Raw genomic sequence first — 56,562 nt, 5'->3', positions numbered from 1 at the left:
GAGTCCTGCGTCACCATGAGAGCCGCGCCGAAGGCGCCGACCGGGGCGCAACAGGACCTCGCCGGAGCGCAGTCGACGGCCGCGGCCGACCCCGTCGACTCGGCCAGCTGTGCGATCACCAAGCCGGGAACCTGGACCTTCAACCGGTTCGGCTACTGCGTGACCGGCCTCACCGTCCTGTACGTACTCAAGGACAGCAACGGCAAGGAGGTCGGCACCGGCACCCTGGAGGTGCTCACCAGTGCCCTCCTGCCCGCCGCGGACACAACGTGGAACGAGCACGTCACCGTGACGATGACCGGCGCGACCGGCGCCGTGACGTCCCTGATCGCGAAGTTCAGGTCCTCGTGCTCGGCCGGCTGCACGGCCACCAAGAACGCTCCGTGGTACGGGGGCGCCATGGTCAAGGGCGACTCCCGCAACGGCCATGTCTCCTACTCCTCGTCACCGGCCCCCGGCACGAAGACCGAGTTCACGACGTCGTACATGCTGTACGTGTCCTATCCCGGCGCCACGATCACGGACCCGAGCGCCTCCTGGAGCAATCCAAAGGAGATCCGCTGCGACGACGACGTCCGCGACGCCACGTCCACCGGCACGCCCAGCCCCGGCTGCGTGGTGCCCAGCATCATGCCGACCGTCGAGATGGACGGCACGGCGGGTGCCGCGGCGGTCGGATACCAGTGGGCTCAGCAGAACCTCGCCGACGGCTGGGGGGCCGCCAAGCCGCTGACGCGTGCGAAGAGCGGCATCTCCGACCGCACCAGTCGCACCTGCGGGGGGTCCGACCCCTTCCAGCCGATGCCGAACGTCGTCGCGAACGACAGCTGTGGCACGTTCCCCTTCGCGGCCACCCATGAGGGAGGAACCGACGGTTCCCTGTGCAGCGAGATCGTCCTCAAGGACACCGGTGGCGGCTGGGCCGTCCAGCAGTTGGGGAACGCGGACCCCAGCAGGCCCTGCGTGCGCGCCCACATACCGCAAGCTGCCAACCAGGCCGCCGAGGCCCAGCTCTCCGACGGCTTCGTGGACCAGCGGGTTCTGGAGGCCGAGCAGTTCCTGTTGAAGATCACGGACTCCACCGCCGTCCGGCAGGGCGCCTGTCTGCAGACCTTGCCGACCGGATCGGTCCGGGCCGGTGACGGATGGATCGAGAACACCACCCAGGCCGTCGACGAGGTCAACAAGACCACCACACCGAACGGACCCGGCACCCGCGCGGCCAAGGCGACGGCCTGCCTGGGGAAGAACCTCGACGGCGGCTCCGACGCCTCCGGTGACATCACCGGATGGCAGGACGCGCAGCTGTACCGCGACACCTACGCTCCGAAGGCCGGCCTCGCCCGCTGTCACCTGATACCCAACGTACTCGGCGGCAAGGGCCAGATACTGGACGGCGGGCAGGACAATCTCGTCCCCTGCTGGCAGTCCGGCATGAACACCGGCACGCCCAGCATGCGGACCTTCGAGCAGGCGGCACAGAAGCTGGTGAAGGAGGACACCAACTTCAAGGCCACCGACGCCCTCTTCTACCAGGTGACACCCGACTACCGGGACGACACCAGCACCATCCCCCTCGGGGTCACCATGACCGCTACAGTGCAGCGGGCGGACGGGACGTCGCAACCGCTGTTCCCCGAGGTCTACATCCCCAACACGAAGGGCAACACCGGGACACTCAACCTCGGGAACTGAACCCAGCCGAATCTCGCCATCGGGAGCCAGTATGAGTCGCACCACCCCACCGCGGCCGTTCGACGTCACCGCGGTCTTCCCCCAACTGGCCCCGCTGGCCCGCACGGCGACCCGGCTGCACCCTCGCGCCGGGTCGCCGACGCCGGACGACAGCTCGGTCGGCGGGCCGCTGCGGTGGCCCGCCGACGAGCCGTGGCCGTACTGCACCGGACCGCACGAGTGGGACCAGTTCAACGACCCCTCGTCACCGGAGGACGTGCGGGAACAACGGCGCATCCAGACCGCTGCGGCGAACCGGTCGCGCGGCAACCCACGGGGAGTCGAATACACGCCCGAGGAGAAGGCGGTCCTCACCCGGATCTACGCCGGGCACCCGTGGCCCGAGGGCCCGATCGCCATGGTGCCCGTGGCCCAGCTGTACCGGCGTGACATTCCCCTGCTGGCCCGGCCCGGGGGGTCCGACGCCGATCTGCTCCAGGTGCTGTGGTGCCCCTTCGACCACCCGGAGCACCCCAGGACCGCGCTGTTCTGGCGGTCCGCCACCGCGGTCACCGACGTCCTCGCCACGCCTCCCGAACCGCCCGCGGTCCAGACCTCCGACTACGTGCCCGCGCCGTCCCTGCTCTCGCCGGAGGAGGTCACCGAGTACCCCCACTTCATGGAGCTGGACAAGGAGTTGCGGGAACAGCTCGCGGACTGGGACCGGTGGCGGGCCGCCGGGCCCGCGGTGGACGACTCCTACGCCGTGGCGCCGCAGGAGTTCTACGGGAACAAGCTGTCCGTCGCCCCCGGCTGGAAGGCCGGTGGCTGGTCCCGTTGGGGTCTGACCGATCCCATGCCCCGCCTCTGCTCCGTGTGCGGCGCCGCGATGGACCCGCTGCTGACCATCGCGTCGACCGAATGGAACGCCGGCTCCACAAGCTGGGCCCCCGAGGGAGACCAGGCGCGGGATCCGCTCCCGCCCGGCGTTCCCCCGGCCAACTACACCCGCGTCGTCGTCGCCGGCGGCTACGGCCTGCAGCTCCACGTCTGCCCGGCGTCCACGGACCACCCGCACCTCGAGCTGATCCAGTAGGCCTCGTCAGGCGCGCTCTCCGTACCGCTCCCGCAGCTCCACCTTGCGCACCTTCCCCGAGACGGTCATCGGGAAGGAGTCCAGGAGTTGGAGGCGGGTGGGGACCTTGTAGTGGGCGAGCTGCCCGTCGCAGTACTCCCGCAGCTCCTCCAGGGTGAGCGGGTCGGCCGCGTCGCGCACGACGACGCAGGCGAGGGCCTCCTCGCCGTAGCGCTCGTGCGGTACGCCGACGACCTGGACGTCCGCGATCTTCGGGTGGGCGTACAGGAACTCCTCGACCTCGCGCGGGTAGATGTTCTCGCCGCCCCGGATGATCACGTCCTTGATGCGGCCGACGATCTCCACGTACCCGTCCTCGCGCATCACCGCGAGGTCCCCGGTGTGCATCCAGCGGCCCTGGTCGATCGCCTCGGCGGTCCGCTCCGGCTCCTGCCAGTAGCCGAGCATCACGCTGTAGCCCCGGGTGCGCAGTTCGCCCGCGTCGCCGCGCGGCAGGGTCGTGCCGGTGACCGGGTCGACGACCTTGACCTCGATGTGCGGCAGGACGCGGCCGACGGTGCCGGTGCGGTGTTCGAGGTCGTCGTCCATGCGGGTCTGCAGGGAGACCGGGGAGGTCTCGGTCATGCCGTAGCAGATGGAGACCTGCTCCATGTGCATCTCGGCGACCACCCGCTTCATCACCTCCACCGGGCAGGGCGAGCCCGCCATGATGCCGGTGCGCAGGGAGGTGAGGTCGTAGGAGGCGAAGTCCGGCAGGTTCAGCTCCGCGATGAACATGGTCGGGACGCCGTACAGGGACGTGCAGCGCTCCCGCTGCACCGCCTCCAGCGTGGCCACCGGCTCGAAGGACGGGGCGGGGATGACGATGCAGGCGCCGTGGGAGGTGGCCCCCAGATTCCCCATCACCATGCCGAAGCAGTGGTAGAAGGGCACCGGCAGGCACACCCGGTCCTGCTCGGTGTAGCCGACCGTACGGCCCACCCAGTAGCCGTTGTTGAGGATGTTGTGGTGGGAGAGGACGGCACCCTTGGGGAAGCCGGTGGTGCCGGAGGTGTACTGGATGTTGACCGGGTCGTCGCAGCTCAGCTCGGCGGCGAGGGCGTCGACCCGCTCCTGCTCCACCGCGGCGGCGCCCGCGGTGAGCGCGTCCCAGGACGGGTCGCCGATGTGGACGGTCTCGCGCAGCGCGGGGCACCGGCCGCGGACCTGGTCGACGATCGCCCGGTAGTCGCTGCTCTTGTGGGCGAGGGAGGCGACCAGCAGGGTGGCGCCGGACTGCTGGAGGACGAACTCCAACTCGTGCGCCCGGTAGGCGGGGTTGACGTTCACCATGATGACGCCGATGCGGGCGGTGGCGTACTGGACGAGGACCCACTCGGGGCAGTTGACCGCCCAGATGCCGACCCGGTCGCCCTTGGTGACGCCCTTGGCGAGCAGTCCCCGCGCCACCTGGTCGACGGCGGCGCCGAACTCGGCGTAGGTCCAGCGCCGTCCGGACGGTACGTCGACCAGGGCCTCGCGGTCCGGGTGGGCGGCGATCGCACGGGCGAGATCGGCGCCGACCGTGTCGCCGAGGAGCGGGGTGGTGCTGGTCCCGTGGGCGTAGGAGGGTTCGGTCACCGGAAGTCCTCCTCGCGGTGCTCGTCGGTGGAACCGGCGGCGGTGGCCTCGCGCAGTTCGATGCGGCGGATCTTGCCGGAGACGGTCTTGGGCAGTTCGCCGAACTCCAGGCGGCGCACCCGCTTGTAGGGGGCGAGGACCCGGCGGGAGTGCTCGAAGAGCACCTTCGCGGTGTCCGGGCCGGGCTCCCAGCCCGCCGCCAGCACGATGTAGGCCTTGGGTACGGCCAACCGCAGGTCGTCGGGGGCCGGCACGACCGCCGCCTCGGCGACCGCCTCGTGCTCCAGCAGGGCGCTCTCCAGCTCGAACGGGGAGATCTTGTAGTCGGAGGCCTTGAAGACGTCGTCGCTGCGTCCGACGTACGTCAGGTATCCGTCGGCGTCCCGCGAGCCGATGTCCCCGGTGCGGTAGTAGCCGCCGGCCATCGCCTCGGCCGTGCGGTCAGGGTCGCCGTGGTAGCCGGTCATCAGGCCGACGGGACCGGCGGACAGGTCCAGGGCGATCTCGCCCTCGTCGACGCCCGGTGCGCCGGTCACCGGGTCGAGGAGCTCCACCCGGTAGCCGGGACTGGGGCGGCCCATGGAGCCCGTCTTCAGCACCTGTCCGGGGCTGTTGGAGACCTGGACGGCGGTCTCGGTCTGCCCGAAGCCGTCCCTGATGGTCCGGCCCCAGGAGCGGCGGACCTGTTCGATCACCTCGGGGTTGAGCGGCTCACCGGCGGCGACGACCTCCCGCGGCGGGGTGGCGAGCTGCGTCAGGTCGGCCTGGATGAGCATGCGCCACACGGTGGGCGGGGCGCAGAAGGTGGTCACGCCGGCCCGGTCCATCTCGGCCATCAGCCGGGCCGCGTCGAACCGGGTGTAGTTGTGCAGGAAGACGGTCGCCTCGGCGTTCCACGGCGCGAACAGGTTGGACCAGGCGTGCTTGGCCCAGCCGGGCGAGGAGATGTTCAGGTGCACGTCGCCGGGTTTCAGCCCGATCCAGTACATGGTCGCCAGGTGCCCGACGGGGTACGACACGTGGGTGTGCTCGACCAGCTTGGGCCGGGCGGTGGTGCCGGAGGTGAAGTACAGCATCAGCGGGTCGTCGGCGGCGGTCGGGCCGTCCGGGACGAAGGTGTCGGAGGCGGTGTACACGTCCTCGTACCGCTGCCAGCCGGGTGCCGTCGCACCGCCGCCGACCGCGACGCGCGTGTAGTCGCCGGGTACGTCGTCGAACTTGCCGGTGTCCTCGGAGCGGACGATCACGTGCTTCACCCGGCCGCGGTCGACGCGGTCGCGCAGGTCGGCGGGGCCGAGCAGGGTGGTGGCCGGGATGACGACGGCGCGCAGCTTCATCGCCGCGAGCGCGGTCTCCCACAGTTCGGCCTGGTTGCCGAGCATGACGAGGACCCGGTCCTCCGGGCCGACGCCCCACTCGCGCAGGCGGTTCGCGACGCGGTCGGAGCGGGCGGACATCTCGGCGAAGGAGACGCGGACCTCTGTGCCGTCCTCCTCGACGATGTGCAGGGCGGTGCGCTCGTTGCCGTCGGCGATGACGTCGAACCAGTCCAGCGCCCAGTTGAAGTGGTCGGGGCGGGGCCAGGTGAAGCCCTCGTAGGCGGCGGTGTAGTCCTCGCGGTGCTCCAGCAGGAAGTCCCGTGCGCTGCGGAACAGCTCCGTGGCCGTCGTCATCTGTCCTCCTCGGTGCCGGGCCCTGCCGGGCGGCTCTGTGCCATCGTGTAGTGCGTGATGTGGGTCTCACTACCCCCGAACGGGGGTGTGCGTCCCGGGTCGGGCACGAGGGAGGGTGGAACGAGTGGCGGTGGACTCGGCGGACGCGGCTGAGATCCGCAGCGCGCTGGTGCGGCTGCGGCGCACGACCGGGCTGCCGGTGGCCTTCGGCGGCCTCCTGGAGTCCGGGCGGCGCCAGGTGCGCATCAGCGAGCTGAGCGGTACGGCCACGGCCGCGCTCAGCGCCCTCGCGGTGACCTCGGGCAACGGCCTGGGCGGCAGGGCGGTGGCGCTGTGCCGGCCGTGCGCCGTGACGGACTACTCGGTCTCCCGGCAGATCAGCCACGAGTACGACCTCCCCGTCGCCGTCGAGGGCCTGCGCTCGGTCCTGGCGGTGCCGGTGGTCGTACGGCGCCGGGTGCGCGGCGTGCTGTACGGCGCCCTGCGCACGGCCCAGCCGCTGGGCGACCGCACGCTGAGCGCGGCCGTGGCGGCGGCGCGGGACACGGAGCAGGCGCTGCTGCTGCGGGACGAGGCGGACGAGTTGCTGGCGGCGGCCGCACCGCGGGCGGCGCACGCGCCCGCGCACGATCCGGCGGGCGGCGCGGCCTGGGAGCAGGTGCGGGAGGCGCACGCGGCGCTGCGGGCGCTGGCGCCGAGGATCACGGACCCAGCGCTGCGGGAGGAGTTGCTGCGCGCGTGCGGCCTGCTGGCGGCGGGGACCGGGCCCCTCCCGGGGCCGCGGCTGGCTCCGCGCGAGGTGGACGTGCTGGCCTGCGTGGCGGCGGGCGCGACGAACGGGACCGCGGCAGAGCGCCTCGGGGTGGGCCCGGAGACCGTCAAGAGCTATCTGCGCTCGGCGATGCGCAAGCTGGGCGCCCGCACCCGCACGGAGGCCGTCGCGACCGCCCGCCGGACGGGGTGGCTGCCGTAGGAAGCGGCGGCCCGGGCGGAATTCACCGGCGTCGGCGGTGTGTGATTTCCGTGCTCCCCGTTTGTTGTTCGGCTCACCTCTCCGTACCTCCGTAAGGCATTGCGCCATTGCCTAATATTGGCCCGGACACGACACACGGAGGGGAGCGGTCACCGTGCCACGGGACTTCGCGGAGGCTGCCGGATGCCGCTCCGACCTGGTCATCGGGCGGGAGGACTCGTTCGGCGCGGCGCGTGAGCAGCTGGCCCGGGGCGGCAGCGTGTTGCTGCACGGTCCCGCCGGAATTGGAAAGTCGACGGTCCTGCGGACCCTGGCCGGGGAATACGCCCGCACGGCGCGCACCGTGTTGCGCTGCTCGGCCACCGAGTCCGAATCCCATCTCCCCTTCCTCGCCCTCGCCGACCTCCTGGGCCTGGTCCTCGACGAGGTGTCCCACGCGCTGCCCGCCGCCCAGCGCACCGCCCTGGAGTCGGCGCTCACCGGCCGCGGCGAGTCCACCCTCCAGCGCGACGGTCTCGCGCTGCGGCTGGCCGTGCTGTCCGCGCTGCGCGCCCTCGCCGCCGACGGACCCGTCCTCGTCGTCGCCGACGACCTCCAGTGGCTCGATCCGGCCAGCGCGGAACTCCTCGGCTTCGCCGCCCGCCGCCTGGGCGAGACCCCCGTACGGCTGCTGTGCGCGGTACGGACGGAGGGGCCCGAGACGGACGACGCCGAGTACGACCGCCATCTGCGCGCCTCCCCGCCCGACACCCGCGCGGTCCGCCTCGGGCCGCTGACCCGCGCCCAGGTCTCGGCGCTGCTCGACGAGCGCGGCTACTCCGGCCTGCACCGTTCCACCGTCCGGGACATCCACCGCACCAGCGGCGGCAACCCGCTCTTCGCGCTGGAACTGGGCAGGGCCCTGGCCGAGAGCCCCGCCGCACCGCGACCGGGCGAGCCGCTGCCGGTGCCGACCTCGCTGCGGGCCCTGGTCCTGTCCCGGCTGGAGATGCTGTCGGACGAGGCACGCCGCACCCTCCTGGTGGCCAGCGCCGGTGCCCGCCCGACCCCGGCGCTGCTGCGCGCGGCCGGCCGGGAGAACGCCGAGGCGGAGACGGCGCAGGCGGCGGCGCTCGGGCTGCTGGCGCCCGACCCGGAGGGTCCGACCGTACGGTTCGCGCATCCGCTGATCTCGGCCGCGCTGTACGCCGAGGCCCCGGCGCCGGAACGGCGGGCCGCGCACGCCGCGCTGTCCACGGCGGCCTTCGACCCGATCGAACGCGCCCGGCACCTGGCGCTGGCCACCACCGGCACGGACCCGCGGGTGGCGGCCCGGCTGGCGGAGGCGGCCGCACTGGCCCGGGACCGCGGGGCACCCTCGGTGGCCGCCTCGCTGGGGCTGCTGGCCGCCCGCCACACCCCGGCGGACGGCGCACCGGGGCCGGACGAGCGGCGGCTGGCGGCGGCCGAGGACGCCATCACCGCGGGTGAGCCCGACCTCGCCCGGGACATCGCCCGCGAGGTGCTGACCCGGGCCGCCGCCCCCGGCGAGCGGGTACGGGCGTGGATGGTGGTGATCGAGGCGGCCGGGCAGGCCATCGGCGAGGTCGACGCGGTCTTCCCGCAGGCCCTGGCCGACGCGGGCGACGACCCCCGGCTGCTCGCCCTGGTCCACTACCAGCTGGCCTGGCGCTCCCTGGTGGTGCAGGGCGACTTCGCCCAGGGCCGGGAGGAGGCCGCGCACGCGGCCCGGCTGGCGGCGCGGGCCGGGGACCGGCGCACCGAGCTGCTGGCGCTGGCCTTCCAGGCGCAGTCGGAGACGCTGATGGGCCATCCGGGCGCCCCGGCGACCATCCAGCGGGCGCTCCAGGAGCCGCAGGACCCGCGGGTGGCGTGCCACCACAACGGGGCGGGCTCGTCCCGCTTCCGGTGGCTGGTGATGAGCGACCGGCTGGCCGAGGCGCGGACCACCGTCACCGCGCTGCTGCGCGAGGTGCGCCGGCGCGGCATGGCCGAGAGCGAGGTGCACTACCTGCGTTTCCTCGCGGAGACCGAACTGCACTCGGGCCACTGCGGCCGGGCCCTCGAACTGTCCCGGGAGAGCCTGACCCTGGCGCGCGACGCGGGCATCGGGGAGGGCGCGGGCGTGATGCAGGCCGCGCTCGCCGAGGCCGCGGGCGGCGATCCGGACCGGGCGCTGGAACTGGCGCGCGAGGCGGTGCGGCGCACGGAGGAGGACGGCGACGCCGTGTACCTGTCGCGGGCGCTGGCCGCGCTCGGTCACGCGCAGCTGGTGGCGGGCGACGCGGCGGCGGCCGTACGGGCGCTGCGCCGGGTGCGGGAGCTGGAGGCCGGGGCGGGCATCACCGACCCGGCGCGCGGCCGGTGGCAGGGCGACCTGGCGGAGGCGCTGGTGCGCACCGGGGAGCCGGCCGAGGCGCTGTACGTCATCGAGGCCGCCCGCGCGCACGCGCTGCGGCTCGGGCGCGGGAGCGTCCTCGCCGTGCTCGACCGGTCCGAGGCCCTGGTGCGGGCGGCCCGGGGCGAACACCGGGCGGCCGTCACCCGGTTGGCGTCGGCGCGGGAGCGGCTGGCCGGGCTCGGCTTCGGCCTGGAGGAGGCGCGGGCGGCGTTCGCCCTGGCCGAGCTGCACGCCGAACGGCCGGGGCGGGTCCCGGAGTCGGCGTCGTACGACGAGGCGGCGCGGCTGTTCCGGCGGTGCCGGGCGCTGCCCTGGCTGCGGCGGGTGGAGGCGGCCGTCGCGGCGCGGGCGGCCGGACCGCCCCGGTGCCGTCCGCCGAGCCGGACGGGCTGGCGGGGCTCGCCCCGATGGAGCGTCAGGTGGCCGCGCTCGTCAGGGAGGGCGCGACCAACCGGGAGATCGCCGCGCGTCTGTTCGTCAGCGTCAAGACGGTCGAGGCGACCCTGACCCGGGTCTACCGCAAGCTCGGGATCCGGTCCCGGGTGGACCTCGTGCGACTGGCGGCGGGCCGCCGAACCGACTGAGCGCGGACGTCCGGGGCCGCCCGGCCGGCGACGACCGGGTTTACCGGCGGTAAACCGAGGGTTTTCCCTGCCCGACGCCCTTAGGGGGTTCCCTCATTGGGCGGCGCCGAGCGCCGGTTCTAGCGTGAGCACGTGCCGCTCGCCCGGGCATACGGGGGCCTGTCCCGAGACCCCCGTCCAACCCCCCACGCCCGTGCGACCCCCCACCGGCAACCACCTGAGGAGACTCATGTCCGGGCTCCACCGTTCCAGACCGGCAACCGCCTCGACTCCCTGAGTACCCCTCAGGCGCAGAACCGGGGGCGTTGCGGGCCTCCACGAGCGGCCCGCAACGCCCCTCTCCATGCCGGTCCCGTCCCCGTCTCCTGGTCAGCCGCGTACGGTCCCGACGCGGATGTCGTACGCGGCTGAGGTGTGCATCGTCGCGAGCATCCGCTCGCCCTCGGCCGTGATCTCGTCCCACTGCCGCTTCGTGGGACGGTCGAAGGGTTCGACGACGAGGGCGTCGTCCTCGAGCTTCCACAGTCCGGCCACGAAGCCGTCGACGAGCAGGACGCGGTAGGCCTGGTTCTTCCGCCAGGTGCGGCCCTTGTACGCGGGCGGGACGAGGCGGGTGCGGTCGGCGTGGGAGAGGAGCAGGTTGTCGAACTCGGGCAGGAACCGCGGCGGGGCCGGGGTGTCCGGGTCGGGGCGCGGCGCGTCGGGGAGGTCGAGGAGTTCGGTGCCGTCCGGGGCCCGGAAGGTGAGGAGGCGGGGCCGGAGGCGTTCGAAGGCGTCCCGGAGGCGGGTCAGGCCCGCCCAGGTCTGCATGTCCTTCACGGACGCGGGTCCGAAGGCGGCGAGGTAGCGCAGCACGGTGTCGTCCGGCGCCGGTGCCGGCGCGGATGCCGGCCGCGCGGGGCGTCCGAGCCAGTGCTCGGCGGTGGTGAGCGCGACCTGGCCGCTGCGGCCCCACAGTCCGCGCGGCGTGACCTGCACGAGCGGGAGACGGCAGCGGGCGGCGACGGCCAGGGCCTGCGGGTCGGCGTCGGGCCACTCGGCGAGGAGGGCTTCGCGCAACTGCCCCATGGTCCGCGGCTCGGCCTCGACCAGTTCGCGGGCCAGGCGGGCGAGGCGGTCCAGGTCGACGCCCGTCAGGCCCTTGCGGAAGGTGCCCAGCTCCCGGTCGCGAGCGGCCTGCACCAGGGGCCGCAGGGTGAGGCAGTCGTCGGCGGTGTGGGTGTGGATGGTGGAGCGCAGGGTGACGAGCCGGGCGACGCGGCGGTCGGCCATCGGCACGGACAGGTCCTCGGGCGTGAAGCCGTCGAGCCGGGCGGCGAGCGCGTAGTACGGGGGCTTCGCGTTTTGGGCCTGGAGCCCGACGAGGTGCGCGACGGCGGCCTCCGTCGGCATCGACGCGCGGCGCAGCAGCAACTGGCGGGCCAGGGTGGCCCGGTTGAGGGCGCGGATGCCGAGGACGGGGGCGGTCGTTCCTGCCTTGGTCGTCATGCGGGGCACGGTAGCGCTCCTCTAGGACGGTTCCTGTCCGCGAGGGGCCCGGCGGCCCAGCTCCACGGCGAAGCGGGCACCGGCCAGGAGGGCCAGGTGCGACACCCACAGCCACACCAGGAAGACGACGACGCCGGCCAGGGAGCCGTACAGCCGGCCGTAGGTGCCGATGCCGGAGGCGTAGAGGGAGAAGGCCGCGGAGGAGGTCAGCCACAGCAGCGCCGCCAGGGCGCCGCCGGGGACCGCCTGCCGGGTGCGGCGGGCCGGTGCGGGGCCGGTGCGGAACAGGACCAGGACCAGCAGCGCGACCAGGCACAGCAGTACCGGCCAGCGCAGCAGGGACCAGGCGGTGGTCGCCGTCGGCCCGATTCCGAACCATCCGCCCAGGGTTCGGGCCAGCGGCCCCGTCAGCAGCAGTACCAGGGCGCTGGCGACGAGCAGCCCGAGCAGGCTCAGCGCGGTCGCGACGATGCGGTGCAGCCGGTGCCACAGGGGGCGCCGGTCGGGCACGCCGTGCATCTCGTGCAGGGCGCGACGGAAGACGGCCAGGTAGCTGGAGGCGGACCACAGCGCGCCGAGGCCGCCCGCGACGGCCACGGTCAGGGCGGCGGAGCGCTCTCCGGCCGCCTCGTGCAGGGTGCGGTGCAGTTCGGCGCCGGACTGGGCGGGCGCCCAGGACGTCACGTCGGCGATGAGGCGGTCCGTCAGGTCCGGGGCGACCAGGCCGATGACGGACGCGGTGACGACGAGGGCGGGCACCAGGGCGAGGACGGCGTAGTAGGTGAGGGCGGCGGCCCAGTCGGAGACGTTGTCGTCCCACATCGCGCGCGGCACCCGGCGCAGCGCGCCCGTCCAGGGCACCGAGCGGTCCCGGAACCGGGTCAGGCGTGCCTCCAGGTGGGTCGTCATCGCGCCCGCCGTTCGCGGGCGGACCGTACGCCCACGCGGACGCGGGTGCGCAGCGGGTGCGGGGCCAGGGAGGCGCGGGCCTCGTCGAGGGGGCCGTGGGCGAGCCGTTCCAGGACGGGCCCGGGGGCGGCGCCGGGTTCGAGCAGCACCCGTACCCGGGCCCGTGACCGCTTCTTCCCGGCGGGCAGGTGTACGTGGGCGCGGTCGACGCCGTCCGTCGCCTCCGCGCGCCGGGCCACGGCGTCGGCCAGTGCGCGGGTACGCAGGGTGAGGGGCGGTCCGGCCAGCGGCAGCCGCCGCCCGCCGCCGCGGCGGAGCTGGGCCAGGAACCAGGCGAGGCACAGCAGGAGCGCGAGGGCCGTGCCGGCGACGACGACCGGCGTCCACCAGCCGTGTCCGCGCGGTTCGGCGAGGCCGGGACGGTCCAGGAGCACCGTCCCGGCGTCGGGGGCGGGCCACCCTGCGGGCAGCCGCCCCGCGACCGCGTCCGCCGTGAGCGCCAGCCATCCACCGCCGGCCAGCAGGACCGTCCCGGTCAGCGCGAGCAGCGTGCGGTTGACGGCGTTGCGCGAGGGGTTCACGAGTCGTCCTCCTTCGACGGCGCCGGAACGTGCGGAGCGTCGGTCTTCGACGGCGCCGGGTCGGGCGGAGCGTCGGTCTTCGACGGCGCCGGGTCGGGCGGAGCCTCGCCGGCGTCCGGGCCGGGCGGCGCGGCCCGCTCGGGGGCGGGGCCGGTGGTCGTCGGTCCGGGCCCGGGTTCCGTGCCGGGCGGGCGCCAGTGCGGTTCGGTCCGGAGGGTGACGCGTGGTGTGAGCCGGCGGGACAGGCCCAGGGTGGTGAGGGCGGCGTCGGTGGTGGTGCGCAGGGCGGTGCGGGCCGTGGCGCGGTCGCCGAAGGCGAGGCGGGCCCGCAGGCGCACGCGGCGTCGGCCGCAGCGCACCCGGACGTGTGTCACGCCGGGGACGGCCGAGGCGGTGTCCCGCACGAGTTCGGCGGCGGCGGTGCGGTCCAGTACGGCCCGCTGGTCGGGGTGTCCGGGGACCGGGGCCATCGGGAGGACGCCGCGCAGGCCCGGGGTGAGGGCGAGGCCCAGCAGCCAGGCGCCCAGCACCGCGGCCGCGGCGCCGCCCGCGACGACGGCGGTGTCCCCGGGGCCGTGCGTCGCCAGCCAGTCGATCGTGCCGGTGCGCCACCGCGCCGGACGCCGGTCGGCCAGACGCACCGACAGGACGTCGTACAGGAGCATCGCGCACGCGGCCGTCGCCACCAGTGCGCACAGCGCGGCCGGGGCCCGGCGGGCCGACCAGGGGCGCCGGGACCGGCCGCCGGACGGGCCGGTGCCCTCGGGCGGGGACGGGGGCGGAGCCGCCCGGTTCGCGCTCAGCGACTGGACGCGGACGGTCGCCGCCCGCACGGTGAGGCCGCTCAGCTCGGCGACCCGGGCCGCCATCCGGCCGCGGACCCGCTCCCCCGTCTCCCCGAGCGCCGCCGGGTACGGCAGCCGCACGTCGACCGCGACGTCGGCGCGGCTCCCGCGCACCGTCGCCGTGCCGCGGGTCACCCGGGCGTGGCGCCCGGCGAGGTCGGCCTCGCCGGCGGCCCGTTCCGCGATCCGGCGTACGGCGCGGTCGGCGACGACGGTCCGACCCCGCTCGGCCGGTGCCGGGCGCGCGGGCCCGCCCGCGGCCGGTGTTCCCGTCACCGCGGCCTCCGGTCGCCGGGGGCGAGGAACTCACGCCAGTCCGTGCCGTTGTCGACCAGGCGCCCCAGCACACCGCCGACCGTGCCCAGCGCGGCCACCAGCAGGAACGCCCCGAAGCCGCCGAACCACCCGGCGAAGGCCAGCGCCATGCCCACCAGCATGCCGATCACCGCTCCGCTCATCACTCACCTCCGCCTCGAAGCCTGCTCCGGAAACCGTTCGTCACTCCACGCGCGCCTCCACCGGGCGCTCGGGGTCCTCGTCGTCCGGCAGGTGGACGTCGTTGACCGTGATGTTGACCTCGACCACCTCGAGGCCGGAGATCCGCTCCACCGCGTCGATCACGTTCTCCCGCACGTCCCGGGCGAGGTCGGCGATGGGCACGCCGTACTCGACGACGAGGTCCAGGTCGATCGCGGTCTGCCGCTCGCCGACCTCGACCTTGACTCCCCGGCCGACGTTCGGGCGGCCGCCGGGCACCCGGTCGCGGACCGCGCCGATGGTGCGGGACAGGCCGCCGCCCATGTCGTACACGCCGGGGATCTCGCGCGCCGCCATGCCCGCGATCTTGACGACGACGACGTCGGCGATGGAGGTGCGGCCCCGGGTCGCGGCCGGTTCGGCGGCACCGGTGGCGCCGCCGCTCACGGTCGTCGCGCCGCCCTGTGCGGTCCGCCCGTTCTTCTCGGACTTCGTCTCGATGGTGGCCGTCTGCGCTGCCGTCGTCATGGTGTCCTCCGTCAACCGTGGTCGTTTGGTGCTTCTGGGCGTTGGACACGCGGAGCCGCCGGGCGTTACGCGGTTCCGGGAAATTTCCTTTCCCCGTGTTCTCGCGTAACGCCCGGGGCAGTCGGTGTGTCCAACGACGGGAACGGTGGAGTGGGAAGGAGCACGTGTGCCGGGGGACGACGGACTGCTCGCGGTGCGGGCCGCCGAGGGCGACGAGGACGCCTTCGAGGTGCTGGTACGCCGCCACGCGCCGGGACTGCTGCGGCTCGCGGCGAGCATGCTGGGCAGTCCCTCGGAGGCGGAGGACGCGGTGCAGGACGCGTTCGTCAGCGCCTGGCGCAGGCTCCCCGAGTTCCGCGGGCAGTCGGCCTTCGGCACCTGGATGCACCGCATCGTGGTCAACCGGTGCCTGAACATGCTGCGTTCCCGGCGCCCCGTGGCCGATCTCGACAGCGTGCCCGAGCCCGAGGCACCCGATCACGCCGTCTCCCCCGCGCGGGCCGCCGAGTCGCACGCCGCCGCGGTGGCGCTGGGCCGGTCGCTGTCCGAGCTGTCTCCCGAGCAGCGGGTGTGCTGGGTGCTCAGAGAGCTGGAGGGCCAGTCGTACGAGACGATCGCGGAGACGGTCGGGATCAGCCCGGAGGCTGCCCGCGGCCGGGTGTTCCGCGCACGACGCTGCCTGACGGAGGCGATGACCGCATGGCGATGAACACCGGCGCGGAGCTGCCCGAGCCCGGCACCGGTCCGGGCGGGGCGCGGGAGCCCGCCGACGACGAACGGCTGGCCTGCGGGCGGCTGCTCTCCGAGGTGTGGGAGTCGGGGGAGGCGGGCGCGGACGACCCGCACCTGCGTGCCTGCCCGTACTGCTCGGCGGCCGTGCGGCAGTTGGACCTGCTCGGCGCCGCGGTGCGCGAGGCGGGCGGCGGACGGGAGCCGGAGTGGGACGCGGGGGCGCTGACCGAGCGGGTCATGGACGTCGTACGGGTGGAGCTGCGGCCCGGTCGGCCGCTGCCCCTCGGGGAGCGCGACGAGGACCTGTGGGTGCGGGAGGCGATGGCCGCCAAGACGCTGCGGGCCGCCGCCGAGACCGTGCCGGGGGTGCGTGCGGGCTCCTGCCGGATCCGGCCCGCCGAGTCCGGCGGCTCCCCCTCCCGGGGCGCCGTCCGGGTGCGGCTGGAGGTCGTGGTGCCGCTCACGCCGCGGCTGCCGGACCTCGCGGAGCGGATCCGGAGCCGGGTGCACGGGGCGGCGGACGACGCCCTGGGACTGCCGGTGGACCACGTGGACGTCCACATCACCGATGTCGTCGCCGACGCGGCCGCCGACGTCGACACCGATGAAGGGAAACTGCCGTGACCGCTGCCGCCACCGGCCGTGACGCACTCGCCGGCACCGTCGCGCGGGTCGCCGCCGACGTGCCCGGCGTCGCCTTCCTGCGGCCGGGCCTCGTGGACCTGTTCCGGGCCTCCGCCCGCGGGGACCGCCGCGTGCCGCCGGGCGGTCCCCCGCGGGTGTGCGGGTGAGCCGGGCCTCCGGGGCCGGGCCGTGGGAGGTGGACGTCCAGATCGTCGTGCACCGCGGCCGCCGCGCCCTGACCGTCGCCCGCGCGGTGCGCGACGCCGTGACCGACGCCCTGGCGCGGACGGCGCCGGGCGCCCAGGTGACGGTGACCGTCACGAACGCCGTGTGAGGACCGCTCCCGGCGGGGCACCCGGGGCCACTGTGTACGGACGGGACGCAATCCTGGTGACCGGCTGGTTCAGCTTCCTGCACGGGGAGGCGACGGCGGGGGACGTGCTGGCGCTGGCGCGGGTGGAGCGGGTGCTGCGGGAGGCGGGGCTCGCCTACGACGTCGTGTGGAGCCCCGGTTTCCGTGCCGACGGCACGCACTTCGCGGACGTGGACCCGGCCGCGTACTCGCGGCTGGTGTTCGTGTGCGGTCCGGTGCACGGACCGCAGGTCGAGGAGTTGCACCGGGTCTTCGCGCACTGTGCGCGGATCGCCGTGGGCGTCTCCGTGGTCGACCCGGACTCCCCGGCCGTCACCGGTTTCCACCGGGTACTGGCCCGGGACGCCGCCGGGGCCGGGCCCGGAGTGGACCTCGCGGCCCGCGCCCCCGCGCTGCCGGGTGTGCCGGTGGTCGGGGTGGTGCTCACGCACGGGCAGCACGAGTACGCGGGGCGGCGCAGGCACGAGGAGGTCGCCGCGGTGCTGACCCGCTGGCTGGGCGGGCGGGACTGTGCCCGGCTGGAGCTGGAGACCCGGCTCGACGCGCACGACTGGCGGCTGTGCGGCACACCGGCCCAGCTGGAGGCCGTACTGGCCCGCCTCGACCTGGTCGTCACCGACCGGCTGCACGGGCTGGTCCTGGCGCTGCGGGCCGGTGTCCCGGTGCTGGCGGTGGACCCGGTCGAGGGCGGGGCGAAGGTGACCGCGCAGGCCGGTGCCTGCGGCTGGCCCGCGCTGGTGGCGGCCGAGCGGCTGGAGGAGGCGCTGCGGGAGGGGACGCTGGAGCACTGGTGGCACTGGTGCCTGACCGAGGGGCGGGACGAGGCGGCACGGATCGGCGCGGCGTTCCGGACGCGGGGCGCGGTGCCGGACGCGGCGGACGGCCTGGTGGCGGCGCTGGAGGCGGTGGCCGGACCGGCCGGTTAGTCCGGGGCGGCGCGGGCACTCGGCGGAGGTCGGTCCCGCCCCCCCGGGAGGAGACAACGTGTCCATCGGCCGTCTCCCCGAGCACGAGCAGCGCATCCTCGACGAGGTCGAACGCGCGCTGCGCCGCGACCGGCGCCTCGACCGGCGCCTGCGCACGCTGCGGCTGCACCGCCGTCCGGACCTCACGCGCGTCACGGCGTACCGCCCGCGCACGGCGACCGTCCTGCTGCTCCTCGCCCTGTCGGTGACCCTGATGGCCGTCGGCATCGCCACCTCCGAGCCCGGCGTGATCTGGGCGTTCGCCGCGGTGTGGCCGGTGACGCTGTTCACGCTGTTCCGGCTGCTGTGCCGTTGGACGGAGGGCTAGCGGGCAGGGGGTGCCCGCCCGCCGCGCCCGTCGGTGTCAGCCGGTGTAGCTGCGGGCCGTCGAGCCGCGCTGGGCGGGCTCCAGGGAACGCAGGCGTGCCTCCACCTCCGGCGGCAGCACCCGGCGTTCGCGCAGCACCCAGGGCAGCGCGGCCGTCGCCTCCGCGAAGGCGCGCAGGGAAGCGGTGTCGCGGGGGACGGTGCGGGCCAGGTGGAGGGTGCGGCGCAGGGCGGGGCGGAGCGGGCGGCGCAGCCAGGTGAACCAGAGGGTGTTGCGGATGCCGTGGGCCCGGCGCAGCGTCGAGTCCCGCATCTCTGAGGGGTGGTGGTGGATCGTCAGGTGGTCGGCGTACGTCAGCCACCAGCCGTTCGCCGCCAGGTCGGCCGCGAGCAGCTCCTCCTCGCCGCCCAGCCACAGCCGGGGGTGGAAGCCTCCCGCGGTCCGGAAGGCGTCGGTGCGCAGGACGGTCGCGGCGGCCAGGAAGGAGCCGAGCGCGGGTCCGGGGAGCCAGTCGGGGCGGGGTACGGGCGAGTCGCGCAGTTCCTTGACGATGGGGTCCTCGGTGCCGTCCGGTTCGACCAGGATGCGGGCGGTGACGGAGCCGACCGCGGGGTGGCGGTCGAGCAGGTCCGCGGCCCCGGACAGGGAGCCCGGCGCCCACCAGGAGTCGTCGTCGCAGAAGGCGACGTAGGGCGTGCGTACCTGACGGATGGCCAGGTTGCGGCCGACGGCGCCGAGGTTTCGGCCGGGGCTCAGGAGCCGTACTTCGGGGTGGTGGCGGGCGACGGCGGTGGCCGTGCCGTCGGTGGAGCCGTTGTCGGTGACGATCACCGGGGGCTTCTCGGGGAGTTCGGCGAGCCGGTCGAGGGTGCGCAGGAGTTCGGGGCGCCGGTTGTGGGTGATGACGACGACGGTGGTCCGGGTGTCCGTCACGAGGCCGCTCCGTGGGCTCCGTGGGCTCCGTCGGCGCTGTCGGCTCCGTCGAGGAGGCGGGCGGCCCGTTCCACGTGGGGCGGCAGGGGCCTGCGGGCACGCAGCGCGGCGGGCAGGCGGCTGAGCGTCTCGCGCAGGGCGTGCCGCGCGTGCGGGTCGCGGCGGGCGTCGGCGGCGAGGGCGCGGGTGCGGGCGAGGGCGTGCGGGAGGGGGCGGCGCAGCCAGGCGGTGAGGAGTTCGTTGCGGCGTACGACGGCCGGACGGCCGGTGCGGGGGCCGGGGTCCGGGTGGTGGTGGGCGACCACGTCGGGGCAGTGCGTGACGCCCCAGCCGCGGGCGGCCAGGTCGTAGGCGAGGAGGGTCTCCTCGGCGCCGAAGAAGAGCAGGGGGTGGTAGCCGCCCGCGTCGAGGTAGGCCGTGCGGCGGGCGACGGCCGCGCAGCCGAGGAAGCCGAGCACCTGGGTGCCGGGAAGGTCGGTGGCCGCGCCGAGCGGGGAGCGGGCGAGCAGGTCGTTGAGGGGGTCGGCGGCCTCGGCGGGGCCGACGAGGGTGCGGGCGGAGACCAGCCCGAGCCGGGGGTGCTCGTCGAAGTGCCGGGCGGCGGTGCGCAGGGCGCCCGGAGCCCACCAGGAGTCGTCGTCGCTGAACGCCACGTACGGGGTGTCGAGGGCGCGGACGCCGTCGGTGCGGGCGAGGGCCCCGCGGTTGACCGGCAGGGTGAGGACGCGGACCTGGGGGAAGTCGCGGGCCAGCATGGCGCGGGTGTCGTCGGTGGAGGCGTTGTCGACGACGAGGACCTCGGGCCGCTCGGGCAGGGCGAGCAGGTTCCCGACGGTGACGGCGAGGCTGGCGCTGCGGTCGCGGGTGGCGATGACGATGCCGACGGGGGCGGGCTTCGTGGGGTCCTGGTGCGGCCGTTCACGGGTGACCGTCGGGCCGTGGTGCGCGGCGTGGTTCATGGTCCCTCTTCCGGGGCGTCCGAGGTGTCCAGGGCGTCGAGTGCCCGCAGCACGGCGTCGGGGGTGATCCGCAGCAGCGCGGGGTCGGTCTCGTGGCCGTGCGGGTCGCCGTCCGGGCCCGGGTGCCACAGCGCGCGGTGCCGGGGGTGGGGCGGGGGGCCCCAGCGGCTGGGCGGGACGGGGCCGAAGAGCGTGACGGAGGGCGTGGCGTGGGCGACGGCGAGGTGGGCGATGCCGGTGTCGCCGCTGACGACGGCGTGGGCGTCGGTGACCAGGGCGGAGAGCCGGTCGTGGGGCAGGCCGCCGCCGAACACGTCCGTGTCGGGCAGGTCGGCGAGCTTGGCCAGCCGGGCCACCAGGTCCGCCTCGTCCGCTCCCCCGGTGACGACGACCCGGTGTCCGCGGGCGCTCAGCGCCTCGGCGACGGCCGCGTACCGGTCCACGGGCCAGCGGCGGGAGGGGGCGCCGGCACCCGGGTGGAGGACGACGGCGCCGGGGGCGGGGGACGGTGCGTCCGGGGGCGGCAGCCGCAGGTCGGCGGGGTCGGCGGGGATGCCGTACGCGCGCAGCAGCCGGCACCACCGCTCCCGCTCGTGTTCCTCCGCGTACCAGGGCGGGCCGTCCACCTCCGGGGTCTCGGGGTGCGCGAACGCGATCAGTCTCGCCGGGTGCAGGCGGGCGAGGAGGCGGTGGCTGGGCGGCCCGTTGCCGTGCAGGTCGACGGCGACGTCGGGGGGCGGGCCGGTCCAGTCGAGGGTGCGGGGGACGGCCCGTCCGGGTTCGGCGGCGGGCAGCACCCGGTCGACGGCGCCGGTCGCGGCGGCCACGGGGGCGAGGTCTGCGGGGGTGGCCAGCACCAGTTCGTGCCCGGGGTACGCCCGTCGCAGCGCCCGCAGGGCGGGCACGCCGGCCAGCAGGTCCCCGAGCCCGAGGGCACGCAGGACCAGCACGCGGGGCCTGTCCTCGCCCTCGCCCCGCACCGGTTCCGGTCCGCGCCGCGGCGCTCCGGCCCCGCTCGGGCGCGTCGCTCCGGTGACCGGCGGGTGCACGGGGTCCCCGGTCACCGGCCCACCCGCCGACCCGGGGGACGCGAAGCCTCTCTTCCCGGTCCCCGGCCCGAGCCGGGCCGCCGGCACCGCCACGCCCACGCCGGGCCGGGGGCGTCCCCGGGCTCCGGGGCTCATCGGGACCGCTCCGCCGCGCGGGCCAGCAGGGCGGTGGAGGAGCGGCCGTCCAGGTAGGGCAGGAGGACCGCCTGGCCGCCCCACTCCTGGAGGAGCGCGGCCTCGGGGAGGTCGGCGCCGGCGTAGTCGCCGCCCTTGACCCAGACGTCGGGCCGCAGGTCGCCGAGGAGGCGCTCGGGGGTGTCCTCGTCGAAGACGGCGACGGCGTCGACACAGGCGAGGGCGCGCAGGACGCGGACGCGGTCGGCGAGGGGGTTGACGGGGCGGCCGCCTCCCTTGCGGCGTCGGACGGAGGCGTCGGAGTTGACGCAGACGACCAGGCAGTCGCCGAGCCGACGGGCGGCCTGGAGGAGGCCGACGTGCCCGGCGTGCAGGAGGTCGAAGCAGCCGCCGGCGGCGACGACCGTGCCGTGCTCGGCACGGATCCGGGCGGTCAGGGCGCCCGGATCGTCGGTGTCGGGCGGCGAGGCGGGCGCCGGGCCGGAGTCGGCCGGGGGCACGGCGGCCGCGCCGCCCGCCGCGACGAAGGCCGTGGCGGCGCTCACCGCACCCTCGACGGCCTCCCCGACCAGCGCCGCGTCGGCGAGGAGCCCGGCCGCGGTGGCCGCGAACCGGTCCCCGGCGCCGCAGGAGTCGCCGTGGTGGGCGGCGGGCGCGGGCACGAGGAGGGGTGCTCGCCGTAGGACAGGAGGGCGCCGCGCGGGCCGAGGGTCACCGTGACGGCGGCCACCCGCCAGTCCCGTACGAGGGCGGCGGCGTCGAGTGCGGCGGCGCGCAGTCCGCCGCCCGGGTGGCCCTGCCGGGGCCGAAGCCGTGGGCCTCCTTCTCGGCGGGCGTCACCAGACGGGTGCCGGGGACCGGCGGGCCCCGCGCGGGTGCGGGTCCCAGACCAGCGGCGGGCGCGCGGCGAGCACGTCGCGCAGGGCGTCCGCCGCGCCCCGCCCGTAGTCGGAGACCAGGACGGCGCGGGCGGAACGCAGTGCGGCGCGGGCCTCGTCGGTGGCGCCGCGGGCCCGGCCGCCGCCCCGGTCGAGGCGGACGACGGGACGGTCCCGGGCCAGGACGCGGGTCTTCTCCGACAGTGTGCCGGTCAGCGGCAGGGGGATCAACGTCAGCCAGGGGGCGAGCAGTTCGCGCAGGGCGAGGCTCGCCGGGTCGTCGCCGACGCCCGTGATCAGGGTGACCTCGCGGCCGTCGCGGGCGGCGAGGTACGCGGCGAGGGCGGCACCGCCCGGGCGGGTCCGCTCGGCGCACTCGGAGACGACCGGGACCGGCGCGTCCGGTGCGAGCCGGTCGGCCGAGCCGGTCAGGTCCCGGTCGAGCAGCGCGTCACCGACCACGACCAGCGGTGTCCTGTCAGCCATGGCAGCCATACGTCCCGTCACCTGCGCTTCCGCTGCGTCGTGCGCCGTGCGCGTCCCGTGCTCCCGGCGCCCCGCACGCCGCCGCGGGCGCCGCGGGCGCCGTGTTCCAGGGTCGCGTCGAAGGCCGCGCAGATCATGTGGACGGCGACCAGGTGGAGTTCCTGGACGGTGGCCGTCGACGGGGCGTCGACGCACAGGGACTCGTCGCTGCCCGCCATCAGCGGGTTGGGGGCGCAGCCGGTGAGTGCCCACACCCGTACGCCGGCCGTGCGGGCGGCGTCGGCCGCGGAGAGCAGGTTGGCGCTGGCGCCGCTGGTGGACAGCAGCATCAGGACGTCGCCGTCGCGGCCGTGGGCGCGGACCTGGCGGGCGAACACCTCGTCGACGCCGTAGTCGTTGGCGATGGCGGTGGTGGAGGAGGTGTCGGCGTGGAGGGCGATCGCGGAGAACGGGGGGCGGTCGTCGCGGTAGCGGCCGACGAGTTCGGCGGTCAGGTGCTGGGCCTGGGCGGCGCTGCCGCCGTTGCCCGCGGCGAGCAGGCGGCCGCCGCTGCCGAGGACGGTCGCGAGCCGCTCGCCCCAGCGCTGGGTGACGGGTGCGGAGGCGCGGAACGCGTCGAGCGCGTCCTGGAGTTCGTCGCAGTGGCCGACGGCGGGCGGATGGACGGTCATGACGCCACCTCCGTGGACACGGCGTGGTCGGAGAGGGTGAGGCGGTACACCTGTTCCGCGCCGTCGGCGACGCGTGCCCAGGTGTAGTGGCGCAGGACGCGTTCGCGGCCGTTCCTGCCGTACTGGCGGCGCAGGCGCTCGTCGGCGAGGAGTTCGCGGGCGGCGTCCGCGACGGCCCCGGGGTCCTGCGGGGCGACGAGGCGTCCGGTGACGCCGTCGGACACGGAGTCGCGGTGGCCGCCGACGTCGGTGGCGAGGACGGGCACCCCGCACGCCATCGCTTCCAGCGGCACGATGCCGAACGGCTCGTACACCGGGGTGCACAGCACGAGGTCGGCGCTGCGCAGGAGGGCGGGCATGTCGTCCGGGTCGACGGCGCCGAGCAGCCGGACCCGGTCGGCGACGCCGGCGCGGCGGGCGATCCCCATCAGGCGCCGTGCCTCGGGTTCGGCCTCGACGGCGCCGGCGGGCGGGCCGCCCGCGATGAGCAGTTCGGCGTCGGGGATGTGGGCGAGGGCGCGGACGGCCTGGTCGTAGCCCTTGCGGGGGACGAGCCGTCCGCAGGCGAGCAGCCGGTGCCGCAGGCGCCGTTCGGGGGTGCGGCCGGTGTCGGCGAGGGGGTGGAAGTGTTCGGCGTCCACGCCGCAGGGCACCACGGAGACCTGTCGGGGCGGGACGCCCATGTCGCCGAGTTCGACGACCTCGTCGGTGCAGGTGGCCAGGACCCGTGCGCAGGCGCGGCCGAGCTGCCGTTCGATGCCGATGCGCTCGTAGGGGCTGGTGTCCCGCATGCCCTGGTGGCGGCGCTTGACGGTGCCGAGGGCGTGGAAGGTCTGGACGAGGGGGATGCCGTGCGGTCGTGCGCCGATCTGCGAGGCCATGCCGGACATCCAGAAGTGGGCGTGCGCCACGTCGGGCCGTTCCCGGGCCCAGGCGCGGGCCAGATGCGCGCCGAACGCGGGCATGTGCGGGAAGAGTTCGTCCTTGGGGACCGACACGGGTGGCCCGGCCGGCACGTGCTCGACGACCGCGCCGCCGGGCAGGGGCACCCGGTCGGGCGGGCCGGTGGCGTCCCGGCGGGTGTAGACGGTGACGTCGTGGCCGCGGGCCGCCAACTCCTCGGCGAGACGGGCCACGTAGACGTTCTGTCCCCCGGCGTCGACGCCGCCGAGCGCGGCGAGGGGGCTCGCGTGCTCGGACACCATGGCGATCCTCATCGGGTCACCTCCTTGAGCAGCCGCTCCCAGTCGTCCAGGAAGCGGGGCAGCCCGTAGTGGGCCAGGGCCGCCGCGCGGGCCTCCTCGCCGACGGCCCGCGCGTGCGGCGGGTCGGCGAGGAAGTCGCGTACGGCGTCGGTCAGTACGTCGATGCGGTTGGAGACCACCCCGGCGCCGGGTGGCACGGCCTCGGCGACCTCGGTGGTGGCGAGGGCGACGACGGGCATGCCCAGGTGCATGGCCTCCAGCAGGGACAGGCCGAGCGAGGTCCAGCGGACGGGGTGGACGTAGACGCGGCGGCGGGCCAGTTCGGTGTGCAGGTCGCCCTGGGGGACGTCCCGGGTGCGGCAGCGGCCGGGGTCGACGCCGAGGTGCTCGGCGAGCCCTTCGGTGCGCATGCCGAACACGTCGAGGGGGGCCGCGCGGGAGAAGGCGGGGAGCAGGTCGGTGCCGGTCGTACGTCCCCGCCGGATCGGCTCGTTGACGACGACGGCGGCGCGCTCCAGCTCGCCGGTCCAGCGGTGGCCGGGGTCGACGATGCCGTGTTCGACGACGGCGGTGTCCGTGGGGCCCGCGTCCCACATCAGCCGGTTGAAGTGGGTGACGTGGACGAGGGTGACGCCGGGGAGGGCGGCGGCCGGGTGGCGGGTGCGGGGCACGTCGCCGTCGGGGGCGTTGTGCTCCAGGTAGACCAGCGGCGGGCGGCGGCCCAGCCAGCGGTCGACGAGGTCGAGTTCGTGCGGACGCTGGAGGATCACGAGGTCGATGTGCTCCTCGCGCAGCCGCTCGGGCGGTACTTCGACGACGGAGTCGGGCCAGTCCCAGGTGCGGGCGCGGCCGAGGCCGTCGGGTCCGCGGTCGGGGGTGACGGGGACGAGGTAGGTGTGCGGGCCCTGCACGAAGGCGGTGGTCCACGACCCGTGCACGTGCCAGATGAGAATCCTCATGTCTCCCCCATCGGTCTCTCGACGGCCAGTTTCTCGACGGCGGCGGCCACGTCGGTGGCGGTGACGGTGTCCAGGCAGGGGTGCCCGGGGACGGGGCAGTCCCGGGCCCTGCTGTCGGCGCAGGGCGCGTCCTGGTCGCCGAGCAGGACGTAGGGGACGCCGTACGGCCGCCAGCGTTCGGCGGGGACGACGGGCGCGAACAGGGAGACGACGGGGGTGCCGACGGCGGCGGCGAGGTGGGCGGGCGCGGTGTTGCCGGTGACGACGACGGCGGCGCCCGCGAGGACACCGGCCAGTCCGGGGGCGTCGGTGCGGCCGCCGAGGTCGGTGCCGTGGGCGCCTGCGACGTGGGCGGTGAGGTCGCGTTCGTCGGGGCCGCCGGTGACCAGGACGCGGTGCCCGGCGGCGGCGAGTTCGCGTACGGCGTCGGCGGCGCGCTCGGGGCTCCAGGCGCGGGCGGGGACGCTGGCGCCGGGGTGCAGGACGACGTAGGGGCCGGGTCCGGTGAGGGCGTCGGCGGGGGGCGGGGTGTGCACGCGCAGCCGTCCGTCGTCGGGGCGGGGGAACCCGGCCGCCTCGGCGAGGTCGAGCGCGGCCTCGGCCTCGTGGGCGTGCGGGGCGCGGTGGTGGCGCAGGTCGAGGAGGGAGCCGGGGTAGTCCTCGCTGTCCGCGGCGAGGTACCGGACGCCGGCGAGGCGCAGTACGAGGGCGGTGGGCAGCGGGGACTGGTGGAAGGAGGTGAGGATCAGCGCGGTGTCGGCGTCGACGCGTGCCACGAGCGCCTCGATGTCCTCGCGGCTGACGTCGGGCGGCTCGAACCCGCCCCAGGGCGCCTCCCACACCAGCACCTCGTCGACGCCGGGCAGCAGCCGGGCGGCGGGAGCGCCGCGGGGTCCGCACAGCAGGGTGACGTGGTCGGCGCGCGCGGCGACGGCCCGCACGGCGGGCCCGGCGAGCAGCACGTCGCCGAAACTGTCGAGCCGGGTGACGAGCGCCTTCATGCCGGCCTCCCGGTGCCGCCCACGGGACCACACCCCCGGTCCGCCCCGGCACGCGCCCGCCCCACCACGGCGCTGCCCCCGCCAGACCCGGGACGGGGGTCCGGGGCCGGGGAGCGGCCGGTGCGGGCGTCCGGGGTCGACGACCCACCGGCACAGGCATCCGGAGCCGACGACCCACCGGCACGGGCGTCCTGGGCCGGTGGCCGGCTCGGCCCGGTGGTGGGTGGGGCGGCGCCGGTCACGGGCGTGTCCGGGTCCGGGGTGCGACCGCCCCGCTGCGCCGCGGCACGGCCCGGGCCGTCCTCGGCGTGCGCCGGGCGCGGGTCCCGGGGCGAACACGCCCCGGCCGGGGTGGTGGCGGCCGGGCCGTCGGGGGAGCGGGCCGGTCGGCGGCCGGGGCCGCGGTGAGGGGCGGGGGTCTCCCGGGCCCGTGCCGTACGCCGCCTCGATGGGCCGCTCGTCGGCCAGGACCCGGCCCCTGGGCGGGCCGTCGAGAACGGCCCGTACGGCGGTGAGGAGGTCCGGGGCGAGGTGGGCCGCGGCGGCCGTCTCCTCGGGGCGGGTGCGGTCGTTGGGGACGAGGATGCCGTGGGCACCGGCGCGTTCGGCGGCCTGCGTGTCGGCGCCGATGTCGCCGATGACGACGCAGTCGGCGGGGTGGGCGCAGACGCGGCCCGCCGCCCACAGGACCATGCCGGGCTGCGGCTTGCGGCAGTGGCAGCCGTCGTCGGGGCCGTGCGGGCAGATCGCCCAGACGTCGAAGGGACCGATCAGATCGTCGATACGACGGTTGACGCGCCGGACGTCGCCGTCGCTGATCAGGCCGCGGGCGACCCCGGACTGGTTGGTGACGACGCCGACGCGGATGCCGTGTGCGCGCAGCAGCGCCACCGCCTCGCGGGCGCCTTCGACCGGTCGGACCAGGTCCGGGTCGCCGTTGTAGGGGACGTCGTGGACGAGGGTGCCGTCGCGGTCGAAGAGGACGGCCTTCACCCGGTTCCCGGCGGGGCTCATGCGGCCACCTCCCGCCAGGCGGGGGCGGCCCGGTGGTGCCAGAGTCCGCTGAGCCGGTGCCAGGTCGCGGCGGGTGGGATGAGCACGCTGGTGACCAGCATGGTGGTGACCTCGTGCCGGGTGCGCGGTCCGGGTGCGATGCGGGCCCAGGCGAACTCGGCGGTGCCCGCGGCCCAGCCGAGCGCGGCGAGGGCGGCGGCCCGGGGGCGTCCGGCCGCGGCGAGGGCGAGGGCAGCGGTTCCGGCGGCGGTGATCGCGGCGTGGCGCCGGATGCGGCCCCGGGGCGCGACGGCCTTGGCCCACCAGTCGGGGCCGTGCAGGCGCCGCATCAGGGCGTCGTCGGCGTTGCCGCGCTGCTGCTTCAGCGAGACCCAGCGTGCGGCGGGGCGTACGGGGTGGCGGGTGGTGCGGCGGCCCCGCCGGATGCGCCAGCCCGCGTCGAGGACGCGCAGCGCGAGGTCGGCGTCCTCGCGGAAGGCGCGGGTGAAGCGTTCGTCGAAGCCGCCGACCTGTTTGAGCACGTCGGTGCGGTAGGCCATGTCGGCGGTGATCCACCGGGCCCGCGCGAGCCCGGCGGTGCCGCGTTCCCAGTCGGTGGGGCGGCGTTCCCCGGGCAGCGGCACGGCGATCACCCCTTGCACGGCGCCGGTGTCGGGCGCCGCCTCGGCGAGGTCCTGGATCAGCTGGTCGCACCAGTGCGGGCCGACCTGGACGTCGTCGTCGAGGAACGCGGTCCAGGGCGAGGCGACCGCCTGGATTCCGGTGTTGCGGGCGGCGGCGGGTCCGCGTCCGCCGCTGCGCAGTACCACCGTGCGGGCGCGCAGGTCGCCGAGGACGGTCAGCGCGTGCTCCAGCGCGCCGGGGTCGGCGTCCGGTCCCGGCCGGTCGTCGACGAGGACGATCTCGTCGGGGTCGGGCCCGTGCGCGGCGACCAGCGCGGCCAGGCAGTCGGCGAGTGTGTCGCGTACGAGGGTCGGGACGACGACGGCGTAGCCGGTGCGCGGGCCGCCGGCCCCGGGTGCGGTGCTCATGCGAACGCCCGTCCCCGGCGCACCGCGAAGGGGCCGATGGCGAGCAGGTCCACGGGGGCGGAGCCGAAGCACTCCAGTGCGTCGCGCGGGTCGTCGACCATGGGCCGCCCGGCGGTGTTGAGGCTGGTGTTGACGACGACGGGCAGCCCGGTGCGGCGTTCGAAGGCGGCCAGCATCCGCGCGACGAGCGGTTCGCGGCGTTCCTCGACGGTCTGGATGCGGGCGGTGCCGTCGATGTGGACGACGGCCGGGATCCGGTCGCGCCAGGCGGGGTCGACGTCGTGCACGAAGAGCATGTACGGGCTGGGGAGCGGCCCGGTGAAGAGGCCGGCGGCGCGGTCGGCGAGCACCATGGGCGCGACGGGGCGGAACTCCTCGCGGCCCTTGACGTGGTTGAGGCGTTCGAGGTTCTCCGCGCGGCCGGGGTGGGCCATCAGGGAGCGGTGTCCGAGGGCGCGCGGCCCGAACTCGCTGCGGCCCTGGAACCAGGCGACGACGCCGTCGCGGGCGAGTTCCTCGGCGACGGTCTCGGCGATGTCGTCCGGTTCCTCGTAGGGGACGGCGGCGGTCTCCAGCCAGGCGCGGATCTCGTCGTCGCTCCAGCCGCGGCCGAGGTCGGTGCCGGGCATCGGCTCGGGCGCGGTGCCCTCCTGGGCGGCGGCCACGTGCAGGGCGCCGCCGAGGGCCGTACCGGCGTCACCGGCGGCGGGCTGCACCCACACGTGCCGGTACGGGCCGCGCGCGGCGATCTTCGAGTTGGCGACGCAGTTCAGCGCGACGCCGCCGGCCATGGTCAGGGCCTCGCCGCCGGCCTCGCCGTGCAGCCAGTGGACGAGTTCGAGGAGCAGTTCCTCCAGGGCGGCCTGGGTGCTCGCGGCGAGGTCGGCGTGGTCCTTCGTCCAGTCCTCGCCCCTGGCGCGGGGCGGGGCGAGGGCGGCCCAGTCGACGCCGTGGGCGCGGAAGCCGCCGTCGCCGGTGGCGTGGACGCGCTCGCGCAGCCGGTCCGTGAAGCGGGGGGTGCCGTAGGAGGCGAGGGCCATCACCTTGTACTCGTCGCTGCTGCGCAGGAAGCCGAGGTGCTCGGTCAGTTCCTCGTAGACCAGGCCGAGCGAGTGCGGCAGCGCCTGCGTGGCGAGGACGTCGAGTTTGCCGTCGCGGTAGCGTCCGGCCAGGTGGGAGGCGGACTCGCCGCGCCCGTCGAGGACGAGGACGTCGTTGTCGGGGTGGGGCGAGGCCGGTCCCGCGGAGGCGGCGTGCGCGACGTGGTGCGGGACGAAGACGACCCGGTCGGGGTCGAGTCCGGGCAGCGCGTCGGCGAGGAACCGGGGGGCGCGGCGGGCGTACTCCAGGCGCAGCGGGTCCCAGGGGTCGTCCAGGCCCATGTCGCGGGCGGGCCGGGCCAGCTTGGGGTCGAAGGAGTAGGCGACGGCGTCCAGCTCCTCCGGTCGCACCCCGGCGTGTTCCAGGCACCACCGCGCCGACAGCTCCGGGACCTCCCAGGCGGAGAAGGGCACCGGGCGCTTGCCGTGCTTGCGCCGGCTGAACCGCTCCTCCTCGGCGGCCGCGACGGTCCGGCCGTCGACGACGAGCGCGGCGGCCGGGTCGTGGAACAGTGCGTTGATACCAAGGATGCGCATGGGGCGGGCTCCTCTCTCGGCGTCGCGGGTGCCGCGGCCGAGTTGCCTCAAACACTTGGAGACAGGTCACTTCCGGACAAGCACTGACTTGTCACGCTATGTGTTGCTTCTGGCCTCGGGTCAGGCGGCGACGGCGTGCGCGAACCAGCCGATGGTCCGCTCCAGCCCTTCGTTCCAGCCCACGCTCGGCCGCCAGCCCAGCCGTTCCCGGGCCAGGGTGGTGTCCGGCCTGCGCCGGCCGGGGTCGTCGACGGGGCGTTCGACGAAGCGGATGCGGGAGCCCGAGCCGGTGAGTTCGACGACCCGGCGGGCCAGTTCCAGCATGGTGATCTCGTCGGCGCCGCCGATGTTCACCGGCCCGCTCTCCCCGGACGCGGCGAGGGCGAGGACGCCCGCCACGGTGTCGTCGACGTAGCACAGGGAGCGGGTCTGGCCGCCGTCCCCGGCGACGGTGAGCGGCATGCCGTCCAGCGCCTGCGCGATGAAGGTGGGCACGGCGCGGCCGTCTCCGGTGCGCATCCGGGGGCCGTACGTGTTGAAGATCCGGACGATGGCGGTGTCGGTGCGGTGCACCTGGCGGTGGGCGGTGACCAGGGCCTCGGCGAAGCGCTTGGACTCGTCGTAGACGCTGCGCGGGCCGATCGGGTTGACGTTGCCCCAGTACGTCTCGCGCTGCGGGTGCTCCAGCGGGTCGCCGTAGACCTCGGAGGTGGAGGCGAGCAGGAAGCGGGCGCCGTCGGCATGGGCCCGCTCCAGGGCGTTGCGGGTGCCGGTGCTGCCGACGTCGAGGGTCTCCAGGGGCAGCCGGAGGTAGTCGACGGGCGAGGCGGGGCAGGCGAAGTGCAGGACGAGGTCGAACCGGCCGGGCAGACCGCGCAGCGCCGCCGCATCGGTGGCGTCGGCCCGGACGAACCGGAATCCGCGTCGCCGTTCCAGGTCGGCCACGTTGGCGCGGGACCCGGTGGCCAGGTTGTCGAGGCAGACGACGTCGGTGCCGGCGTCGAGCAGGCTCCCGCACAGGTGGGATCCCACGAATCCGGCTCCGCCGGTCACCAGGGCGCGGCGCCAGGTGCCTCCACGCGGAGGGCTGCCGCCCTCGGGGCTCTCGCTCACGGGCCTCTCCTCACTCCGACCGTCACGTACGTGTCGGCTGAGTAACCCGGCGACCGCCCCCACTACCCCGAACTCGCATTCGAGGGGGCGCTGTGAGCTGGCTGTATACACTCTGTGTATAGTCCCCGCATGCCTTCGCTGACCAGGAAGATGACAAAACCGGGGACCAGGTTGCCTGCGGTCGCGACCTTCGCCGCCGCAGCGGCGCTGACCCTCGCGCTGAGCGGCTGCACGAAACTGGAGACGACCTCACCCAGCTCCGTCCGGGGCGCGGCGGGTTCCGAGGCCCGGGCGGCCTCGTTCGGCACCGTCGACTGCGCGCACGCCAAGTGCATCGCGCTGACCTTCGACGCCGGACCGAGCGAGAACTCCGCCCGGCTGCTCGACATACTCAAGGAGAAGCAGGTCCCGGCGACCTTCTTCCTGCTCGGCAAGCGGCACATCGACACCTACCCCGAGCTTGTCAGGCGCATGGCGAATGAGGGCCACGAGGTGGCGAGCCACACCTGGACGCACAAGATCCTCACGGACGCCGAGCCGGACGAGATACGCGAGGAGCTGGAGCGCCCGAACAAGGAGATAGAGCGCCTGACGGGCAGACGTCCCACCCTGATGCGCCCGCCACAGGGCCGCACGGACGACACGGTGCACGACATCTGCCGCGAGCTGGGGCTGGCGGAGGTGCTGTGGAGCGTGACCGCCAAGGACTACAAGACGAACGACTCCGACCTGATCACCGAGCGTGTCCTGGACCAGTCGTCCAGGGACGGCATCATCCTGCTGCACGACATCTACGACGGCACCGTGCCCGCCGTGCCCGGGATCATCGACGCGCTCAAGAAGCGCGGGTACGTCTTCGTGACGGTCCCCCAACTGCTCGCCCCCGGAAAGGCCGAGCCGGGCACGGTCTACCGGTAGGCGGTGTGCCTACGATCGTCCCGTGGCCACCTTCTCCTTCGAACGCACCGCCCCGCTCCCCCCGGACGAGGCCTGGCGCAGGCTCACCCGCTGGGAGCGGCACGGCGACTCCGTGCCGCTGACCCGCGTCACCGTCGCCACGCCCGGCCCCACCGGCCCGGGCACGGTGATCGTGGCCCGCACGGGTGCCGGCCCGCTCGCCTTCGACGACACGATGGAGGTGACCGTCTGGCGGCCGCCCGGGGACGGCGCCCCCGGTCTGTGCCGGCTCGACAAGCGCGGCCGCCTGGTGCGGGGCCGGGCGGAGATCGAGGTCCGGCCGGGGCCCGGCGGCCGGGCACGCGTGGTGTGGCGCGAGGAGCTGGACGTCCGGCTCCTGCCCGCCCTCTTCGACGGCGTCCTCGCCCGCTCGGGGCGGTACGTCTTCGGCCGCACGGTGAACCGGCTGCTGCGCAGCCCGTGAACCTCCGGGGGCCGGCGCGGGTCCGGCCGGCGTCGAAAGGGCGCCGCGGGCTCCGCCGGGGCGGATTCCCGCGTACCGTGCCGACATGTCTGTCAGAGCGCGCACCCTCATCCAACTGTCCGTGACCGGCGCCCTGTTGACCCTGGCCGTGGCGGCGCCGCCCGCCTCCGCCGGCCAGGGCCGCCCGGTCCCGCTGCGCATCGCCACCTACAACGTCCACGCCGGTACGGGTACGGACGGCGTCTTCGACCTCGAGAGGCAGGCCGCCGCGCTGCGCGCCCTCGACGCGGACGTGATCGGCCTCCAGGAGGTCGACGTGCACTGGGGAGCGCGCAGCCAGGGGCTCGACGTGGCCGGGGAGCTGGCGCGGCGGCTCGGCATGCGGGTGTCGTTCGCGCCGATCTACAGCCTCGATCCGGTGACGGCGGGCGGGCCCCGGCGCGAGTACGGGGTGGCGGTGCTGTCCCGCTTCCCGATCCGTTCCGCGACGAACCACGAGATCACGCGCCTGTCCACGCAGGACGAGAATCCGGCGCCGGCGCCCGCGCCCGGGTTCGGCGAGGTGACGCTCAAGGTGCGGGGTGTGCCGGTGCAGGTGTTCGTGACGCACCTCGACTACCGGGCGGACCCGGCGGTCCGGGGGGCGCAGGTCGCCGACACCCGGCGGATCATGGCCCGCGAGCGGGCACGACTGCCAGGCGCCCGCCAGTTCCTGCTGGGCGACTTCAACGCCGAGCCCTCGGCGCCCGAGCTGGCACCGCTGTGGCGGGAGCTGCGCGACGCGGGAGCCGGGCCCGGATCCCCGGGGACGTATCCGGCCGAGGCACCCGTGAAGCGGATCGACTACGTGGCCGTCGGCAAGGGCGTCCGGGTGCGCGGCGCCTCGGTCCCGGTGGAAGCCGTCGCCTCGGACCATCGCCCGGTGGTGGCGGACGTGTCGATGACCAGGTAGGGGCGGGGCCGTCCGGGTCCGCCAGACGCCTCCGCGGCAGGCCACCGGAGAGCGTGCCCGGCACGCCTGCCGTCCCCTCGTGAAGCCAGGGTGAGCCGGACTCTCGGCTCACGGGCCGTCGAAGCATCCCAGGACGGCCACCCGGTCGAAGCGCCGCGCCTCCAGATCGTTCCTCGCGACCGTCCAGAAGACGTCACCGCCGATGTGCAGGTTCCCAAGGTCCAGGACGCCGCCGTACCACTGCGCGAGAAGCGCCCAGTCGTCGGGGCGAGGCCGTGCCCATGGACTGGCCCGCCTGCCCTCCGGCTTCCCCGCACTCTCCGCCGCCATGGCGGCGGACGCGGTGACGGGGTCGTCCTCGCCGAAGGAGTCCCTGGAATACCCGTCGATCTGCAGGTGGGTCGCGTCGCGATGGTGCCGGTCCTCGTACAGCACGTCCGACCATGCCTGGCGCAGTTCCTTGGCGTGCGGGTGCTCGACGGGGTCGATGAGCACCTCGTTGTCCGGCAGGGAGAGGTCGTACCTCAGCCTCAGTTCCGCGCGCTCATGGCCGTCGGCCCCGGGGTGTTCGTCGAGGGGCGTGCCGGCGGGGACGTACATCACCCGGCCGGAGGCGTCGAGGTCGTCGGCGTGGAGCCGGGCGAAGAAGAGGAGCCGGCCGTCGGGGGGCAGTGCCAGGGTCGTCGCGTCGCCGGGCAGCGCGGCGAGGTCCAGCATCGCGATCAGCTTCAGCCCTGCCGGGAGTCGGGGAGCGCCGACGGGGAGCAGGTCGGGCCCGCCGAAGTGGCCCACGACCGGCCCGTCCACGGTGGACGCCAGGGTGGCGCAGGGACGGGCGGCCTCGAGCCACCTCTCCACCTCGACGGACGGGACGCCGCCCGCGAGCGCCTTCGCACGGAACCGGTTCGTCTTGCCGAGAATCTCGGGTTTCATGCGGTGAACATAGTGGCGGGTACGGACACATGGGCCGGGCCAGGGGCTTCGGCAGTGATCAGGCCACCGAGCCGATCCGGCCCGTGGGTGCCGTCGGGCCGTCGTGGTGGATGGGGGTGTGGGCGCCGGTCAGGGAGGCGCCCGTGCCGCCGTGGCGGGTGGCGACGATCTCGGCGGCGATGGAGAGGGCCGTCTCCTCGGGGGTGCGGGCGCCGAGGTCGAGGCCGATGGGCGATCTCAGTCGGGCCAGCTCCAGGTCGCTCACGCCGACCTCGCGCAGCCGGGCGTCGCGGTCCAGGTGGGTGCGGCGGGAGCCCATCGCGCCGACGTACGCCACCGGGAGGCGCAGCGCCAGCCGGAGCAGCGGTATGTCGAACTTGGCGTCGTGGGTCAGGACGCACAGCACCGTGCGCGCGTCGACCTCCGTGCGCCGCAGGTACTCGTGGGGCCACTCGACGACGATCTCGTCCGCGTCCGGGAAACGGGCCGGGGTCGCGAAGACGGGGCGGGCGTCGCAGACCGTCACGTGGTAGCCGAGGAACTTGCCGGCCCGGACCAGCGCCGAGGCGAAGTCGATCGCACCGAAGACGATCATGCGGGGGGCCGGGACCGAGGACTCGATCAGCACGGTCAGCGGTACTCCGCAGCGCGAGCCCTGTTCGCCGATCTCCAGCGTGCCGGTGCGCCCGGCGTCCAGGAAGGCGCTCGCCTCGGCGGCGGCCGTGCGGTCCAGTTCGGGGTGGCCGCCGAAGCCGCCGGCGCGGGTGCCGTCCGCGCGGACGAGGAGCGCGCGGCCCAGCAGGTCGCCGGGGCCGCTCACGACCCGGGCCACGGCTGCCGTCTCGCCGTTCGCGGCGGCGGCGAGCGCGGCGGCCAGCACCGGCCGGGCGGGATCCGCCGCCCGTACCGGTGTGACGAGGATGTCGATGACCCCGCCGCAGGTCAGCCCCACGGCGAAGGCGTCCTCGTCGCTGTAGCCGAAGCGTTCGAGGACGGTTTCGCCGTCCTCCAGGGCCTGCCGGCACAGCTCGTACACGGCCCCCTCCACGCATCCGCCGGAGACCGAGCCGATCACCGTCGCGTCGGCGTCCACCGCGAGGGCGGCGCCGGGGCGGCGGGGCGCGCTGCCGCCGACGGCCACCACGGTGGCCACGGCGAAGTCGCGTCCCTGCTCGACCCACCGGTGCAGCTCTTCGGCGATGTCCAGCATCTTTCGGTCCTCCTTGGACAACAGGTACGTGAAGGGTTCCCGTCGTGGCGGCTAGTGCACGCCCAGCCAGCTCTCGATCGGGTTGAGGGCGAAGTAGACGACGAAGATCACCGTCAGCACCCACATGAACGCGCCGATCTCCCGGGCCTTGCCCTGGGCGGCCTTGATGGCGACGTAGGAGATGACACCGGCGGCGACACCGGCGGTGATGGAGTACGTGAACGGCATCAGGACGACGGTCAGGAAGACCGGGATCGCGGTGGCCCGGTCGGCCCAGTCCACGTGCCGGGCGTTCATCATCATCATCGCGCCGATGACCACCAGGGCCGCCGAGGCGACCTCCTGCGGCACGATCGCGGTGATCGGCGTGAAGAAGAGGCAGGCGGCGAAGAACACGCCGGTGACGACGGAGGCGAGCCCGGTGCGGGCCCCCTCGCCGACGCCGGTCGCGGACTCCACGAAGACGGTCTGGCCGGAGCCGCCCGCCACGCCGCCGATGGCACCGCCGGCGCCGTCGATGAACAGTGCCTTCGACAGGCCCGGCATCCGGCCCTTGTCGTCGGCGAGCTTCGCCTCGGTGCCGACGCCGATGATGGTGGCCATCGCGTCGAAGAACCCGGCGAGCACCAGCGTGAAGACGATCATGCCGACCGTCATCGCGCCGACCTCGCCCCAGCCACCGAACTCCAGGCCGCCGAAGAGCGAGAAGTCCGGCATGGAGACCGCGCTGCCGTGCAGTTCGGGGGCGCCGTTGGCCCACTGCTTCGGGTCGATGACCCCGGCGGCGTTCAGGATCGCCGCGACGATCGTGCCGGTGACGATGCCGATCAGGATCGCGCCGGGCATGTTGCGCGCCTGGAGCATGAAGATCAGCAGCAGGGTGCCCGCGAAGAGCAGGACCGGCCAGCCCGCGAGTTCCCCGGCCGGGCCGAGGGTGAGCGGGGTCGCCTTGCCCGCGTGGACGAAGCCGCCCTTGACCAGGCCGATGATGGCGATGAACAGGCCGATGCCCATGGTGATGCCGTGCTTGAGGGCCAGCGGGATCGCGTTCATGATCATCTCGCGGAGCCCGGTGACCACGAGCAGCATGATCACCACGCCGTACATCACACACATGCCCATGGCCTGCGGCCAGGTCATCTGCGGGGCGACCTGCCCCGCGATCACCCCGGACACCGAGAGCCCGGCGGCCAGGGCGAGCGGCACCTTGCCGACGAAGCCCATCAGGAGCGTGGTGACCGCCGCGGCGAGCGCCGTCGCGGTGATCAGGGCCTTCTGCCCCAGGGTGTCCCCCGCGGCGTCCTTGCCGGACAGGATGACGGGGTTGAGCAGGACGATGTACGCCATCGCCATGAAGGTGGTGACGCCGCCGCGCATCTCGCGCGCGACGGTGGATCCTCTGTGCGATATGTGAAAGTACCGGTCGAGCCAAGACCGGCCGGAGGGGACGCGGGAACCCGCGCCCGCGTCCTCGGCGGTGGTCTTGGGCTCCAGTGACTGCTGGGTCATGGGGCCGTCTCCCAAGGTTCATAGGTGCACCCGTGCCGCTCGCCTTCGGCGAACGCGCGGGATTTGGGATATGCACGACCCGGGGGACGGCCCGAGACGAACGCATGTGTGGTGGTACGTCAAGCACCGCGAGCGGAGCGGGACTTGGGCTGTGCTCCGGGCGGCGCGGAGGGTGTGACGTTCCGTGCGCCGCCCGGAGGGTCTGCTACGCCGTACCGGTCAGGTGCTCCGGTCGTACGGGCGTGCGGTCGAGCGCCAGCCCGGTCGCGTTCCGGACGGCCGCGAGGACCGCCGGGGTGGACGACAGGGTGGGGGCCTCGCCGATGCCGCGCAGCCCGTACGGCGCGTGGTCGTCGGCGAGTTCGAGCACGTCGACCGGGATGGTCGGCGTGTCGAGGATGGTGGGGAGCAGGTAGTCCGTGAAGGAGGGGTTGCGGACCTTCGCCGTCTTCGGGTCGACGACGATCTCCTCCATGATGGCGATGCCCAGGCCCTGGGTGGTGCCGCCCTGGATCTGCCCGATGACGGAGAGCGGGTTGAGCGCCTTGCCGACGTCCTGCGCGCAGGCCAGTTCGACGACCTTGACCAGGCCGAGTTCGGTGTCGACCTCGACGACGGCGCGGTGCGCGGCGAAGGAGTACTGGACATGGCCGTTGCCCTGGCCGGTGCGCAGGTCGAAGGGCTCGGTCGGCCGGTGCCGCCACTCCTCCTCGACCTCGACGGCCTCGCCCTCCAGGACGTCCACGAGGTCGGACAGGACCTCGCCGCCGTCGGTGACGACCTTGCCGCCCTCCAGGAGGAGTTCGGCGGTGGCCCAGGCCGGGTGGTAGGAGCCGAACTTGCGGCGCCCGATCTCCAGGACCTTCTCGCGCACCAGCTCGCAGGCGTTCTTCACGGCGCCGCCGGTGACGTAGGTCTGCCGGGAGGCGGAGGTGGAGCCGGCCGAGCCGACCTGGGTGTCGGCCGGGTGGATGGTGACCCGGGTGACGCCCAGTTCGGTGCGGGCGATCTGCGCGTGGACGGTGACGCCGCCCTGGCCGACCTCCGCCATCGCGGTGTGCACGGTGGCCACCGGTTCGCCGCCGACGACCTCCACGCGGACCCGGGCGGTGGAGTAGTCGTCGAAGCCCTCGGAGAAGCCGACGTTCTTGATGCCGACCGCGTAGCCGACGCCGCGGACGACGCCCTCGCCGTGCGTGGTGTTGGACAGGCCGCCGGGCAGCTGCCGTACGTCGGAACCCTCGCTGGACTCCCACTGGCGCTCCGGCGGCATCGGCATCGCCTTGACGCGGCGCAGGAGTTCGGCGACCGGCGCCGGGGAGTCGACGGGCTGCCCGGTGGGCATGATCGTGCCCTGCTCCATGGCGTTGATCCGGCGGAACTCCACCGGGTCCATGCCGAGTTCCTTCGCGACCTTGTCCATCTGCGCCTCGTAGGCGAAGCACGCCTGGACCGCGCCGAAGCCGCGCATCGCGCCGCAGGGCGGGTTGTTGGAGTAGAGGGCGATGGCCTCGATGTCCACGTCGTCGACGACGTACGGGCCCACCGCGAGCGAGGCGGCGTTGCCGACGACCGCCGGGGAGGCCGAGGCGTAGGCGCCGCCGTCCAGGACGATGCGGCACTTCAGGTGGGTGAGCCTGCCGTCCCTGGTGGCGCCGTGCTCGTAGTGCAGGCGGGCCGGGTGGCGGTGGACGTGGCCGAAGAAGGACTCGAACCGGTTGTAGACGATCTTGACGGGCTTGCCGGTGCGCATCGCCAGCAGGCAGGCGTGGATCTGCATCGACAGGTCCTCGCGCCCGCCGAAGGCGCCGCCGACGCCGGAGAGCGTCATACGCACCTTGTCCTCGGGCAGGCCGAGGACCGGGGCGATCTGCTTGAGGTCGGAGTGCAGCCACTGGGTGGCGATGTAGAGGTCGACGCCGCCGTCCTCGGCGGGCACCGCGAGGCCGGACTCGGGGCCGAGGAAGGCCTGGTCCTGCATGCCGAAGTAGTAGTCGCCCTCGACGATCACGTCCGCCCGGGCGGCCGCCGCGTCGGCGTCGCCGCGCACGATCGGCTGGCGGTGCACGATGTTGGGGTGCGGGACGTGGCCGATGTGGTGGTCGTCGCGGTTCTCGTGAAGGAGCAGCGCGTCGGGGGCGGTCGCGGAGGCCTCGTCGGTGATGACGGGCAGCTCCCGGTACTCCACCTTGATCTTGGCGGCGGCGCGGCGCGCGGTCTCCGGGTGGTCGGCGGCGACGATGGCGACCGGCTCGCCGTGGTGGCGGACCCTGCCGTGGGCCAGGACGGGGGTGTCCTGGATCTCCAGGCCGTAATGGCGCACCTCGGTGGGCAGGTCGTCGTACGTCATGACGGCGTGGACGCCCGCCGTGGCGAGGGCCTCGCCGGTGTCGATGGAGACGATCTCGGCGTGCGCGACGGTGGAGCGCAGGATCTGGCCCCAGAGCATGTCCTCGTGCCACATGTCGGAGGAGTACGCGAACTCGCCGGTGACCTTGAGGGTGCCGTCCGGGCGGAGCGTGGACTCGCCGATGCCGCCCCTGGTCCGGGAACCCTGCGTGATTGTGGTGGGTGCGCCGTTGGCAGCCATGCTCAGACCCCCTCGGACTGGCGGGCGGCCGCCAGGCGGACCGCGTCCATGATCTTCTCGTAGCCCGTGCAGCGGCACAGGTTGCCCGACAGCGCCTCGCGGATGTCCGCGTCGGTCGGGTTGGGGTTGCGCTCCAGCATCTCGTCGGCGGCGACGAGCAGGCCGGGTGTGCAGAAGCCGCACTGGACGGCGCCGGCGTCGATGAACGCCTGCTGGATCGGGGCCAGTTCGATGCCCTCGCCGGTCTGCGAGTCGGTCCCGTGCGCCTGCCAGCGCTTGGCCCCGTCGAGCGAGGCGCTCGCGCCGCCCCGGCCGCCGTCCCCGCGGGCGCCGGTGGCGCAGCCCTCGGCGCGGTCCTCGGCGCGGTCCTCGGCGCGGTCCTCGGCGCGGTCCTCGGCGCGGTCCTCGGCGCGGTCCTTGGCGAACTCCGCCAGGCCCTCGACGGTGACGACCTCGCGGCCCTCGGCCTGTCCGGCCGCGACCAGGCAGGAGCACACCGGCACGCCGTCCAGGCGGACCGTGCAGGAGCCGCACTCGCCCTGCTCGCAGGCGTTCTTGGAGCCGGGCAGGCCCATCCGCTCGCGCAGCACGTACAGCAGGGACTCGCCCTCCCACACGTCGTCGGCTTCCTGCGGACGTCCGTTGACAGTGAAGTTGACGCGCATTACGCGGCTCCCTCCGTGGTGTGGCGGGTGCCGCGGTACGACTCCCAGGTCCAGGTGAGCGTCCGGCGGGCCATCACGCCGACCGCGTGGCGGCGGTAGCTCGCGGTGCCCCGGACGTCGTCGATGGGGTTGCAGGCGGCGGAGCACAGGTCGGCGAACTGCTTGGCGGCCGACGGGGTGATGATCTTCCCGTTGTCCCAGAAGCCGCCCTCCTCCAGCGCCGCGTTCAGGAACTCCTCGGCGGCGGTGGCGCGGACCGGGGTGGGCGCGGCCGAGCCGATGCCGGTGCGCACGGTGCGGGTCTCGGGGTGGAGGGCGAGGCCGAAGGCGCACACGGCGATGACCATGGCGTTGCGGGTGCCGACCTTGGAGAACTGCTGGGGTCCGTCGGCCTTCTGGACGTGGACGGCGCGGATCAGCTCGTCGGGTTCCAGCGCGTTGCGCTTCACGCCCGTGTAGAACGCGTCGATCGGGATGCGGCGGACGCCGCGCACCGACTCGGCCTCGACCTCGGCGCCGGCGGCGAGCAGCGCGGGGTGCGCGTCACCGGCCGGGGAGGCGGTGCCGAGGTTCCCGCCCACGCCGCCGCGGTTGCGGATCTGCGGGGAGGCGACCGTGTGCGAGGCCAGGGCGAGTCCCGGCAGCTCGGTGCGCAGGTTCTCCATGATCCGCGTGTAGGGCACGGAGGCGCCGAGCCGTACGGAGTCGTCGCCGACCTCCCACTCGGTGAGGTCGCCGATGCGGCCGAGATCCATGAGGTACTCGGGCCGACGGTGGTCGAAGTTGATCTCGACCATCACGTCGGTGCCGCCCGCGATCGACACAGCGGTGGGGTGCTCGGCCTTGACGGCGAGCGCCTCCTCCCAGCTGGCGGGGCGAAGGAAGTCCATGACCGGCTCTCTTCTTCGTCTACTTGGGGGCGTACAGATTGAGCCAATCCGTGTGCGGCGGTCCCGGCTCGTTCATGTGGTGTTCACGTGGAGTGGGCTCAGTACACCGCTCTGTCCTCCACCGGGGTCAGTCGCAGAAACCATGAAGGAGTTGGCTGGCCAGCGCGGGCATCTTGTAGATTCGTATGAAAGGAGGTCCTCATGCACCTCCTCGTTTTCCTCCGGTAACGGGCGCCACAGCCGCGTGACCTGGAACACTTCGAGACAAAGAACGGCGGCGACGAGAATGCGGCTGCGCGCACTGCTGGACACCGACGCGCTGGGCCTCAAGCTGCTCGGCGGCGAGGACGAGCTGGACCGCACGGTCCGCGGGGTGATGACCACCGACCTGCGGGACCCGAGCCGCTACCTCTCGGGCGGCGAACTGGTCCTCACCGGCCTGGCCTGGCGCCGGGACGCCGCCGACTCCGAGCCGTTCGTCCGCCTCCTGGTGCAGGCCCAGGTGGCCGCGCTGGCGGCCGGTGAGGCGGAGCTGGGGAGCGTGCCGGAGGATCTGGTGGCGGCGTGCGCGCGGCACCGGCTGCCGCTGTTCGCGGTGAACGAGTCGGTGGCGTTCGCGACGATCACCGAGCACGTCGTGCGGCAGGTGTCGGGCGAGCGGGCCGGCGACCTCGCGGCCGTGGTGGACCGCCACCGCCGGATGATGACGTCGGGACCGGCGGGCGGCGGCCCCGACGTCGTCCTGGACCTGCTCGGCTCCGACCTCGACCTGCGGGCCTGGGTGCTCTCCCCCACCGGACGGCAGGTCGCCGGGCCGAAGGACGCGGAGCCCGCGCTGTCGGCCGAGGTGTGCGCCAGACTGGCGGCGGAGCACCTCGCGGCCACCCGGACGGGCCGGCGGGCGCCGTACCGGGTGCCGGTGGGCGGCACGACGTACAGCCTCTTCCCGGTGCGCGGGCGCGGGCAGCTCCAGGCGATGGCCCCGGGGGCGCGGGCGCCGCAGGGCACGGGCCGGGACGGGCGCGAGACGGTGCTGTCCGACTGGCTGCTCGTGGTGGAGGCGGACGCCGGGGAGTGGGCCGAGGAACGCCTCGACCTGCTGTACGGCGTCACCCAGCTCATCGCGGTCGAGCGCGACCGGCGCGACGCGGCCCGCACGGTGCGGCGGCGGCTGGCGCAGGAGGTCCTGGAGCTGGTGCAGACGGGCGCCGCGCCCGCCGAGATCGCGGCCCGGCTGCGGGTGGCGGCGCCGGTGCTGCTGCCGGGCCTCGGCGCGGCCCCGCACTGGCAGGTCGTGGTGGCCCGCGTGGAGTGGGAGGACGGCGCCGGGGAGACCGGCCGGGTCGCGCAGACCCTGCTCGAGGAGATCCTCGTCGACCCGCACGCCGCCGGCCCCGAGCAGTCCGACCGGATCGCCGTGGCGCACACGGGCGACGAGGCCGTCGCCCTCGTACCGCTGCCCGCGGTCTCCAGCGAGCACGACGGCTCCGAGACGGGAGTCCTGGCGGACGCGCTGCTGGAGTCCGTACGGGAACCGCTGTCGGCGGGTCTCGACGGCGACGGGCGCCTCACGCTCGGTGTCAGTGCGGCCGTGCACTCGGCGGAGGGGCTGCGCGGGGCGCTGGAGGAGGCCCGGCACGCGCGCCGGGTCGCCGCCGCCCGCCCCGGCCGGGTCTGCGCGGCCGGCCACCAGGAGCTGGCCTCGCACGTACTCCTGCTCCCCTTCGTGCCGGACGACGTCCGCCGCGCGTTCACCGCCCGGCTCCTCGACCCGCTGCGGGACTACGACCGCCGCCACCGCGCCGAGCTGATCCCGACGTTGGAGGCGTTCCTGGACAGCGACGGCTCCTGGACGCGCTGCGCGAACCGGCTGCACCTGCACGTCAACACGTTGCGCTACCGCGTCGGGCGGATCGAGCAGTTGACGGGGCGTGATCTGTCGCGGCTCGAGGACAAGCTGGATTTCTTCCTGGCCCTGCGCATGAGCTGAGGCGGGAAGCGCGGGACGGCCCCGGCGCGAGCCCGGGGGCGTCCCAAACCTCGGAGCGGGAAGTCCCACCACTTTGTGAAATCTTTCACCCATCCCCTTGGCCGGGCCGCCGGATCCGTGCTGAGATGCGGCCACCACTCGAGAGCTCGATGGCGTGCTAAGGGGAGGGCGACGTGGCGCATTCCGCCATGGCTGGTTCTGGCTGGGGAACGACCGAAGGTGACGATCCGCTCCAGACCGCGGTATGGCGGTTGCGCTCGCGCGGCTGCTGGGCCGACGCGGCGGCCCTGCTGGAGCCGGTCACCGCGGACACCGCGTTGCAGCGGACCGCGCTGCTGGTGGAGCGGTGCCTGTACACGGAGCAGGGCTGGGCCGAGGCCGAGGACGCGCTGCGCACCGCGGAGGCGCTGGCCGACAGCGACGACGAACGCGGGGCCGCCGCCTGTGAACGGGGGCAACTCGCGTACGCCGCCACGGTGCACGGGGTGCGTGACCGGGCCGACGAGGCGCGGGCCGCGCTGGGCCGGTCGGCTGCCCTGATCGCGCCGGGGGCGAAGGGGCGGGCCCTGCTGGACTTCCGGCGCGGGCTCCTCGCGGAGAACCTCACCCGGTCTCCGCAGGCCGCCCGCGCGGCCTACCGGCGCGCACACGCCGGCGCGACGGCGCACGCCGAGCCGCTGCTCCTGTCCTTCACCTGGCGGCATCTGGCCGGACTGGCCCTGCGCGAGGGGGAGCTGACGGAGGCGCGGCACGGTTTCGCCGAGTCGCTGCGCATCCGCGAGGAGCTGGGGTACCTCGTCGGTACGGCGCCCGCGCTGGCCTCGCTGGCCGACGCGGAGAGCGAACCGGAGGCGTCCCGGCTGCGGGAGGAGGCGCGGCGGCTGTTCCGGCTCCTCGGCGGGGTGCCGACGTGGCTGGCCCGGCAGTTGGCACCGCCCGCGGCTGGCGCGGCGACGGCGTGAGGGGCCGTACCCGGCGAGGCGTCACGGGAATCCGCACCAGCGCGGGGCCGTGTTGGCCCAGGCCGCGTCCCACTGGGCGAGGTTGCGCCGGTGGAGCACGAGACCGGTGACGGCGTGGGCCGCGAGTCCGGTGAGGACGACGCCCAGGAAGGCGAGGATCGCCCAGCCCATCGTGCGGCTGCGGATCTGCTCCGCGGTCAGCGGCGGCTCGGTGATCCTGCCCCGCGCGTCGACCCAGACCAGGACGGTGCTGTCCGCGGGCAGCCCCGGTGCGACCTCGGTCGTCCCGGTCCGGGGCGCCCCGTCCGGGCCGGTGAAGCGGACCGGCACCGGGTAGCGGGCCTTCTTCGCCTCGTCCGACCCCGGCTCGGGGTGGCGCGGGGCGTCGTGGGTCAGGACGGCGGGACGGTGGTCCCGGGTCCGCGCCTCGTGGTCGGCGGTCGTGCGGTAGTGGCGGTAGGCGCTGTCGCCCACCCCGAACATCGCCGCCGGGGCCGCCACCAGCACGGCGAGCACGAGCCCGAGCGAGACCCACGCCCGCAGCCGGTCGCTGGGCCGGCGCAACGGGTTGCGCCGCCATCGCCACAGCACGAGGTAGGGGTGTCCCACGGTGTCGGGGACGGGATCGGGACCGGGAACGGCGGGTGGTGGCTGGGCTGGAGGAATCTCACCGGCCACGGTGTGCCTCCTTCCTGGCTCGGGACGGGGCGGCCTGTCGTGTCGAACGAGCGAGCGAGCATGTGAGGGACGGGGCACGGCCGACACCGGGGCGGGCACCGGCCGCACGGGCGGGGGGTGGGGCAGGGTATGGGGACGGGGCGCGGGCGGACGGACGGGCGCGGACGTAGGGACGGGGGCTGCGGGTGCGGGGTCGGCCGGGCGGGTCGTGGACGGGCTGAACGCCGGGGACGCGTGCCGAGTGGCCGGATCCCCGGTGCTCCGGCCGGGGCGCCGGCCCGGGGCCACCGGGCGCCGGAGGTGCCGCACCGTGCACCGGCACCCTGATCGGCCCCGCGCCCCGGCACGGCAACCGCCCCGACGGCAGGGACGAGCGGACCCCGGCCGCCGGGACGGTCGGCCCACCCGCGGCACCCCCGCGCACCGGCGGTACCACCACCCGGAACTGGCACCACGCACCACGCACCACCCACCGGCCACCGCACCACCCCGACGGCAGGGACGAGCGGACCCCCGCCGCCGGGGTGGTCGGGCCCACTCCGGAGCCCCGGGCCGGTGACGACCCGTCGAGGCGGAGACCGGTGCCCGGTGGGCAGGCCGTGCTCCGCCGTCCCGGCGTCCGCGGGGCGGGGCCCGGGGACGCGGTGGCTCGGCGCGGTGTCAGTGCGGGTGGGCGGACGGGGGTCCGTGCCCGTGGTCGGCGGGTGGGAGTGAGCCGCCTCCAGGAGCCGGGCGGCGCCGCGCACGGCGGCCGTGTGCGGCGCCGGCACCGCCCGCAGCGGCACGTGCAGCAGGTCGGCGAGCCGGCAGGTGATCTCGGGGCGCAGCGCGCCCCCGCCCGCCAGCAGCGGTCCCCTGCCCAGCGCGTCCACGGTGAGGGACGTCTCGTCCTGCCGCAGCATCGAGGTCGTCATGTCGGCCAGCGCCTCACCGATCCGCGCGGACGGCGTCGCGTCGTCGATGTCCCCGGTGCCCAGCGCCGTGCGGCGCGCGTCGAAGACGGCGCCGTCGACCAGCAGCACCACCTCCGTGAGATGGGCGCCGATGTCCATGACGAGCAGCGGGCGGGACAGGTCGGCGCCCGCCGCGAGGGCCACGGCCCGCGCGCTGGGTACGGTCAGCACGGTGCGCGGGCGCAGCACCTCCACGGCCGTACGGGCCTCGCTCCGGTAGGCCGGCCCGCCCAGCACCGGCGCGGTCACCACGACCACCGGGCGGCCGAAGCGGGGCAGCCGGTGGCCCAGCAGCCGGTCCAGCATCCGCGCCGTGCCCTCGGTGTCGACGATGGAGCCGCGCTGGATGGGGTACACCGCGCCCGTGCCGGGGAAGGTCACTGTCGGCACGTCGAGGATCATCCCGCGCCCGGCGACCCAGGCGCGGGTACGGGCGCTGCCCATGTCGAGGGCGACGCCGCCGCACTGCCGGCACAGGGGCCAGGGCCGGTGCCGGGACAGGGCGGCGCGGGGCCGCCGAAGGAGTGTCATCGTCCGGCCTCCCGCACCTGCTGGCAGCGGGCGCAGTAGCGGGCCTGCGGCACGATCATCAGGCGGTCGCGGTCGATGGCACGCCGGCACAGATGGCAACGGCCGTAGCGGCCCTCGGCCATGCGGTCGAGGGCGGCCTCCACGTCGGCGAGGACCATGCGCGCGGAGGCCGCGAGCTTGACCCGGACCTCGGTCTGCGCGGCGGACCGACGCCGGATCAGCTCGTCGGCGCGGGACGGGACGGCCGTGATCTGCCGCAGCTGGTCCTCGCGGAACAGCCGTTGCTCCCGGAGGTTTTCCCGGAGCGCGGCCAGGTCCTCGGGCGACAGGGGCGACAGACGTGTGTCGCGGTCGCCGATGGTCTGGTGGTTCACCACTTCACCCCTTGGGCAGGGCGGGAGGGACGTGACGGGGGACGGAGGGGACGGAGCGCGCCGTCAGGCGGCGGCGCGGCGCTGGCAGGCGACGCAGTACCGCGTGTAGGGGAGGATTTCCAGACGCTCCCCCGGGACGGGCTTGCCGCAGCCCAGGCAGGTGCCGTAGGTGCCGTCCTCGATGCGGGCGAAGGCCTCTTCGATCTCCTTGAGCACGCGCTCGATCGCGGCCTTCTGCGCGGACATCAGCTGGTCGTCCGCCTGGCCGCTCTCGCCGAGGGCCTGGAGCTGGGTCATGCGGGTGTTGCGGGCGTGTTCGAGACGCTGGCGTGCCTCGTGAGCGGTCAGCCGCTCGGGGCGGGGTTCGATGCGGGAGGCGTCGAGCGACACGGTGAGTGGTCCTTTTCTGGAAAGGTTCTGCGGGTATGCCGAGTGCCGGGCCGATCCGGCCCGGTCGTCCTCAACCCTGGACGGGCCGTCGGGGGAATCCCATCGGGCGCAGGACCCATTTGCCCGGGGACGCGGGATCCACTCGGCGGTGCGCCGGGGCGGCCATATGGGTGTGCCGCGACGCGGAAATGGGGGTCGGGCCCCATCGACCGGAGGGGCCCGGGCGGGGCACGCTGGTCGCTTGCTCGGTCGCTACCTGGGCCGCAGCTCCCACCGAGGGTGCGCGATGACCGACAGTAGAGGCGTACCAGTCGACACGTCGCTGAAGGAGGCGTACCCCCCGGTGTCCCTGTTCTGGCGGATCTTCGGGCTCAACGCGGTGGTGCTGGGCTTCGCCACGGCGCTGCTGCTGTGGGCCCCGGTGACCGTTTCCGTGCCGATCCTGCTGACCGAGGCCGTCGTCCTCGTGCTCGGTATGGGCGTCATGCTGGTGGCCAACGGCGCGCTGCTGCGCTGGGGGCTGGCCCCGCTGGGGCGGCTCACCAAGCTGATGACCACCGTCGACCTGCTGCGCCCCGGCCAGCGGCTGCCGATCTCCGGCGGCGGTGAGGTGCCCGAGCTGATCCGCACCTTCAACGCGATGCTGGACCGCCTGGAGGCGGAGCGGGCCACGAGCAGTGCCCGTGTGCTGCTCGCCCAGGAGGCGGAGCGGCGCCGTATCGCCCAGGAGCTGCACGACGAGGTCGGGCAGAGCATGACCGCGATCCTGCTGGTCCTGGGGCGGGCGGCGGACGACGCCGACGAGCCGCTGCGCGAGGAGCTGCACCAGGCGCAGGAGATCACCCGGGAGAGCCTGGACGAGGTCCGCCGCCTGGTGCGCCGGCTGCGGCCCGGGGTCCTGGACGACCTCGGCCTGATCAGCGCGCTGTCCTCGCTGACGCACGACTTCGCCACCCACACCGGTCTGCGGGTGGTGCGCCGGTTCGACGCCGACCTGCCGGTCCTGGACGAGGAGACCGAGCTGGTGCTCTACCGGGTGGCGCAGGAGAGTCTGACCAACGCCGCCCGCCACGCGGACGCCGAGCGGCTGGAGGTGGGTCTGGCCCGCGTCGACGGCGCGGTGACGCTCACCATCGCCGACGACGGCCGCGGCATCGAGGCGGCGCACGAGGGCGCCGGCATCCGCGGCATGCGTGAACGGGCCCTGCTCATCGGGGCCGCCCTCGACATCACGTCGGCGCCCGGCACCGGCACCCGCATCCGGCTCACCGCACCCCTTTCCAGGAAGTAGCCCTGACCATGTCCGACCCGTCCCTGTCCGAACCGGCCGAACCCTCCGCGTACGGCCGGTCCGCCGCCTACGGCACCTCCGCGACGTCCACGGCCTCCGCCGCGTCGGCCGCGTCCGGCGCTCCCCGGTCGTCCGCCCCGGCGAAGATCCGCATCCTGCTCGCCGACGACCACGCCCTGGTACGCCGCGGGGTGCGCCTCATCCTCGACCGGGAGCCGGACCTCGAGGTGGTCGCCGAGGCCGGGGACGGCGCGGAGGCCATCGACATGGCGCGGGCCCACGAGGCCGACCTCGCGGTCCTGGACATCGCGATGCCCCGCCTCACCGGACTGCAGGCGGCCCGCGAACTGGCCGCGCTGAAGCCGGGGCTGCGCATCCTGATGCTGACGATGCACGACAACGAGCAGTACCTGTTCCAGGCGCTGAAGTCGGGTGCCTGCGGCTACGTGCTCAAGTCGGTCGCCGACCGGGACCTGGTCGCCGCCTGCCGGGCCGCGATGCGCGACGAGCCGTTCCTCTACCCGGGCGCGGTGACGGCGCTCATCCGCAACTACCTGGACCGGGTGAGGCACGGCGAGGAGACCTCCGACCACATCCTCACCCCGCGCGAGGAGGAGGTCCTCAAGCTCGTCGCCGAGGGCCACTCCTCGAAGGAGATCGCCGAGATCCTCTTCATCAGCATCAAGACCGTCCAGCGGCACCGGGCGAACCTGCTGCAGAAGCTCGGCCTGCGCGACCGCCTGGAACTGACGCGGTACGCCATCCGCGCCGGGCTCATCGAGCCCTGACCCACCCCACGAACCGCCCGTGGCTCTGGCCGCCCACTCCCCGGCCGGAGCCCCGGGCTCCTCCGGTCCGCCCACACATCACGGAAGGGGACGGCGCATGCGCCAGCGGCTCGCGACCGTGCTGACGACGCTGCTGGCCGTCCTGCTGCCCCTGGTCCCGGCCTGGCCGGCGGCCGGCGCGCACGTCGGCCCCAGCGGCCCCCTCGCGGCCGCCACGGCCACGTCCGTGCCCCACCCGGCCCTCGGCCTCCACGCGGACGACGGCTGCACCCCGGTCTGCGCCGCCCAGCCCCGGGCCCGCCACGATCTGCTGGGCGAACGCCCGACGGCACCGGACCAGCACGCGGCCACCGGAGCGCACGGCGCGGGCCCCGCCCCCGGCGCCCGCCCACGTACCTCGGCCGCGCCCGGCCCGGTGCCGGTCTCCCCCGGCCGCGCGAGCCACGACAGCGGCCGGGCACCGCCCGTCTCCTCCGGCATCTGAGACACCTCACCCCCGACCTCTCACCTTCTTCCGCCGCGGCCGCGCTCGGCCGCCGCCGCGGCGTGCCCGCCGGAGGCCCGTGTTGAAACGCTCCCGTCCCCCTTCCCGTCCTCGTTCCCGTCCGCGCTCGCGCGGGCGGTCCCTGAACGTCCGTGCGCTCGTCGCGCTCGCCGTGCTGGCCGTGTCCGTGGCCATCGCCCTGACCATGCCGGTCCGCCTCGGGCTCGACCTGCGCGGCGGTACCCAGATCGTGCTGGAGACCAGGTCCACCGACACGACCAAGGCCGACCGCGAGGCCACCGACCGCACCGTCGAGGTGCTGCGCGGCCGCATCGACGCCCTCGGTGTCGCCGAACCGACCATCGTCCGCTCCGGCGAGAACCGCGTCGTCGTCGAACTGCCGGGCGTACAGGACCCCAAGAAGGCGGCCGACGTGCTGGGCCGCACCGCGCAGCTCACCGTCCACTCGGTGCTCGGCGCGGCGGAGAACCCGCCCGGCGAGGACGGCGCGGACGGCGCGGTCGCCAAGGACGGCGAACGGGTGCTGCCGGACGAGTCCGGGCAGTCGCTGCGGCTGAAGGACGCCACGCTGACCGGGCAGGACGTCAAGGGCGCCGACGCCCGCTTCGACCAGCAGAACGGCGCCGGGTGGCACGTCACCGTCGACTTCAAGGACGCCGGCGGCGACCGCTGGGCGCAGGTGACGGGCGAGGCGGCCTGTCACCCGGCCGGTGATCCCCAGCGGCGGGTCGCCATCGTGCTCGACGACAAGATCATCTCCTCGCCGCAGGTCGACCCCTCGGTGGCCTGCGGAGCGGGTATCTCCGGCGGCTCCACGCAGATCACCGGGTCCTTCGACGACGCGGAGGCCCGCGAACTGGCCCTGCTCGTCAAGGGCGGCGCCCTGCCCGTGCCGGTCGAGACGATCGAGCAGCGCACCATCGGTGCCACCCTGGGCGACGAGGCCATCTCGGCCGGCGCCTGGGCCGCCGTCATCGGCACCGCGCTGACCGCGCTGTTCATCATCGTCGTCTACCGCCTGATGGGCGCCCTGGCGACCGTGGCCCTGCTCTGCTACGGCCTGATCTCCTACGCCGCCCTGGCCGCCGTCGGCGCGACCCTGACCCTGCCCGGCCTCGCCGGGTTCGTCCTGGCGATCGGCATGGCGGTGGACGCCAACGTCCTCGTCTTCGAACGGGCCCGCGAGGAACAGGCGGCCCGCACCCGCCCGAGCACGCGGTCGGCGCTGACCGCCGGTTTCCGCAGCGCGTTCAGCGCGATCGCCGACTCCAACATCACCACGCTGATCGCCGCGGCCCTGCTGTTCTTCCTGGCGTCGGGGCCCGTCAAGGGCTTCGGTGTCACCCTCGGCATCGGTGTCCTGGCGTCGATGGTCAGCGCCCTGGTGATCACCCGGGTGCTCGCCGAGTTCGCCGCGGGCCGCCCGGCGGTCTTCCGCCGCCCCCGGATCACCGGCATCTCTTCCACCGGTCCGGTCCGCGACGCCCTGCTGCGCCGCGACCCGTTCCTGATGAGCAGGCCGCGCCGCTGGCTGGCGGCCTCGCTGGTCGTCATGGTGGTGGCGGGCTCCGGCATCCTGGTGCGCGGTCTGAACTTCGGCATCGAGTTCACCGGCGGCCGGCTCATCGAGTACTCCACCGCCACCCAGGTCGATCCCGACCGGGCCCGGGACGCCCTCGCCGACGCGGGCTTCCCGCGCGCCGTCGTCCAGTCCTCCGGCGACAGCGACCTCACCGTGCGCACGGAGGAGCTGACCGACGCCGAGGCGGCGACCGTCACGAAGGCCGTCTCCGAACTGGGCGGCGAGACGGAGAAGGTCCGCGACGAGCTGATCGGCCCGAGCCTCGGCGAGGAACTGCGCCGGGACGCCCTGATCGCCCTCGGCCTGGCCCTGGGCGCCCAGTTGCTGTACCTCGCGGCGCGGTTCCGGCTGCTGTTCGGCACCGCCGCGGTCAGTGCGCTCGCCCACGACGTGGTCATCCTGGTCGGCGTGTTCGCCTGGCTGGGCAAGCCGATCGACGGGGTGTTCCTGGCCGCGCTGCTGACCGTGATCGGCTACTCGGTCAACGACTCGGTGGTCCTCTTCGACCGCGTCCGGGAACTGCTGGGCAAGGAGCGCAAGGCACCGTTCGACCGGCTCACCAACGACGCGATCCTGCAGACCCTGCCGCGCACGGTCAACACGGGCATGGGCGCGGTGCTCATCCTGGCCTCGCTGGCGGTCCTGGCCGACGACTCGCTCACCGACTTCGCGCTCGCGCTGCTGATCGGCGTCGGCGTCGGGACGTACTCGTCGGTGTTCACCGCGTCCCCGCTCGCCATCGAGCTGCACGGGCGCGGCGCCGGGTCCCGCTCCGCGCGCGGCAGGAGCCGCGGCGGGGGCGGGCCGCAGAAGGCCGGCGGGAAGGAGAAGGGCGGCAGGACGGAGAAGTCCGGTGGACCGGGCAAGCGGGTCCCGGCCGGGCGCGAGGACCGGCAGGAGGTCCCGTAGCGGCGGCGGCGCCCGCCCCCGCTCAGCGGGACCCGGTGAAGTGCTCCCCCACCAGGTCCCGCACCACGTCCGGGTCGCCGGCGATCAGCGCGTCCAGCAGGGCCGTGTGCTCGTGCGCGTCGGCGACCAGGTCGGCCCGCCCCCGCGCCGAGGGGGCACCGGCCGGCGGCCACTGGGCGCGGCGGTGCACGTCACCGGCGATCCGGACGAGCTGTTCGTTGCCGGCCAGCGCGAGCACCGCGCGGTGGAAGGCGCGGTCGGCCTCGGCGTAGGTGGCCGGGCAGCCGGAGGAGGCGGCCCGGACGGTGGCCTCGGCGAGGGGCCGCAGCCCGGCCCAGCGCTCGGCGGGCACCGTACGGGCCAGCCGGAGCCACACGGGGACCTCGATCAGGGCCCGGACCTCGGCCAGCTCGGCCAGTTCGCCCGCGCCCCGCTCGACGACGCGGAAGCCGCGGTTGGGCACGACCTCGACGGCGCCCTCCAGGGCGAGCTGCTGCATCGCCTCCCGCACCGGGGTGGCGGAGACGCCGAACCGGTCCCCGAGCACGGGCGCCGAGTAGACCTCACCGGGCCGCAGCTCGCCGGTGGTCAGCGCGGAGCGCAGGGCGTCGAGGATCTGCCCGCGGACGGAGGAACGCCGGACGAGGGCACGCGGGCGGGGCGCGGGCGGAGGGGCCGTGGGCGGGTGCGGGGCGGAGGGTTCGCCGTGGGTGTGCTCGCCGCGCGCGGAGCCGTCCGGTTCCCCGGTGTCACGGACCCGGTCCCGGTCCCGGGCCACGTCCGCCGCCCCGGGCTGCGCCGGGATCCGCGCCGCCTCGGCCGCGACGGCCGCACGGACCCGCCCGGTTCCCGTTCCTGCGGCGCCCTGCGCGCTGGGCTTCACGGGTCCTCCTGCGGGACGTGTCGGTACTTGAGGTCATTACGGCGGGTTGTCACCTGTCCGTCAAGCACCCTAAGGGCACGGGCCGTCAGTTCAAATCCGGAGCATTATGGGTAAGGTAAGGCTTACCTTTAAGCAGCCCGTTGTCCTGACGTGGATCGGTGGTCCCGCATGCCTGTCGCCCGCTCGGCCTTCACGGACGCCTACGCGCGCCTGTCCGAGGTCCTTCCGGGGCTGGGCGTCACCGAGCTGGACGCGGCCGAGGAGGCCCCCCGCGGCGGCGGCTGGGTCGCGGCCGACGCGCTCGCCGCGGGCGGCACGGAGCTGGCCGCCTTCCTCGCCTGGGACGAGGCCCAGGTGCTGCGGGACTACGGACAGCGGGCCCGGCCGGACGTGATCGCGAGCTTCGGCCTGCACCGGTACGCGTGGCCGGCCTGCCTGCTCATCACCGTGCCGTGGTTCCTGCACCGCCGGGTGCCCCGCTACCCCGCGACCCACGTGTCCCACGACCGCACGGCCGCCGGATCCCCCCTCGGCCGCATGGCCGTACGCCCCGCGGGCTTCGCCTGCCTCCCCGGCGATCCGGCCGCCGCCCTGCCCGGCGCCCGGGTGGTCGCCGACGAGGAGGCGCTGCGCGCCGAGGTGCGCGCCTCGGTCGCCGAGCACCTGGAGCCGGTCCTGGCCGGATTCGGCCCCCGGATGCGGCGGCGCGGCCGCGCCCTGTGGGGCATGGCGACCGACGAGGTCGTCGAGGGCCTGTGGTACGTCGCCCACCTGCTCGGCGAGCAGGAACGGGCGCGGCACGAGCTGGAGCTGCTGCTGCCGGGCGCGACCAGGCCGTACGTCGGGGACGCGGCGTTCCGCGAGCTGAAGGGGCCGGACGGCGAGCCGCTGCACACCCGGGACCGGGCGAGCTGCTGCATGTTCTACACCCTGCGCCCGGAGGACACCTGCGCCACCTGCCCGCGCACCTGCGACGCCGACCGCGTCGACAAGCTGCTCGCCGCGGCGGGCTGACGGGCCGTCGGCTAAGATCGTCCGCGTTGTTCCACAACTCCCCCACACGTCGCGGGAACTTTCCGTGGAACCACCCGTACGGGTAGTCTTAATCGAACTCAACTCCCGCCCCTCACGCGGCAGTTCGAGCAGAACGCCGCCCTGGGCATCCCCTCTGCACTCCCTTGGCGGCCTCTTGCCCCGAAACCCCCTGAGGGCCGCTGGGTTTGGGCCACCATGGCGGGCGTTACGCCCTATCCCACTGCAAGGGACCCCAGATGAGATTGACCGACATATCGCTGAACTGGCTGCTTCCGGGCGCCGTGCTGCTCCTGGGCATGCTGGCGGCGGTGGCGGTGCTCGCGCGCGGCAAGCGTTCCCCGGGGAAGGACGCGGGCGCGGACGACTCGTGGGAGCGCATGGAGGAGCGCCGCCGGCGCAAGGAGGCCCTCTACGGCACCTTCTCCTACGTCCTGCTCTTCTGCTGTGCCGCGGTCGCCGCGGCGCTGTCCTTCCACGGTCTGGTCGGCTTCGGCGAGCAGAACCTCGGCCTGAGCGACGGCTGGCAGTACCTGGTCCCGTTCGGCCTCGACGGCGCGGCGATGTTCTGCTCCGTCCTCGCGGTGCGCGAGGCCAGCCACGGTGACGCGGCGCTCGGCTCGCGGATACTCGTGTGGGCCTTCGCCTTCGCCGCGGCCTGGTTCAACTGGGTGCACGCGCCGCGCGGCCTGGGCCACGCGGGCGCCCCGCACTTCTTCGCGGGCATGTCCCTGTCGGCGGCGGTGCTGTTCGACCGGGCGCTGAAGCAGACCCGCCGGGCCGCGCTGCGCGAGCAGGGCCTGGTGCCGCGTCCGCTGCCGCAGATCCGCATGGTCCGCTGGCTGCGTGCTCCCAGGGAGACGTACCGCGCCTGGTCGCTGATGCTCCTGGAGGGCGTGCGCAGCCTGGACGAGGCGGTCGAGGAGGTCCGCGACGACCGGCGCCAGAAGGAGGAGAAGAAGCTGCGGCGCCGCGAGCAGGAGCGGCTGGAGCGGGCTCAGCTCAAGGCGATCAGCCGGGGCCACGGCCACCGCGGCTTCCCCGGCCGCGGCGGCCGTCAGGTCGAGGTCGAGGTGCAGCAGGTGGAGCGGGGCTCGGAACGCGCCGCCGCGGAGCCCGCCATATCGACCCCGGAGCAGCTGCCCGCGGCGAGCAGGCGGCCCTCCCTGCAGCCCGTACGCAGGGGGTCTGACCAGATGTCCGTGGAGACCGTGGACCTCACCGCGGAGGACGACACCCAGGCGCTGCCCCGCCTGGACTCCCTGGAGCGCAAGCTCAAGGACCTGGAGCAGCAGTTCGGCTGAGTCACCGTACGGAGCGCGGCCTGAGGCACCGGCACCCCCGGTGCCTCAGGCCGCTTCCGCTCCCGCCTCCGGCTCCGGGGCCGCCCCGAGCTCGAACCAGACCGACTTGCCCCCCTCGTAGGGCCGTACGCCCCAGTCGTCGGCGAGCGAGCGCACCAGGACCAGCCCTCTGCCGTTGGTCCCCTCCGTGTCCGGGGCGCGGGGGGCGGGCAGCCGGCCCGTGAAGTCCCGCACCTCGACCCGCAGCGCGCGCGGCCCGACCGTCGCGGTCAGGACGGCGCCCTCGTCCGTGTGCACGAGGGCGTTGGTGACCAGCTCGCTGGTGAGCAGCTCCGCGACCTCCGACCGACCCGGCCCGCCCCAGTGCCGCAGCAGTTCACGCAGGGCCCGCCGGGCCTCGGGCACCGCCCGCAGGTCCGCCCTGCCCAGCCGCCGCCTGAGTTGTGGCACCGCCCGCTCCTTCGTCTCCCCCGTCTGCGCGCTGATGTCGTACCCCTCCCACTCGAACGTCTTCACGGGGAAGCCTTGCCCGTTCGGACCCCGGCCAGTCATCCGGTTTCGCGGGAGGTGCTCATCCGGTCAGGGCCGCGGCACGTTGCGCAGGTTCGAGCGGGCCATCTGGACCATGCGTCCGACGCCGCCGTCCAGGACGATCTTCGAGGCGGACAGGGCGAAGCCGGTGACCATGTCGGTGCTGATCTTCGGCGGGATGGACAGGGCGTTGGGGTCGGTGACGACGTCGACGAGGGCGGGCCCCTTGTGCTTGAACGCCGCCTTCAGCGCCCCGGCCAGGTCCTTGGGCTTGTCCACCCGTACGCCGAAGACGCCGCAGGCCTCGGCGACGGCGGCGAAGTCGGGGTTCTTGTTGGCCACGCCGTGCGAGGGCAGGCCGGCCACCAGCATCTCCAACTCGACCATGCTGAGGGAGGAGTTGTTGAAGAGGACGACCTTCACCGGCAGGTCGTGCTGGGCGAGGGTGAGGAAGTCGCCCATCAACATGGTGAACCCGCCGTCGCCGGACATCGAGACGACCTGCCGGCGCCGGTCGGTGAACTGGGCGCCGATCGCCATCGGCAGCGCGTTCGCCATCGAGCCGTGGGAGAAGGAACCGATGATGCGGCGGCGGCCGTTGGGCGAGATGTAGCGGGCGGCCCAGACGTTGCACATCCCGGTGTCGACGGTGAACACCGCGTCGTCGTCGGCCAGGTCGTCCAGCACGGCGGCCACGTACTCGGGGTGGATCGGGACGTGCTTGTCGACCTTGCGGGTGTACGCCTTGACGACGCCCTCCAGCGCGTCCGCGTGCTTCTTCAGCATG

50 protein-coding genes and 4 pseudogenes (2 of these 54 only partly in view) are annotated in these 56,562 nt (G+C 74.7%); 21 read left to right on the top strand and 33 right to left on the bottom strand.

Going from position 1 to position 56,562, the window contains the following annotated elements; genetic code table 11:
* Both BJ961_RS10865 and BJ961_RS10860 read left to right on the top strand, forming a co-directional pair.
* On the top strand, positions 1–1,695 hold the 3' portion of the coding sequence (locus tag BJ961_RS10865) for a DNA/RNA non-specific endonuclease (protein WP_271321121.1). It extends 261 nt beyond the left edge of the window; only the last 1,695 of its 1,956 coding nucleotides appear in the window; the start codon falls outside the window, past its left edge; its stop codon occupies positions 1,693–1,695.
* Positions 1,696–1,726: 31 nt separating this feature from the next.
* A complete protein-coding gene (locus BJ961_RS10860) occupies positions 1,727–2,770 on the top strand; it encodes a hypothetical protein (RefSeq protein ID WP_271321120.1) in 1,044 nt (347 codons plus the stop codon).
* A gap of 6 nt (positions 2,771–2,776) precedes the next feature.
* Here the strand turns inward: BJ961_RS10860 and lbuL are convergent, their stop codons facing one another.
* Positions 2,777–4,390, bottom strand: coding sequence for a linear/branched/unsaturated fatty acid:CoA ligase LbuL (gene lbuL, locus BJ961_RS10855; RefSeq protein ID WP_271321119.1), 1,614 nt, complete (start codon positions 4,388–4,390; stop codon positions 2,777–2,779).
* A complete protein-coding gene (locus BJ961_RS10850) occupies positions 4,387–6,063 on the bottom strand; it encodes an AMP-binding protein (protein ID WP_271321118.1) in 1,677 nt (558 codons plus the stop codon). Before BJ961_RS10850 ends, lbuL begins: the two co-directional genes overlap by 4 nt.
* A 124-nt stretch (positions 6,064–6,187) precedes the next feature.
* Between BJ961_RS10850 and BJ961_RS10845 the strand changes: the two genes are divergently transcribed.
* Together BJ961_RS10845 and BJ961_RS10840 are read left to right on the top strand one after the other, a co-directional pair.
* Complete coding sequence (locus BJ961_RS10845) at positions 6,188–7,036, top strand: helix-turn-helix transcriptional regulator (RefSeq protein ID WP_271321117.1); 849 nt, start codon at positions 6,188–6,190, stop codon at positions 7,034–7,036.
* Positions 7,037–7,190: 154 nt separating this feature from the next.
* Positions 7,191–10,021 (top strand): annotated as a pseudogene (locus BJ961_RS10840) (AAA family ATPase).
* 369 nt (positions 10,022–10,390) lie between these two features.
* On the opposite strand, the gene BJ961_RS10835 reads toward BJ961_RS10840, so the two are convergent.
* The 6 genes from BJ961_RS10835 to BJ961_RS10810 are packed head-to-tail and all read right to left on the bottom strand — an operon-like array spanning position 10,391 to position 14,849.
* A complete protein-coding gene (locus BJ961_RS10835) occupies positions 10,391–11,509 on the bottom strand; it encodes a winged helix DNA-binding domain-containing protein (protein ID WP_271321116.1) in 1,119 nt (372 codons plus the stop codon).
* A 21-nt stretch (positions 11,510–11,530) separates the two neighbouring features.
* Positions 11,531–12,418 (bottom strand): YihY/virulence factor BrkB family protein, encoded by an 888-nt coding sequence (locus tag BJ961_RS10830; RefSeq protein ID WP_271321115.1) that lies wholly within the window; start codon positions 12,416–12,418, stop codon positions 11,531–11,533.
* Complete coding sequence (locus BJ961_RS10825; protein ID WP_271321114.1) at positions 12,415–12,999, bottom strand: hypothetical protein; 585 nt, start codon at positions 12,997–12,999, stop codon at positions 12,415–12,417. Before BJ961_RS10825 ends, BJ961_RS10830 begins: the two co-directional genes overlap by 4 nt.
* Positions 12,996–14,120 (bottom strand): DUF6286 domain-containing protein, encoded by a 1,125-nt coding sequence (locus tag BJ961_RS10820; RefSeq protein ID WP_271321113.1) that lies wholly within the window; start codon positions 14,118–14,120, stop codon positions 12,996–12,998. Before BJ961_RS10820 ends, BJ961_RS10825 begins: the two co-directional genes overlap by 4 nt.
* Positions 14,117–14,302 carry a hypothetical protein gene (locus tag BJ961_RS10815; protein WP_271321112.1) on the bottom strand — a complete coding sequence of 62 codons (186 nt, stop codon included), beginning with the start codon at positions 14,300–14,302 and terminating at the stop codon, positions 14,117–14,119. Before BJ961_RS10815 ends, BJ961_RS10820 begins: the two co-directional genes overlap by 4 nt.
* 40 nt (positions 14,303–14,342) lie before the next feature.
* Complete coding sequence (locus BJ961_RS10810; protein WP_271321111.1) at positions 14,343–14,849, bottom strand: Asp23/Gls24 family envelope stress response protein; 507 nt, start codon at positions 14,847–14,849, stop codon at positions 14,343–14,345.
* Positions 14,850–15,015: 166 nt separating this feature from the next.
* Here BJ961_RS10810 and BJ961_RS10805 point away from each other — a divergent pair, with 166 nt between their 5' ends.
* From BJ961_RS10805 to BJ961_RS10780, 6 genes are read left to right on the top strand one after another with little or no spacing between them, the layout of a single operon-like run.
* Positions 15,016–15,558 carry an RNA polymerase sigma factor gene (locus BJ961_RS10805; protein ID WP_271321110.1) on the top strand — a complete coding sequence of 181 codons (543 nt, stop codon included), beginning with the start codon at positions 15,016–15,018 and terminating at the stop codon, positions 15,556–15,558.
* A complete protein-coding gene (locus BJ961_RS10800) occupies positions 15,549–16,205 on the top strand; it encodes an Asp23/Gls24 family envelope stress response protein (protein ID WP_271321109.1) in 657 nt (218 codons plus the stop codon). The genes BJ961_RS10805 and BJ961_RS10800 overlap by 10 nt, the downstream gene beginning before the upstream one ends.
* Complete coding sequence (locus BJ961_RS10795) at positions 16,202–16,372, top strand: hypothetical protein (RefSeq protein ID WP_271321108.1); 171 nt, start codon at positions 16,202–16,204, stop codon at positions 16,370–16,372. Before BJ961_RS10800 ends, BJ961_RS10795 begins: the two co-directional genes overlap by 4 nt.
* Positions 16,369–16,539 carry a hypothetical protein gene (locus tag BJ961_RS10790; protein ID WP_271321107.1) on the top strand — a complete coding sequence of 57 codons (171 nt, stop codon included), beginning with the start codon at positions 16,369–16,371 and terminating at the stop codon, positions 16,537–16,539. The genes BJ961_RS10795 and BJ961_RS10790 overlap by 4 nt, the downstream gene beginning before the upstream one ends.
* Before the next feature lie 56 nt (positions 16,540–16,595).
* Positions 16,596–17,504 carry a polysaccharide pyruvyl transferase family protein gene (locus tag BJ961_RS10785; RefSeq protein WP_271321106.1) on the top strand — a complete coding sequence of 303 codons (909 nt, stop codon included), beginning with the start codon at positions 16,596–16,598 and terminating at the stop codon, positions 17,502–17,504.
* A 58-nt stretch (positions 17,505–17,562) separates the two neighbouring features.
* Positions 17,563–17,871 (top strand): DUF3040 domain-containing protein, encoded by a 309-nt coding sequence (locus tag BJ961_RS10780; RefSeq protein WP_271321105.1) that lies wholly within the window; start codon positions 17,563–17,565, stop codon positions 17,869–17,871.
* A gap of 36 nt (positions 17,872–17,907) precedes the next feature.
* Here the strand turns inward: BJ961_RS10780 and BJ961_RS10775 are convergent, their stop codons facing one another.
* From BJ961_RS10775 to BJ961_RS10720, 12 genes and pseudogenes are all read right to left on the bottom strand, one after another.
* Positions 17,908–18,804 carry a glycosyltransferase family 2 protein gene (locus tag BJ961_RS10775; protein WP_271321104.1) on the bottom strand — a complete coding sequence of 299 codons (897 nt, stop codon included), beginning with the start codon at positions 18,802–18,804 and terminating at the stop codon, positions 17,908–17,910.
* The gene (locus BJ961_RS10770) at positions 18,801–19,763 is read right to left on the bottom strand and encodes a glycosyltransferase family 2 protein (RefSeq protein ID WP_271321103.1); all 963 of its coding nucleotides are present in this window, start codon (positions 19,761–19,763) and stop codon (positions 18,801–18,803) included. Before BJ961_RS10770 ends, BJ961_RS10775 begins: the two co-directional genes overlap by 4 nt.
* Positions 19,760–20,947: a glycosyltransferase family 9 protein gene (locus BJ961_RS10765; RefSeq protein WP_271321102.1), complete on the bottom strand. Its 1,188-nt coding sequence runs from the start codon at positions 20,945–20,947 to the stop codon at positions 19,760–19,762. Before BJ961_RS10765 ends, BJ961_RS10770 begins: the two co-directional genes overlap by 4 nt.
* Positions 20,944–22,311, bottom strand: a pseudogene (gene rfaE2 / locus BJ961_RS10760) (D-glycero-beta-D-manno-heptose 1-phosphate adenylyltransferase). Before rfaE2 ends, BJ961_RS10765 begins: the two are co-directional and overlap by 4 nt.
* A gap of 17 nt (positions 22,312–22,328) precedes the next feature.
* A complete protein-coding gene (locus BJ961_RS10755) occupies positions 22,329–22,982 on the bottom strand; it encodes a D-sedoheptulose-7-phosphate isomerase (RefSeq protein ID WP_271321101.1) in 654 nt (217 codons plus the stop codon).
* Positions 22,979–24,199 (bottom strand): glycosyltransferase family 4 protein, encoded by a 1,221-nt coding sequence (locus BJ961_RS10750; protein ID WP_271321100.1) that lies wholly within the window; start codon positions 24,197–24,199, stop codon positions 22,979–22,981. Before BJ961_RS10750 ends, BJ961_RS10755 begins: the two co-directional genes overlap by 4 nt.
* Positions 24,196–25,146, bottom strand: coding sequence for a glycosyltransferase (locus BJ961_RS10745; RefSeq protein WP_271321099.1), 951 nt, complete (start codon positions 25,144–25,146; stop codon positions 24,196–24,198). Before BJ961_RS10745 ends, BJ961_RS10750 begins: the two co-directional genes overlap by 4 nt.
* On the bottom strand, positions 25,143–26,147 hold the full coding sequence (locus BJ961_RS10740) for a glycosyltransferase family 9 protein (protein ID WP_271417013.1): 1,005 nt from the start codon (positions 26,145–26,147) through the stop codon (positions 25,143–25,145). The genes BJ961_RS10745 and BJ961_RS10740 overlap by 4 nt, the downstream gene beginning before the upstream one ends.
* Before the next feature lie 576 nt (positions 26,148–26,723).
* Positions 26,724–27,161 (bottom strand): annotated as a pseudogene (locus tag BJ961_RS10735) (D-glycero-alpha-D-manno-heptose-1,7-bisphosphate 7-phosphatase); the annotation flags it as partial.
* On the bottom strand, positions 27,158–28,192 hold the full coding sequence (locus tag BJ961_RS10730) for a glycosyltransferase (protein WP_271321098.1): 1,035 nt from the start codon (positions 28,190–28,192) through the stop codon (positions 27,158–27,160). The gene BJ961_RS10730 and the pseudogene BJ961_RS10735, both read right to left, overlap by 4 nt.
* Positions 28,189–29,829: a carbamoyltransferase family protein gene (locus BJ961_RS10725; protein WP_271321097.1), complete on the bottom strand. Its 1,641-nt coding sequence runs from the start codon at positions 29,827–29,829 to the stop codon at positions 28,189–28,191. Before BJ961_RS10725 ends, BJ961_RS10730 begins: the two co-directional genes overlap by 4 nt.
* A 120-nt stretch (positions 29,830–29,949) precedes the next feature.
* Positions 29,950–30,942: an NAD-dependent epimerase/dehydratase family protein gene (locus tag BJ961_RS10720; RefSeq protein ID WP_271321096.1), complete on the bottom strand. Its 993-nt coding sequence runs from the start codon at positions 30,940–30,942 to the stop codon at positions 29,950–29,952.
* Positions 30,943–31,071: 129 nt separating this feature from the next.
* On the opposite strand from BJ961_RS10720, the gene BJ961_RS10715 reads away from it, so the two are divergent.
* The 3 genes from BJ961_RS10715 to BJ961_RS10705 all read left to right on the top strand — a co-directional run bounded on the left by BJ961_RS10715 (position 31,072) and on the right by BJ961_RS10705 (position 33,275).
* A complete protein-coding gene (locus tag BJ961_RS10715) occupies positions 31,072–31,860 on the top strand; it encodes a polysaccharide deacetylase family protein (protein WP_271321095.1) in 789 nt (262 codons plus the stop codon).
* A gap of 22 nt (positions 31,861–31,882) precedes the next feature.
* Entirely contained in the window at positions 31,883–32,323 is a 441-nt protein-coding gene (locus BJ961_RS10710) for an SRPBCC family protein (RefSeq protein ID WP_271321094.1), read from the top strand.
* Between the two features lie 85 nt (positions 32,324–32,408).
* A complete protein-coding gene (locus BJ961_RS10705) occupies positions 32,409–33,275 on the top strand; it encodes an endonuclease/exonuclease/phosphatase family protein (RefSeq protein WP_271321093.1) in 867 nt (288 codons plus the stop codon).
* A gap of 108 nt (positions 33,276–33,383) precedes the next feature.
* On the opposite strand, the gene BJ961_RS10700 is transcribed toward BJ961_RS10705, so the two are convergent.
* The 6 genes from BJ961_RS10700 to BJ961_RS10675 form a co-directional block, all read right to left on the bottom strand.
* Entirely contained in the window at positions 33,384–34,208 is an 825-nt protein-coding gene (locus BJ961_RS10700; RefSeq protein WP_271321092.1) for a DUF1963 domain-containing protein, read from the bottom strand.
* 58 nt (positions 34,209–34,266) lie between these two features.
* Positions 34,267–35,418: an XdhC family protein gene (locus BJ961_RS10695; protein ID WP_271321091.1), complete on the bottom strand. Its 1,152-nt coding sequence runs from the start codon at positions 35,416–35,418 to the stop codon at positions 34,267–34,269.
* 51 nt (positions 35,419–35,469) lie between these two features.
* The gene (locus BJ961_RS10690; RefSeq protein ID WP_271321090.1) at positions 35,470–36,927 is read right to left on the bottom strand and encodes an NCS2 family permease; all 1,458 of its coding nucleotides are present in this window, start codon (positions 36,925–36,927) and stop codon (positions 35,470–35,472) included.
* A 205-nt stretch (positions 36,928–37,132) separates the two neighbouring features.
* Entirely contained in the window at positions 37,133–39,517 is a 2,385-nt protein-coding gene (locus tag BJ961_RS10685; RefSeq protein WP_271321089.1) for a xanthine dehydrogenase family protein molybdopterin-binding subunit, read from the bottom strand.
* 2 nt (positions 39,518–39,519) lie between these two features.
* Positions 39,520–40,182 carry a (2Fe-2S)-binding protein gene (locus BJ961_RS10680; protein WP_271321088.1) on the bottom strand — a complete coding sequence of 221 codons (663 nt, stop codon included), beginning with the start codon at positions 40,180–40,182 and terminating at the stop codon, positions 39,520–39,522.
* Positions 40,182–41,072, bottom strand: a complete 891-nt coding sequence (locus BJ961_RS10675) for an FAD binding domain-containing protein (RefSeq protein ID WP_271321087.1) — start codon at positions 41,070–41,072, stop codon at positions 40,182–40,184. The genes BJ961_RS10680 and BJ961_RS10675 overlap by 1 nt, the downstream gene beginning before the upstream one ends.
* A 286-nt stretch (positions 41,073–41,358) precedes the next feature.
* Here BJ961_RS10675 and BJ961_RS10670 point away from each other — a divergent pair, with 286 nt between their 5' ends.
* Together BJ961_RS10670 and BJ961_RS10665 are read left to right on the top strand one after the other, a co-directional pair.
* Positions 41,359–43,062, top strand: a complete 1,704-nt coding sequence (locus tag BJ961_RS10670; protein WP_271321086.1) for a PucR family transcriptional regulator — start codon at positions 41,359–41,361, stop codon at positions 43,060–43,062.
* Between the two features lie 173 nt (positions 43,063–43,235).
* On the top strand, positions 43,236–44,024 hold the full coding sequence (locus BJ961_RS10665; protein WP_271321085.1) for a hypothetical protein: 789 nt from the start codon (positions 43,236–43,238) through the stop codon (positions 44,022–44,024).
* A 21-nt stretch (positions 44,025–44,045) separates the two neighbouring features.
* Here BJ961_RS10665 and BJ961_RS10660 read toward each other — a convergent pair whose 3' ends face one another.
* The 4 genes and pseudogenes from BJ961_RS10660 to BJ961_RS10645 form a co-directional block, all read right to left on the bottom strand.
* Positions 44,046–44,702, bottom strand: coding sequence for an Rv1733c family protein (locus BJ961_RS10660; RefSeq protein ID WP_271321084.1), 657 nt, complete (start codon positions 44,700–44,702; stop codon positions 44,046–44,048).
* A 660-nt stretch (positions 44,703–45,362) separates the two neighbouring features.
* Positions 45,363–46,186, bottom strand: a pseudogene (locus tag BJ961_RS10655) (rod shape-determining protein).
* A complete protein-coding gene (locus BJ961_RS10650) occupies positions 46,183–46,563 on the bottom strand; it encodes a TraR/DksA family transcriptional regulator (protein WP_271321083.1) in 381 nt (126 codons plus the stop codon). The pseudogene BJ961_RS10655 and the gene BJ961_RS10650 overlap by 4 nt, the downstream one beginning before the upstream one ends.
* A gap of 60 nt (positions 46,564–46,623) precedes the next feature.
* Positions 46,624–46,950, bottom strand: a complete 327-nt coding sequence (locus BJ961_RS10645; RefSeq protein WP_271321082.1) for a TraR/DksA C4-type zinc finger protein — start codon at positions 46,948–46,950, stop codon at positions 46,624–46,626.
* A gap of 343 nt (positions 46,951–47,293) precedes the next feature.
* Here BJ961_RS10645 and BJ961_RS10640 point away from each other — a divergent pair, with 343 nt between their 5' ends.
* The 4 genes from BJ961_RS10640 (at position 47,294) to secD (ending at position 52,025) form a co-directional block, all read left to right on the top strand.
* The gene (locus BJ961_RS10640) at positions 47,294–48,241 is read left to right on the top strand and encodes a HAMP domain-containing sensor histidine kinase (RefSeq protein WP_271417012.1); all 948 of its coding nucleotides are present in this window, start codon (positions 47,294–47,296) and stop codon (positions 48,239–48,241) included.
* An 8-nt stretch (positions 48,242–48,249) separates the two neighbouring features.
* Positions 48,250–49,029, top strand: a complete 780-nt coding sequence (locus tag BJ961_RS10635) for a response regulator (protein ID WP_271321081.1) — start codon at positions 48,250–48,252, stop codon at positions 49,027–49,029.
* Between the two features lie 97 nt (positions 49,030–49,126).
* Positions 49,127–49,513, top strand: a complete 387-nt coding sequence (locus BJ961_RS10630) for a hypothetical protein (protein ID WP_271321080.1) — start codon at positions 49,127–49,129, stop codon at positions 49,511–49,513.
* A gap of 82 nt (positions 49,514–49,595) precedes the next feature.
* Positions 49,596–52,025 carry a protein translocase subunit SecD gene (gene secD / locus BJ961_RS10625; RefSeq protein WP_271321079.1) on the top strand — a complete coding sequence of 810 codons (2,430 nt, stop codon included), beginning with the start codon at positions 49,596–49,598 and terminating at the stop codon, positions 52,023–52,025.
* A gap of 22 nt (positions 52,026–52,047) precedes the next feature.
* On the opposite strand, the gene BJ961_RS10620 is transcribed toward secD, so the two are convergent.
* Positions 52,048–52,908, bottom strand: a complete 861-nt coding sequence (locus tag BJ961_RS10620; RefSeq protein WP_271321078.1) for a GntR family transcriptional regulator — start codon at positions 52,906–52,908, stop codon at positions 52,048–52,050.
* Positions 52,909–53,076: 168 nt separating this feature from the next.
* Here BJ961_RS10620 and BJ961_RS10615 point away from each other — a divergent pair, with 168 nt between their 5' ends.
* Positions 53,077–53,922, top strand: coding sequence for a (2Fe-2S)-binding protein (locus BJ961_RS10615; protein ID WP_271321077.1), 846 nt, complete (start codon positions 53,077–53,079; stop codon positions 53,920–53,922).
* Between the two features lie 257 nt (positions 53,923–54,179).
* The gene (locus BJ961_RS10610) at positions 54,180–55,244 is read left to right on the top strand and encodes a DUF2637 domain-containing protein (protein WP_271321076.1); all 1,065 of its coding nucleotides are present in this window, start codon (positions 54,180–54,182) and stop codon (positions 55,242–55,244) included.
* 45 nt (positions 55,245–55,289) lie between these two features.
* On the opposite strand, the gene BJ961_RS10605 is transcribed toward BJ961_RS10610, so the two are convergent.
* Together BJ961_RS10605 and BJ961_RS10600 are read right to left on the bottom strand one after the other, a co-directional pair.
* Positions 55,290–55,694, bottom strand: coding sequence for an ATP-binding protein (locus BJ961_RS10605; protein ID WP_271417011.1), 405 nt, complete (start codon positions 55,692–55,694; stop codon positions 55,290–55,292).
* A 129-nt stretch (positions 55,695–55,823) separates the two neighbouring features.
* A protein-coding gene (locus tag BJ961_RS10600) for a pyruvate dehydrogenase (RefSeq protein ID WP_271321075.1) crosses the window boundary here: on the bottom strand, positions 55,824–56,562 show its 3' portion. It continues 1,004 nt past the right edge of the window; only the last 739 of its 1,743 coding nucleotides appear in the window; its start codon lies off the right edge, out of view — the gene reads right to left on this strand; its stop codon occupies positions 55,824–55,826.

Source organism: Streptomyces lienomycini (genome assembly GCF_027947595.1).
GTDB classification, from domain to species: Bacteria; Actinomycetota; Actinomycetes; order Streptomycetales; family Streptomycetaceae; genus Streptomyces; species Streptomyces lienomycini.
Note: the sequence above shows the minus strand (reverse complement) of the source record. Positions and strands in the feature narration are given on the sequence as shown.

Coding starts and splice junctions, on each gene's coding strand:
- BJ961_RS10800 (WP_271321109.1), top strand. CDS start 15,549: ATGGCGATGAACACCGGCGCGGAGCTGCCCGAGCCCGGCACCGGTCCG.
- BJ961_RS10755 (WP_271321101.1), bottom strand. CDS start 22,982: ATGACCGTCCATCCGCCCGCCGTCGGCCACTGCGACGAACTCCAGGAC.
- BJ961_RS10615 (WP_271321077.1), top strand. CDS start 53,077: ATGCCTGTCGCCCGCTCGGCCTTCACGGACGCCTACGCGCGCCTGTCC.
- BJ961_RS10815 (WP_271321112.1), bottom strand. CDS start 14,302: ATGAGCGGAGCGGTGATCGGCATGCTGGTGGGCATGGCGCTGGCCTTC.
- BJ961_RS10700 (WP_271321092.1), bottom strand. CDS start 34,208: ATGAAACCCGAGATTCTCGGCAAGACGAACCGGTTCCGTGCGAAGGCG.
- BJ961_RS10675 (WP_271321087.1), bottom strand. CDS start 41,072: ATGGACTTCCTTCGCCCCGCCAGCTGGGAGGAGGCGCTCGCCGTCAAG.
- BJ961_RS10610 (WP_271321076.1), top strand. CDS start 54,180: ATGAGATTGACCGACATATCGCTGAACTGGCTGCTTCCGGGCGCCGTG.
- BJ961_RS10680 (WP_271321088.1), bottom strand. CDS start 40,182: ATGCGCGTCAACTTCACTGTCAACGGACGTCCGCAGGAAGCCGACGAC.
- BJ961_RS10830 (WP_271321115.1), bottom strand. CDS start 12,418: ATGACGACCCACCTGGAGGCACGCCTGACCCGGTTCCGGGACCGCTCG.
- BJ961_RS10715 (WP_271321095.1), top strand. CDS start 31,072: ATGCCTTCGCTGACCAGGAAGATGACAAAACCGGGGACCAGGTTGCCT.
- BJ961_RS10750 (WP_271321100.1), bottom strand. CDS start 24,199: ATGAGGATCGCCATGGTGTCCGAGCACGCGAGCCCCCTCGCCGCGCTC.
- BJ961_RS10810 (WP_271321111.1), bottom strand. CDS start 14,849: ATGACGACGGCAGCGCAGACGGCCACCATCGAGACGAAGTCCGAGAAG.
- BJ961_RS10705 (WP_271321093.1), top strand. CDS start 32,409: ATGTCTGTCAGAGCGCGCACCCTCATCCAACTGTCCGTGACCGGCGCC.
- BJ961_RS10730 (WP_271321098.1), bottom strand. CDS start 28,192: ATGAGCACCGCACCCGGGGCCGGCGGCCCGCGCACCGGCTACGCCGTC.
- BJ961_RS10740 (WP_271417013.1), bottom strand. CDS start 26,147: ATGAAGGCGCTCGTCACCCGGCTCGACAGTTTCGGCGACGTGCTGCTC.
- BJ961_RS10725 (WP_271321097.1), bottom strand. CDS start 29,829: ATGCGCATCCTTGGTATCAACGCACTGTTCCACGACCCGGCCGCCGCG.
- BJ961_RS10635 (WP_271321081.1), top strand. CDS start 48,250: ATGTCCGACCCGTCCCTGTCCGAACCGGCCGAACCCTCCGCGTACGGC.
- BJ961_RS10670 (WP_271321086.1), top strand. CDS start 41,359: ATGCGGCTGCGCGCACTGCTGGACACCGACGCGCTGGGCCTCAAGCTG.
- BJ961_RS10630 (WP_271321080.1), top strand. CDS start 49,127: ATGCGCCAGCGGCTCGCGACCGTGCTGACGACGCTGCTGGCCGTCCTG.
- BJ961_RS10860 (WP_271321120.1), top strand. CDS start 1,727: ATGAGTCGCACCACCCCACCGCGGCCGTTCGACGTCACCGCGGTCTTC.
- BJ961_RS10690 (WP_271321090.1), bottom strand. CDS start 36,927: ATGACCCAGCAGTCACTGGAGCCCAAGACCACCGCCGAGGACGCGGGC.
- BJ961_RS10745 (WP_271321099.1), bottom strand. CDS start 25,146: ATGAGGATTCTCATCTGGCACGTGCACGGGTCGTGGACCACCGCCTTC.
- BJ961_RS10765 (WP_271321102.1), bottom strand. CDS start 20,947: ATGAGCCCCGGAGCCCGGGGACGCCCCCGGCCCGGCGTGGGCGTGGCG.
- BJ961_RS10770 (WP_271321103.1), bottom strand. CDS start 19,763: ATGAACCACGCCGCGCACCACGGCCCGACGGTCACCCGTGAACGGCCG.
- BJ961_RS10835 (WP_271321116.1), bottom strand. CDS start 11,509: ATGACGACCAAGGCAGGAACGACCGCCCCCGTCCTCGGCATCCGCGCC.
- BJ961_RS10850 (WP_271321118.1), bottom strand. CDS start 6,063: ATGACGACGGCCACGGAGCTGTTCCGCAGCGCACGGGACTTCCTGCTG.
- BJ961_RS10695 (WP_271321091.1), bottom strand. CDS start 35,418: ATGCTGGACATCGCCGAAGAGCTGCACCGGTGGGTCGAGCAGGGACGC.
- BJ961_RS10685 (WP_271321089.1), bottom strand. CDS start 39,517: ATGGCTGCCAACGGCGCACCCACCACAATCACGCAGGGTTCCCGGACC.